Origin of the sequence: Sphingomonas sp. SUN019, assembly GCF_024758705.1 — a bacterium.
Taxonomy (GTDB): Bacteria; Pseudomonadota; Alphaproteobacteria; order Sphingomonadales; family Sphingomonadaceae; genus Sphingomonas.
Genome location: NZ_CP096971.1, coordinates 566429 through 624099, shown reverse-complemented (window position 1 = coordinate 624099; position 57671 = coordinate 566429). Strand labels below are relative to the sequence as shown.

The following is a 57671-nucleotide window of genomic DNA, read 5'->3' as shown; positions in this document are numbered from 1 at the left end:
CTCGCGGCGAACAATGGCTACGCGCCGATCCGCTATCCCGACAGCTTCCGCATCGGCGAGCGCATCGTCGCGGGCTATGCGCAGATCGATTTCGAAAGCGAACTTGGCGGCCTGCCGATTTCGGGCGGCGTGGGCGCGCGCTATGTCCATACCGACGTGACGTCGAACGGCTCGCAGCAGGTGCTGCTCGACCTGCGCCTGATCCCCAATGATCCGACCGCTTATACAGCGGTCTTCGCGCCGACCGCCGCGCCGGTTCAGCGCAAGACGAACTACACCGATTTCCTGCCGAGCGCGAACGTTCGGATGGATTTCACCGACCAGATCGTCGGGCGGCTCGCCGCATCGCGCACCGTCACGCGTCCCGACGTGACGTTGCTCGCCCCGCGCGTCAGCTTCACCAATTTGCGGCCAGGCAACCTTCAGGCCAGCGGCGGCAATCCCGAACTGAAACCGTACAAATCGACCAACTTCGACGGGTCGTTTGAATATTACTATCAGAAGGGCGGGTATTTCACGGTCGGCGCGTTCTATAAACGCGTGAACAACTTCATCGTCAGCCAGGTCGCGCCCGAGCCATTCGCGCTGGCCAACGCCGACAATATCTTCCCCGGCGGCATCGCGTCGGTCAACGTACGGCGGCCGCGCAACCTCGAGGCGGCGGACGTGTACGGCGTCGAGATCGGCTTCCAGCATACGTTCAACTATTTGCCTGCGCCGCTCGACGGTCTCGGCGTCACCGCCAACGCGACCTTCGTGAAGAGCAGTGCGGGCGTGGACACGTCGACCACCAGCCAGACCTTTGCGCTTGAAGGGCTGGGGAACAGCCAGAACGTCGTCCTGTTCTATGAGAAGGGTCCGATCCAGGCGCGCGTCGCGTACAATCATCGCAACGAATTCCTGCAGACGCTGGCCAACGGCACCGGCGGCGACCCGATCTTCGTCGAACCGCTGGGCCAGTTCGACGTGTCGGCACGCTATTCGATCAACGAAAACGTCGCGATCTTCGTCGAGGGCGTGAACATCACCAACGCGACCACCAAACGGCATGGCCGTTTCGACAATCAGTTCCTCGCAATCGTGGAAACCGGCGCGCGGTACAAGGCGGGCGTGCGCGTCGACTTCTGACGCGGGCGGCGAAACGACTTCCCCTGTGGGGCGCGGGCAATCCCCGCGCCCCTTTTTTATGCCCGGACGAGGTGGAGGATGACGCCCGTGCCCGGATGGAGCCGCGGCGGCTGCCAACCCGCGCGCATCAACGCGTCGCCGCTGACCGTGGTGGCTTCCGTGGCGCGCGGCCAGATCGATCGCATCGCATACTGCCCGTCCGGATCAAGCCCCGCCAGCCGCAGCCGCGCCGGATGCGCCGCGCGGCGCTCCTCGACGCAGGTGTAGGAGAACAGCGCCTCGCCGCGATCCGCCGTGACAATGCCGAACGCGTCGACGCCCGGCCGCGGATCGAGCCGCAGGTGATCGCCCGCATGGATCAATCCGCGGTATTCTTTGTGCAGCGCGATCCCCGCGGCCAGATCGGCGAACGCGGCCTCGTCCAGATCGCGCAGGTCCAGTTCCATCCCCATGTGCCCGAAGAAGGCGGTCTGGACACGCGTCGCCATCGTCAGCCGCCGCCCGGTGATGTGGCACGTCGCGGGGCCGACGTGCGAACCCATCAATTCGGCCGGGAAGAAATGCGAAAAGCCGCGCTGGATGCTCAGCCGGTCGAGCGCATCGTTCGAATCCGATGTCCAGATGCGGTCGGTCCGCGAAAGGATCGCATAATCGGCGCGGCCGCCCCCCGATGCGCAGCTTTCGATCTCGATCTGCGGATGCTCGACGCGCAGCCGATCGAGCACCTCGTACACGCCGCGCACATGTGCGTCCGCGGCGGCGCGACCGTCCACACCGCCCGGCTGGTTCAGGTCGCTGTTCATGTCCCATTTGAGATAGCAGATGCGGTGATCGGCGAGCAGCGCGCCGATCTGCGTATGGATGTGGTCGCGCACCTCGGCGCGGCCGAAGTCGAGCACCAGCTGGCTTCGGAACGGCCGCGGCGGGGCGGGCGGGGTCGCCATCGCCCAATCGGGATGCGCGCGGTACAGATCGCTGTCGATCGACACCATTTCGGGCTCGACCCACAGCCCGAACTCCATGCCCGCCGCCTCGACATGTGCGATCAGCGGCGCGAGGCCTTCGGGATATATCGCCGGATCGACCGACCAGTCGCCCAGCCCCGCGCGGTCATGGCGTCGCCCCAGGAACCAGCCGTCGTCCAGCACGAAGCGCTCCGCCCCGATCGCCGCGGCGCGGTCCGCCATCTGCATCAGCACCGCGGGGTCGTGATCGAAATACACCGCCTCCCAGGTATTGTAGTGGACCGGGCGCGGGCGGATGCGGAGCCGGTCATGCTCTGGGCGGCGGCGCAGAAACTTGTGGAAACCGCGCGACAGGACAGTCAGGCCGTCCGCGGTGGCTGACGCGTACAGGTCGGGCGTCGACAGCGTCTCGCCGGGTTCGAGGCGGATTTCGCCGGGAAGGTATAGCGCCTCCATCGCGACGTGCGCACGCCCGTCGGGCAGCGTCTCGACGTGGATACGATGGTTGCCGCTCCATCCGAGGTGGAAGCCATAAGCATCGCCGTGCCGTTCCGTTGTGCCTGCGTCGTGCGCGATCAGCCCCGGAAAGCTGTCGTGACTGGTCCGTCCACGCCGGTTCTCGCGCATCCATAATCCCGGCGGGCGATCGATGGCGACGGTCTGGAATTCGCCCGACCAGCGCCCCTCGAACGCGGTCAATCGCGTTGCCGAATCGGGCAACGGGATCACCGGCGCGACGAGCGAGGCGACCGCCAGCGATTCGCTGCCGATGTTGCGCAGTGTCGTCGACGCGATCAGCACGTCGTCATCGGGCGACAGGCGGAGCCGATGCGTCAGCGCGATGCCGTGTGCCGTATCGACGCTCTCGATCGTGATTGAACCGGTTTCCTGCGTCATCGCGGTTACGACCGCGTTCACCGCCCAGTCCACACCCGCGCGGTCGACGCCGATTCCGGGCCGCCCCGGAAACCCCGCACCGGGCATCGGGGTCAGCGCCACCACCGCGTCCTGCGACGGCGACGACGGCGCAACATCGCGCGTGGCCAGCGTCTGCAACATCGCGGCGGTCACCGTCGTGTCGATCCGCGGCCCCCAATAAAGGACGACCGGTGCGTCCTGCTGGATCGCGATCACCAGCGTCACCGCGCGTCCGTCCAGGCGCATCTCTTCCGAAAAGGCAGTCATTTTCGGCACTCCGATCCAACTTCCGGCACAAACAATTTGCTGTTTCTCAATTATACGATAATTAGCGTCCAACGGACCGCCTGTCTATTGCGAGCCGACATAGGGGAAGGATTGCGAGGGCGTGCTAGGCGTTTGTTATTATCCCGAACATTGGCCCGAGGATTGGTGGGCCGAGGACGCCGCGCGCATGCAGGCGCTCGGCCTGACGTACGTGCGGATCGGTGAATTCGCATGGTCGCGGCTGGAACCGCAACCGGGCGCGTACGACTTCGCCTGGTTCGATCGCGCGATTGATACGCTGGGCGCGGCCGGGCTGAAGGTGGTGATCGGCACCCCCACTGCGACGCCGCCGAAATGGCTAGCCGACCGCGATCCCGACATGCTCCCGGTCGATCCTGCGACGGGCCGCATCCGCGGCTTCGGTTCGCGCCGTCACTATGACTTCTCCAGCGAAAGTTACGCGCGAGAGGCGTTGCGGATCACCGAGGCGCTGGCGCGGCGATACGGCGAGCATCCCGCGGTCGCAGGGTGGCAGACCGATAACGAACTATGCTGCCACAACACCGCGCTCAGCGCCTCGCCCGCCGCGCGCGATGGTTTTCGCGCGTGGTGCGGCGCGCGCTATCAAAGCATCGACGCCCTGAACAGGGCGTGGGGCAACGTGTTCTGGTCGATGGAGTATCGCGACTTCGACGAGATCGAATTGCCGGTCGGTGCTGTGACCGAGACCAGTCCAGCACATCGCCTCGCGTGGCGGCGCTACGCGTCGGACACGGTGGTTGCCTGGCATGATGCGATGGTCAGGATGCTGCGGCGGCATTCGCCCGGCCGCTTCGTCACGCACAATTTCATTCCGATGGACGAGACGGGCGTCGACAACCAGGCGCTCGCCGCGCCGCTCGACTTCGCGGCCTATGACAATTATCCGCTCGGCCGGACCGACCTATTGATGGCGGACGCCCCGGCGGAAGCTTTTCGCCCGTATATGCGCACCGGGCACCCTGATTATGGCGCGGTGTTCTTCGACCGCACGCGCTGCCTGACGAGCCGCGGTTTCTGGGTGATGGAGCAGCAGCCCGGCCCGGTGAACTGGGCAGGACACAATCCTCGCCCGTTGCCCGGCATGGTGCGGCTGTGGACGTGGGAGGCGTTCGCGCACGGGGCCGACGTCGTCAGCTATTTCCGTTGGCGGCAGGCGCCGTTCGCGCAGGAACAGATGCACGCCGGGCTGGAGCGCCCCGACCGCAGTCAGGCGGAGGCATGGCCCGAGGTTTCGCAGGTCGCCGCCGAACTGGCGAGCGTCGCTCTCGCCGCGCTTTCGACCGCGACCGCGCCGGTCGCGATCCTTGTCGACGACGAGACGCAGTGGCTGACCGAGATCGAGCGGCAGGGGAACAGCTACGATTACAAAAGCATCGTGCTGCAATATTACAGCGCGCTGCGCGAACTTGGCGTCGATGTGGATTTCATCGGCCCCGATGCCGATCCCGCGCCGTATCGACTGATCGTCGCTCCCGCGCTCTCGACGCCAAAACCGGAGATGGTGGAGCGGTTGCGAGCGTGCGAGGCCATCGTCCTGTTCGGCCCGCGATCGGGCGCGAAGACGCTCGATGCGACGATTCCCGAAGGTCTTGCGCCGGGTCCGCTACGGTCGCTGATTCCGATCCGCGTACTCGCGACAGAGACGATCCGCCCCGATTGTCCCGGCGAAATCGTCCGCGACGGACAGCGTTTCGCTAGCACGATGTGGCGCGAGACGATCGATCCGGGCGACTGCACGGTCGCGGCGACGTATGAGGACGGCGCGCCCGCGCTGATCCGCAACGGCCGCTCCGCCTATCTTGCTACGCTGACGGACGCCGCGTTTCTCGCCGACCTGTTCGGGTCGCTCTGTGCGGAGGCGGGCGTCGCAACGTTCGAACTACCGAAGGATTTGCGCGTTCGTCGACGCGGTCCCGTCACCTTTGCGTTCAATTACGGCGCGGACGAGGTTGCGGCGCCTGCACCCGCGGACGCGGAATTCTTGTTGGGCGGGGCAGTCATCGGCCCGCGCGACCTCGCTGCCTGGAGGACGACATGATCCGCCGCCTGATCGCCATCGCCGCCATCGGCCTGGCCGCGGTTCCGCTGACCGCGCAGGACGCGCCACCCGCTTCGATCGAGGCGGATGCGCCTGCGCTGGCCCCCCGTGGGACATTGCCGGTCGGGACCGCATCGCTGACGTTGGTCGCGCCCGAGCGCCCCGACGTTCTCCGTCCCGGCCCGACCGGTTTCCCGCGCGGAAACCGCTCGCTACCGATCGAGATATGGTATCCGGCCGCCGCCGCTGGCACTCAGCGAACGACATACGAAATGCCGCGTCCCGACCTGGGCGACAACGCCCCGGCCGGCACCGTCCGGTTCGACGGGCAGGCGACGCGCGACGCCGCGTCCGCCAAGGGACGCTTTCCGCTCGTCGTCTTGTCGCACGGCTTCGGCAATCGCGCGGTGATGTGGAGCGCGCTCGCCGAAAACCTCGCGTCCAAGGGCTATGTCGTCGCGGCGATCGAACACGGCGACGTCAGCGCGAAAGAGGCCGGATCGCCGCTCACCTCCTTCCTCTCGACCGTCGTCCACCGCGCCGCCGACCAGCGCTTCGTGATCGACGAACTCACCCGCCGCGCGAAATCGGGGCAGGGCGTCTTTGCCCATGCCGATGCCGCAAAGGTCGCGCTGATCGGTTACTCGATGGGCGGGTTCGGCGCGCTGACGACAGCGGGCGCAGGCTATGATCCGAACGGCGGATTGTTTCGGCAAGTGCCTGGCGGGCTGCTGGATGCAGCGCTTGAGGATCGTGTGACCGCACCCGCCAACCTGCGCGCGCTGGTCGCGATCGCGCCGTGGGGTGGGGCGGCGGCGACGCGGATGTGGACTTCCGCCGCGCTTGGCAAGATCGCGATACCCAGCCTGATCATCGACGGCGATCATGACGACATCGTCGATTATGAGGGGGGCGTGCGCTGGCTGTTCGGCGCGATGACGCGCAGCGACCGGCATCTGCTGATCTATCGCGACGCGCGCCACAATATCGGCATGAACGCAAGCCCGCCCGCGTTGCGAAACGACTTCCGCTACCGTGAGCGCTATGACGAACCGGTGTGGCGCGCCGACCGGCTGCTCGCGGTCAACGCGCATTTCATTACCGCCTTTCTCGACTCGCGGATCAAGGGCGAGGCGGCGGCGGGGCGCTATCTCGATGTGCCGACGCCGATCGCCAGCGATGGTGATTGGCCGCTGGCGCAAGGCGCTCAGGCCGGGACGTCCACCGCCGGGCCGCCCAGCTATTGGCCGGGCTTCCAGCGGCGCTGGGCGATGGGACTGGAATTGCACCGTGGCCCGCTGACCACCAGGGCGAAGGAATAAGGCATGGCGCTGGGCAATCTCCAGATCTGGATCTGCATCATCCTTTCGCTCGGGGTGGCGTTCGCCACGTATCTGAAGGTCAAAAGCACCGGCGGACGCGGCGGTAACTCAAGCCGCGAATATTTCCTCGCCAACAAGGGGCTGTCCTGGTTCTTCGTCGCCGGATCGATCACGATCACTAACCTGTCGACCGAGCAATTGGTCGGCATGAACGGCAATCAGATGGCGCTGCTGGCATGGTGGGAATTGTCCGCGGTCGCGGGGCTGGCGATGCTCGCCTTCATCTTCCTGCCGATCTATTATCGCTATAATTGCACTACCGTCACCGAATTGCTGGAGAAGCGTTACAACAATGTCCATGTCCGCGCCGCGATCGGCGGACTGTTCCTGTTCGGCAACATCGTCATCTATCAACCGATCATGCTCTATACGAGCGCGCTGCTGATCAAGACGATGTTCGGGCTGGATACGCCGATCATCGTGCTGGCGGCGCTGTTCGGGATCGCGGGCGCGGCCTATGCGGTACTCGGAGGCCTGCGGGCGGTGGCGATCGTCGACACCTATAGCGGCGTGCTGCTGCTCGGCATGGGGACGTTGGTCGTCTATCTCGCGCTGGGCGCGATCAACTATGATTTCAGCGGCATTCCGGCGGAGCGGCTGACGATGCTGGGCGGGGCGGATTCGCCGATTCCCTGGCCGACGTTGCTAACCGGCATGATCTTCATCCAGATGTTCTATTGGTCGACCAACCAGACGATCACGCAAAAGGCGATGGGATCCCCGTCGCTGAAGGAAGCCCAAAAGGGCCTGGTCGCGGCGATCGTGCTGCGCGTCCTGATCATTCCGCCGATGGCGGTCATTCCGGGGATCGTTTCGTACAAATTGTTCGGCGACATCGGCGATCAGGCCTATGGCCGCATCGTCGCGGCAGTGCTGCCGAACTGGCTGTCGGGGTTGTTCGCGGCGGCGATCGTCTCCGCGGTGCTGGCGCATTTCGCGAGCATCCTGAATTCGTCCGCCACGCTCTACGTCTGCGACCTGCACGAGACGTATATCGCGAAGAAGCCCGATGTCCGCCGCCTCAGCCGCTGGATCAGCGCGGCGTTCGTGGTCGTCGCGATCCTGCTGGTGCCGGTGTACAGCGGCGCGGACAGCATCATCAATCTGGTTCAGCAACTGAACGGGTTGACGAGCATGCCGGTGCTTTCGGTGTTCGCGGTCGGGCTGCTGTTCCGGGGCGTCGATGCGCGCGCGGCGATCGCGGGGATGTTGTTCGGGATCGCGCTGTACGCCTTCTTCACGTTCGGCTGGACGCCGATCCACTACATCCACCTGATGGCGATCACCTTGTTCGCCTCGATCGGGGTCGCGCTGTCGCTCAACCGCTTCGCGTTCGGCCGGACGGCGATCCCGATCTGGTCGCGCCGCCCCGGCGAACCCGCCGACCCGATCGTCGCGGGTTAGTTCCCCGTCAACTCGGCGAGTGCGTTCGCGGTCGTCGGAGCGGCGGGTGCCGCGCCGATGTGGAATCCAAAGCTCGTTTCCCGCAATGGCAGGCGGTATTTGCCGTGCGGCCGGCCGTCGCGGCTCCAGGCGTCGTCCCCGCCGACCCCGGCCTGCGCCGCGTCGATCAGCAGCGAGACGTGCTCGCGCGGCTGGATGTCCGAACTGCGCCGCGTCCCGGCCGGGCGGTGCATCAGGTCGTCATAGGGGAACGCCAGCGCGTTGACCGACAGAGGCTTATCGCCCGTCACGCGAAGACCCTTTCCGGCACGATCGGTCAGGTTCATCCAGCGCACGTCGACCTTGTTGCCGGTTTCCTGCGGCCGCATGTAATCGTGGTTCTGCGCCGCGATCGCCCCGCGCCACAATCCGATCGGCGCACCGTCGCGGCGGTCCTGATAGCTCTCATGCGGGCCGCGCCCGTACCACGCCACATCGACCAGGCTGGTCGGCGCGGTGAAGGACAGGCCGATCCGCAACGGATCGGGCAGATTGTCGCGCAACGGCACGAACCGTCCGGTCACCGCCAGCGATCCGTCGCCGAGCATCCGGTAGCGGCTCTCGAACCGCACCGATCCCGCCCCCAGTTCGTAGCGGATGCGGATCGCGGTGGAGTCGCCGTCGCGCTCGACGGTGACCGCGCCGACGCGGCGCTGTTGGCTCATCGACAGCCACAGGCTATGCGATTTCTCGACCCCGGTGCCGAGATCGTTGTCGGTCAGCGCGCGGTAGAAATTCGGCGCACCACCCGCGAGCAACGCACGTCCGCCGCGGCGATAACGATCGACCAGCCCGGTCGTCCGGTCGATCGCGAGTTCGCCGTCGCCTGCGCTCAACACGACCTGATCGCGCGTTTCGCGCACCGTCACTTTCCCTGAAGCGGCGATCGGCGGGGCGGCCGGGACGGGCAGGATGAACTGTTCCCACGCCATCACCGTACCCGCACGAACCAGCGGCCCGCTGGCGCCGCTATCACGCGCGACGAGCGTCACGACATAATCATGACCCTTCCGCCTTGCGCCATCCGGCAACGCGATCGACACGTCGGCGCTCGCCCCGGCAGGCGCATTCGGCGGCGGGAGATCACCGCGCGCGACCGGCGCGCCATCCTCCAGCAATATCCACTCGAACTTGTATCCGGACAGATCACGGAAATCCTGCCGGTTGGTCAGGCGGAACCGCGCCGCGGCGGCGTCGACATCGGTGAAGGCGATCGGTTGATACACCTTGCGCAATTCAAAGAATTGCGGGTTTGGCCGTCGGTCGGCATGGAGCACGCCGTCGCCGAATTCGATGTCGCCGCCGGGGTTGGGACCGTAGTCGCCACCGGTGCGCCAGTAGAATCGGCCCTTCGCGTCGCGGCCGTTCATGCCCTGATCGGCCCAGTCCCAGATGAAGCCGCCCTGCAACCGAGGGTGCGCGTAGATCACGTCCCAATAATCCTGCAGATTGCCGCCGCTGTTGCCCTGCATATGCGCATATTCGGTCTGGATCATCGGTTGGCGGTGGCCGGGATCGTCGGCGTAATCCTTCATCTTCGACAGGCTGTCGTACATCGGCGCGTAGATATCGACATAGTCATTGACGCGGTGCCCGTCGTCGAACGTGCCCCAGCCAAGGTAACTGATCAGCCGGGTCGGATCGCGGCGGCGCGCGGCGGCGGCGGCTTTTTCGAAATTGGGGCCGATCCCGGCTTCGTTGCCGAGCGACCAGAAGATGATCGACGGATGGTTCTTGTCGCGCTCGACCATGTTCATCACGCGTGAGACGTGCGCGCCCTCCCACGCGGGGTCGAAACCTAGTTGATAGAGCCGCCGCGTCGCGTCGCGATCCTCGGTCGGCGCTTCGTTGCCCTTTTCCATATAGGCGTGCGATTCGACGTTCGCCTCGTCCATCACGTACAGACCGTATTCGTCGGCCAGCGCATACCAGCGCTCGTCGTTGGGATAATGCGATGTGCGCACCGCATTGATGTTGTTGCGCTTCATCAATTCGATGTCGCGCCGCATCGACGCTTCCGAGATGACATGGAAGGTGTCGGGATCGTGTTCGTGGCGGTTCACGCCGCGGATGCGGATCGCGCGGCCGTTGACCATGACCTGACCGTTGCGGATTTCCACCGTGCGAAACCCGATCTTCGTCGCGGTGGACTGAACGACCGAGCCATCCGCGGCGAGCAGTTCGGTCACCAGCGTGTAGAGACTGGGCGTCTCGGCGGTCCACTGACGGATGCCCGGCAGCGACGCGGTGATCCACAGGCGGCGCGGGCCCGCACCCGCGGCGACCTTCGTCTCGCGGGTCAGGATCGCGGTTGCGCCGTCGAGCAGCACGGTTCGCACCCGCCCCGCCGCGTCGCCGGTCAGTTCCAGATCGAGCGCAAGCCGCCCGTCGCGATAGGCCTTGTCGAGCGTCGCCTTGGCGAAGATGTCGCGAACCCGCGCGCGCGGCGCGGCCATCAGCCAGACGCTGCGCTCGATCCCGCTGACCCGCCAGAAATCCTGGTCCTCCAGATAGCTGCCGTCGGACCAGCGATATACCTCGATCGCGATCATGTTCGTGCCCGGCTTCACGAAGGCGGTGACGTCGAACTCGCTCGGCAGCTTCGAATCCTCGGCGTAACCGACGCGCTTGCCGTTGACCCAGACGTAATAGGCCGATCCCGCCGCGCCGATGTGCAGGATCACATCCTGCCCGCTCCATCCCGGTGGCAGCGTCACGTCACGGCGGTACGATCCGACCGGGTTGGTGGCGTGGGGGATCAGCGGGCGGTTGGCGGGGAAGGGGTAGGTGATGTTGTTGTAGCGCGGCTGGTCATAACCCTGCGCCTGCCAATCCGCGGGCACGGGAATCGTCTTCCACGCCGACACGTCATAGTCCGGCTTCCAGAAATCGCGCGGCCGGGCGTCGGCGCTCGGCGAAAAGGCGAAGCGCCACGCACCGTCGAGCGACAGGAACCGCGACGATCGCGCCATGTCCCCCGCCAGCGCGCGCTCCCGGTCCTCGAACGGAAATGCCGTGGCGCGCGCGGGCAGCTTCCCGATCGCGTTGACGGCGGGGTTTTCCCAATCGGAACGATCAGCCGAAACCTGCGGCGCAATCGGAACCGCCACTTGCGCCGACGCCGGAAATGCGACCAGCGATATCGCCCCGAGCAACTTTTGCATAACCATCATCCGCCGCAAATCAAAAGGCATACTTATATGATAAAATTGGACCCTCAAGGTGGTTTCTCGCTCGTTTAGCCTCCTCCTTACTTGCTTCGTGTCACCGTGAATTCGCCTTGACCGGCAGGGTCGCAGGGGTGACGATCGCCCGTCGGATCGTACGGAGAGCGGCCGTGGCGTCCAGGTTGGCGTTGGTTCTTAGCGGGGGTGGCGCCAAGGGCGCTTTTCAGGTCGGCGTGCTCGACGCGCTGATCAATACGCACGGCGTCAAACCCGCCATCGTCATCGGAACATCGACCGGCGCGATCCAGGCGCTCGGCGTGGCGCAGGGCGATGTCGACAAGCTGCTCGCTGTCTGGCTCGGCATAAAGGGCGACCGCGATATCTACCGCGAGCGCGGCGTCGCGGGTGCGATCCTGTTCGGGGAGAAGGCGATCTTCGATGCCGCACCGTTGCGCCGCCTGCTGAAATCATTCGCCGATCCGGTCAAGCTGGCCGCATCGCCGGTCGACATGCGCCTGGGCGTCGTCAGCTTGCAGGCGGGCGAGTTCCGCACGATCGACAAGTCTGTGCCGGACATCCACAATTGGGTCTACGCCAGCTGCGCGATGCCGGTGTTCTTCGACCCGCTGCAGACCAGCGACCGGCAGCAATGGGTCGATGGCGGGGTGCGCGACGTGACCCCGCTCGGCGCGGCGCTGGAGCTGAACCCGACCGGCGTGCTGGTCGTCCGCGCATCGCCCGCCGGCAAATCGGACACAACCAAGCGGTTCGGCGGTATCATTTCGATCGGCCTGCGCGCGGTCGACTTGCTGCAGTCGGAGGTGTCGCGCAACGATCTGGCGAACACGTCGCTGATCAACGACATGCTCGCTGCGCGCGATCAGGTCTTCACCGCGCTGCAGGCCAACGGTTCGTCGGCGGCGGAGGCGAGCCGGCTGTTGCTGGCGCTAGACAAGCAGATCTCGAAATACCGTTTCGCGCAGGTGCGGGTGATCGAACCAGAGGAATCTTTCTCCGACACGCTGGAGTTCGATCCGGCGAAGATACGGCGTGCGATCGACGCCGGTCGCGCCGCCGTGGAGGAGCAATGGCCGGTGATCGAACGCCTAGTGATCTGACGGCCGCGCCCGCCGCCGAGGCGGGTTGTCGCCTCGCGAACCGGGGGCTAACACCGGCCAGCAATCGTTTGCAGATTGCATAGAACACCACGCCGGGAGAGCCGCATTGGCCGATGAGCGAGTGAAGTGCGTCGTTGTGCTGGGCGGGGGGACGGCCGGATGGATGACCGCCACCGCGCTGTCGCGGACGTTCGGGCGTAAGGTCGAGATCACCCTGCTCGAATCCGACGAGATCGGAATCGTCGGCGTGGGCGAGGCGACGATCCCGACGATCCACTGGTTCAACGAGTTGATCGGCCTGGACGAAGCGGCGTTCCTGAAGGCGACGAAGGCCAGCTTCAAGCTGGGGATAGAGTTCGTCGACTGGAGGCGGCCCGGTCATCGATATTTCCATCCGTTCGGGCAATATGGCGCGACCTTGCCCGGGGTGGCGTTCCAGCATCGCTGGCTGAAGGCGCAGCGTGACGGGCTCGACCTGCCGCTCGATGCTTATTCGCTGACGACGCAGGTCGCGCAGGCCAATCGCTTCGCCAAGCCCGCGGGGGAGGCGCGGTCGATCCTGTCGACGCTGGGCTACGCGTATCATTTCGACGCCGGGCTTTACGCGCAGCATCTGCGCGGGCTGGCAGAGGCGGCTGGCGTGATGCGCGTGGAGGGCAAGCTCGCGTCGATCGAACAGCAGCCCGAAACCGGTTTTATCGAAGCGCTGGTCACCGAACGCGGCGAGCGGCTGGCGGGCGACCTGTTCATCGATTGCTCGGGCTTTCGTGCGTTGCTGATCGAAGGCGCGATGGCCGCGGGATACGAAGACTGGTCGCACTGGCTGCCGTGCGACCGCGCGGTGGCGGTGCCGTGTGCGCGCGTCGCCGAGACGACGCCCTTTACCCGCTCGACCGCTCGTTCGGCGGGATGGCAGTGGCGGATCCCGCTGCAGCACCGGACGGGTAACGGCTATGTGTATGGAAGCGCGTTCATCAGCGACGACGAGGCGGCGGCGACGTTGCTCGCCAATCTCGACGGCGAGGCGCTGGCCGATCCGCGCTTCCTGCGCTTCACCGCGGGACGGCGGCGTCGGACGTGGGTCGGCAACGTCGTCGCGATCGGGCTGTCGTCGGGCTTCCTGGAGCCGCTCGAATCGACCAGCATCCACCTGATCCAAAGCGCGATCGCGAAGCTGCTGACGTTGTTCCCGGACCGGCATTGCGATCCGGCGCTGGCGCGGCGCTTCGATGCGTTGCTGGCGGCCGACATGGACAATATCAAGGACTTCCTGATCCTGCATTATCACGCGACCGAAGGCCGCGACGATCCGCTCTGGGCGCATTGCCGCGCGATGAAGGTGCCCGGTACGCTGACCGACCGGATCGCTTATTATCGCGACTCCGGGCGGTTGGTGATCGAAAGCGACGAGCTGTTCCGCGATGCGAGCTGGCTGGCGGTGCTGCACGGGCAGGGGATCGTCGCGCGCGATTATCACCCCGCCGCCGACGCGATCGATTCCGCGACCAACGTAGCGCAACTGCAGCAGATCGCCGCGGTGATCGCACGCGCGACGCCGACGCTGCCGCTGCACGATGCGGCCATCGCCGCGGCGATGGAATCGGGCAACGCGTCGATGCCGCGCGCCGCGGCGCGATGAAGCGACCCGAGATCGTCGCACGGCGGATCGGGCGCGAGCAGCAGCCGATCGCGATCATCGACGATTTCGCCCCCGATCCGGACGCGCTGCGCGCCTTCGCGATTGGCGCCGAGTTCGGTCCGGGGCGCGAACATTATCCCGGCATCCGCGCCACGCTGCCGGATCGCTATCTCGCCGAACAGCAGGCGTTGATCGCGACCGTCCTGCGCGAGATATTTGGCCACGCGACCAGCGCGAAGATGCTGGATGCCAGTTTCTCGATCGTGACGCGCGCGCCCGAGGAACTGTCGTTGGAACAGCGCCTGCCGCACGTCGATGCGGTGGAGGCCGGGCGGATCGCGATGGTCCATTATCTCTCGCCCGACAGCGCCGACGGCACCGCCTTCTTCCGCCACCGCGCGACCGGGTTCGAGACGATCGACGCCGCGCGTGCGGGCATCTACTATCCGCATCTCGACGCCGAGTTACGGAACGGGGCGATGCCGGCGGGCTATATCGCGGACGATACGAGCCTGTTCGAACGCATCCACCACGTCGATGCACGCTACAATCGCGCAGTTCTGTACCGCAGCGCTGCTCTGCATAGCGGCGCGATCCGTGAGCCAGCGGCGTTAAGCGCCGATCCTGCGGTGGGGAGGCTGACGGTTACGGCATTTCTGGCGGCGACTTAGCAGTGGTGTAGGACCGGCTGACCCACCCTCCGTTCGCCCTGAGCGAAGTCGAAGGGCCGCTATCCTCAAACTGCAACTTAGTAGGAGAGCGGTGCTTCGACTTCGCTCAGCACGAACGGATTTGGGGTGATTACATCCCGCCAAATTCTGTTCTACCGCGCGCCACCCTTCGGCGGCTGCACCGCGAGGTACACCGTGCTCCACAATTGCGCGGCGTTGGATTCGTCGACGTCCTTCTTTCCCGCGCCGAACGGCACCACCCGATAGCGGCCGTCGCGATATGCCCAAGACCATAGTTCGGAGCTTTGCACCTCGCGCGCCGCAGCGATCACGCGCCACAGCGCGGCCTGCGCGTCGGTCAGCCGCGTGCGGGTCGCCGCGGGAAGGTCGGTCCGCGCCAGTTGCCGCTCCAGCCCGGCGGCGAGCACCGCCTGCTGCCACGACCACACCACCGCGCCATGATAATGCGCGGGGCTGAAGCGCGCCTCCACCGTCGTATCGGCGAGCGCCGGATTGGCGACGAGCAGCCCGATGCCGGTCATCAGACCGGCGGGGAAGGGGCGCATGATCGTTTCGACATAGGTGTCGAGATCGGCGGCAGGCGGATCGCCGAACAGCAGCGCGAACCCCTCGTCGGAATGGATGATCGGCACCGCTCGCCCCGCGGCGTCGAGCGCGATCGCGTGGAAGGCGAGCGGGCGCTTGCCGAGCGCGGCGAGCGCGGGGGCGGCGGGCACGTTCAGGCTCTCTGCATAGGCGCGGATCTGCGGCGCAGCGGTGGCGGCGGGGACCGCGATCTTGAACATCGCGGGCACGCGGGCGCGCCACGTCGCGGCGAGCTTGTCGGCGGTATCCAACGCGGCGCGATCGGCGGGCGACAGATAGGCGTCGAGCAGGCCCGATGCGCGCATCCGTCGCGCAGCGTCGAGCGCGGCGGGCACGAACACCGCGTTCACGTCATAGGCATATCGCCCGCGGCCAATCCCCTCGTCGCTGTCGCGCCATTGGCCAGCCATGCGGCCCTTCTTGACCTCGATCAGCGTGGCGTAGCCGGGTTTCGCCGCGAACGGCTGGGCCTGCGCAATCACGAAGCGCAGGTTGCGGATCAGCGCCTTGCCCGCGGTTTCGTTGTTGCCCGGCGTCACTTCGCTCGGCACTGCGCGCGCGAGCCAGGCCGCACCCCGCGCCTTGCTGGCATGATCGAGCAGATAGGTCGCGGCCACCGGCGCGAGCATGAAGTCGTCGTCGACCATCGCATAGTCGAGCGTCGCGGCGTCGCCGGTTTCGCCGTTCTTGCGCCGTTCGAGCACCGCAAACTCGGACGGCGCCTCTTCATGCGCGACCTCGCCCGCCGCATTCAGCCGCGCCAGCACCGAATTCAGCCCGGCCTCGATCGCGGGCGGTTGCAGCGCGGGCATCAGCAGCCGCACTGACATCAACGTGTCGCGCCCGAAATAAGTGTTGAAGCGCCACGATCCGGCGAGGAATTTCTCGCGGTAGCTGAGGAAGCGCAGCGCATTGCGCGCGACCGGATCGTCGGCGGCGCGATCGTTCAGCAGGTCGGACAGCGCGAGGCCGTGGAGCGGCGTGTCGCCGGTCGCCGCGGTGATCTCGACGCGGATACGTCCGCCCGGCCCCGCGACGATGGCGTCGCGCTCGATCTTTCCCTCGACGACGCGGATGGTCAGCAGATAGCCCGGCGCTCCATCGACGCGATCACGCGCGTAGCTGATCCGGTCGCCAGCGACGGTCATGGCGGTGGCGAGTTCGGGCGGGAAGCGGCCGACCGCCTGATAATCGCGCAGGAAGCGGACATTCGACAGCAGGCCCTGCTTCACCACAAGGCGTGGCGCATCGATCGTCGCGGTCGCGCGGATGCCGTTCAGCGCGCGCCCCTTCTTGTCGGTGAGCGCGATCGGCTGTGGCGCGGCGTCCAGCGTCCAGCGTGCAGGCTTGCCCAGCGTGTCGAACCACAGCCCGACGCCGCTGTTGCCCGCGGGAAAGGCGACAAGAACGCGCGGATCGACGCCCGACCGCAGCAGCAGATGCGCCGCCACATCGGCTTCGCGGACGAAGGCGTTGATATTGTCGCCCTCGGTCAGCTGATACGCCAGTTCGGGCGTCTTTGTCTGCGCCACGGCGTGGGGCACGATCAATGCGCAGGCTACCCCGGCGAGCAGCCACCGAACCATCGACGCCATATCATACTCCCGCGTTCATAATATTGGAGGGCGGCCAGTCGCGCGACCGGCCGCCCTCCCATCGATCGTCTCAGAACTTCAGCGTCAACGACCCGCCGACCGTCGTCCCCACGATGCCGCGGGCGTAGAAGAAGCCGTCGGTGATCGCCTGCGTCTGGCCTGCGCGCGGGTTGCCTTCGGTCAGGCCGACGACGTCGAAGATATTGTCGACGTTGACGTTCGCCTGAAGCCGTTCGCTCAGGTTCAGCGTCACGCCCGCGCTGGTGACCCCGTAGCTGGGCAGCGCCAGGCCGTTGCCGTTGTCGGCGAAGATCTTCCCGACATATTTGTAGCGGCCGTACACCTCGCCCAGTCCGTTCGGCAGCTGGACCACCGGCGTGATCGTGAACAGTTTCGCCGGCGTGCGCTCGGGCCTGTTGCCCTCGAAAACCGCACCCTGATCGACGCCGTCGAGTTGCAGGTTCAGCAGTTTGGGTTTCTGGAACACGCCCTGGAAATTGATCGAGAACCATTCGATCGGCCGCACCAGGAAATCGATCTCGATGCCCTTGGTGCTGAGGTCGGCATTCAAATTCTGCTGCTGCGACGGGTTCAGCGGATTGGCGAAATTATAGTTCTGATCGTCGAAATTGGTCTGGAACACCGTCGCCGAGCCCGAGAAGATGCGGCCGTATTGATAGCGGACGCCCGCTTCGTAAAGTTCGATCGTGGTGACCGGATCGACGTTGTTGGTCTGGAAACCGTTGGCGTAACGCGCATAGACCGACAGATTGGGCGTGATCAGATAGTTCGCGCCGACGGTGTAGGACGCCTTCTTCTGCGTCGCGCGCCGCGTGGTGAACGTGCCGTCGAAGGTGGAGCCGACCGTACGGACGACGCCGCCGACGCCCGCCGGAACCGGTTGATTGACCGCCGCCTGATTGCCGTCGCGCGCCGTGGCGCGGTCGCTTTCCCAGCGGATGCCGGCGTCGACGCGCAGGTCGCCGATCGCGATTTCGTCGTTGGCGTAAAGCGAGACGGTCGAATCCTTGCGCTCGCGAATGCCTGCGCCCCAGTCTCCGTAGGACACCAGGCCGTTGTCGCTCAGCGTGCCGACGACGTTGTTGTTCGCATCCAGCGCCACGATGTCATAGATGTCGCTGTTGGTGCGCACGTCGTTGACGACGCTGGCGGTCGCTGACTGGTCCTGCTTGCGCGTAACATTGTAGTACATCACGCCCGCGGTGAACGAGTTGGTGAAGCTGTCGCTCTCATATTCCCAGCGGCCGCCGACGTTCAGCCCGAAGTCCTTGCCGTCGATGAAGTCGTGGTTCAGCACCGTCCGCTGCAGGAAGCCGTTGCCGTTCAGCGCGTTAAGATCGGCGGTCTGGTTTGAGCCGAGGATCACGCCGGTGCGCAGATTCTTGATCCCGAAACGCTGCGTCGTCGGGAACGCCGTCTGGCCCGCTGTCAGCAGATCGTTGATCGGCGAGCCCGCGCCCGGCGTCAGGTAGTTGACCGCGCTTGTCAGGCCGGCATTACCCGTACCCGACCCTGGGAACAGGCCGTTGAAGTCGTAGGAATATTTGAAATACCGGCCGCGCGCGAACAGATCGATAGACTCGGTCACCGGCTTTTCGAAGTCCAGTCGGATTTGCGCGGTCTTGGTCTTCACGCCGTCGCGATAACGGAACTCCCGGAAACCGCTTTCGTGCGCGAAGGTCGAAACCGGCACCGCGATGTTGCTGAACGCATCCCCGCCGACGTTGCCGAACTGCGTGTCGAGGCTCGGAATACCGCGAATCTTGCCGTCGACGAACGCATAGGGCTGCGTCGCATAATAAGCATATTCGACATCGCCGCCCTTGGCCGACAGCCGGATGAAGCCGCCGTCGTCGAAGCGGTATTCCAGCGCGCCTTTGAGCCGCCAACCGGCATAGTCGAACGGGTTGTCGCGCACACCCGGGCTCGACTGGAAATAGCCGCCGATGTTGAACGCGAGGTTTTCGGTGATCGGCTGCGAATAATAGAGGTCGGCGCGCTTCATACCGTAATCGTAGGCGGTGGCGCGGGCCATTCCTTCGGCCTGGGTGAAGTTCGGGCGCTTGGAGATGAAGTTGATCGTCGCGCCAGCGCCGTTGACGGTCAGCACGCCCGACGAGCCGCCCTTGACCGCTTCGAGCCGGTCGATCGTCAGATCCTGATCGAAGAAGAAATCCGCACCGCCGCCGCTGTACAGGATCGGCAGGCCGTCCTCTTCCAGCTGCACGAAACGCTGTCCGCCGCCCTGCAGGCCGCGCACCGAATAATTGTTCGAAATCTGCCCCGCGGTGCCCTCCACGAAGATGCCCGGAACCAGTTCGAGCAGGTCGGCGGTCGATCGCGGCGCCTTCCGGTCGATCGCATCGCGGTCGGCCAGCGTAATGTCGGCGGATGCGGTGATCAGCGGGCGGTCGCGGGTCGTCTGCCCGGTGACGACGATGTCTTCCTGCGTCGTATCGGCCGGAGCCGCGGGCTGCGTATCGACCGGCCCGGCGACCTGCGCCGCGGCGGGCAGGGCGGACAACGAAGCGCCCAGCAACAGCGTGGCGCGGATGCTAATGCGACGGGTCGTGCTCATGACCTCTCCTCCCTGGATATGCGGACTCGGATCGAGTGGTCCGCTTTGCAACTAAAGTATGAGCGGCATAGCCGATCGCAAAGCCTATGCAAACGTTTGTTGCGGCGAATTGAAAACGTTTTCAGCCGCGATGTTTTCGCGTTGGCAGCGGGCGGTCGCGCGGTATATCCGGGCGATGTCCAGCACCGAGCAGCCTGTCGACGTGACCGGGACGCGTGTCCGCACGATCGTCGACCTCGCGAAGGTCGCGGGCGTGTCGCCGGGCACCGTCTCGCGCGCGCTGGCCGGATCGCCGTTGGTCAATCCGGCGACCCGCGATCGTATCCAGACGCTTGCCGCCGCGCATGATTTCCGGCTGAACCAGATGGCCAGCCGGCTGCGTACGAAGCGCACCGGGGTGATCGGCGTGGTCGTGCCGCTGGGGCATGAACGGCGGCAGCATCTGTCGGACCCGTTCTTCATGACGATGCTGGGTCACCTGGCCGACGCGCTGACCGAGATCGGGTATGATCTGATGCTGTCGCGCGTCATTCCCGACGCGCCCGACTGGCTGGAACGGATCGTCGATTCAGGGATGCTCGACGGCGTACTGCTGCTGGGCCAGTCGGACCAGCGCGCCGCGATCGAGCGGGTCGCCGAACGTTATCGTCCGCTGGTCGTGTGGGGCGGGCTGGACGGCGGGCAGGCGCATTGTTCGGTCGGGACCGACAATCACCGCGGCGGCTGGTTGGCGGGGGAGCATCTGCTGGCGCAGGGCGCGCGCCGGATCGCGTTTCTGGGCGACGTTCACGCGCCCGAACTCGACCTGCGGTTTGCGGGACTCTCGGCGGCGCTGGCCGCCGCGGGCGCCGCCCCGCCGGTAATGCTGGAAACGCATCTGGCGACCGACGTGATGTACGAAGAAATCGCCGTGCATCTCGATCGCCATGGCGGCGCGATCGACGGAATATTCGCAGGCTCGGACGCGATCGCGATGATGACGCTGCGCGCGCTCGCCGATCACGGGATAAAGGTGCCGCACACGGTGCGCGTGGTCGGTTACGACGATCTTCCGCTGGCGGTGCAGACCGTGCCGCGGATCACCACCGTACGGCAGGAATTCGCGGCCGGGGCGAAGGCGATGGTCGAACGGTTGCTGGCGCGGATGGGCGGCGTCGCGATGCCGTCGCTCGTGCTCGCCCCGACGCTCGTCGTCCGCGGATCGAGCGACGCGACGGTCGAGGCCGGCGGCGCGCCTACGCCCTGACGGCGCGCGCCGGGGCGGGCGAAGACCGCACAAACAGGGTCGCGACCGCCGCCGCCAGCATCATCCCGCCCGCCAGCAGCAACACGTTGCGCGCATCCCCGCCCAGCAGGCTGCGATAGAACAACGGCACCGTCAGCGTTTCGATCAGCATCGGCACGACGATGAACATGTTGAAGATGCCCATGTAGATGCCGGTGCGCTCGGGCGGGATGCAGTTGGCCAGCATGATGTACGGCGACCCCATCAGGCTCGCCCAGCCCAGCCCGATGCCGATCATCGGCAGGTAACTCCACGCCTCCTGCGTCATACTGGGCAGCGCCAGCATCCCCAGGCCGCTGAGCGTCATGCACGCGGCATGCACGGGCTTCGCGCCCAGCCGCCGCGTGATCGGCATCAAGGCCAGCGCCGCGACGAACGCGACCGCATTGTAGAAACCGCCGAGCCGCCCGTTGATCAGCGCCGCATCGCGCACCGCGTCGGCCTCCCCGCTGCCGAACATCGACCGCGCCAGCGAAAAGACGACGAACTGCCAGTAACAGAACATGCCGTACCATTGGAACAGCATGGCGAGCGCAAGCTGGCGCATCGGCGTCGGCATTTCGCGCACCGCATCGCGCAGGTCGCGCATCACCTGCGCGGTTCCCGGCGGGCTGGCCGCGGCATGCGCGCGCTCTGCCTCGGTCATTGGCAACTCCGGCACCCGCCACACCGACCAGGCGATGGTGGAGATCGACAGCACCGCGCCGATCGCAAAGGCGATGCGCGTGATGTGCGGGATGCCGTTCGCATCGACCAGGTCGGGGTTCATGCCGAACCAGACGAAGATCGACGGCGCAAGATACGACAGCGTCTGCGCGAGGCCAGTGAAGGCCGATTGCGTGAAGAACCCCGTCGTTCGCTGCGACGGATCGAGCCGGTCGCTGACATAGGCGCGATACGGCTCCATCGTGATGTTGTTGGCGGCGTCCAGCACCCAGAGCAGCGACGCCGCAATCCACAGTTCCGCGCTGTACGGCATCGCGAACAGCGCAAGGCTGCACAGCACCGCGCCGATCAGGAAATACGGCGTGCGCCGCCCGATCCGCGTCACGGTGCGGTCCGACAGCGCGCCGACGATCGGCTGCACGATCAACCCGGTCATCGGCCCCGCCAGCCACAGCAATGGCATCGTCGCCTCGTCCGCGCCAAGATAGCTGTAGATCGGCCCCATGTTCGACTGCTGCAGCCCGAAGCTGAATTGCAGGCCCAGGAAGCCCAGGTTCATCTGCACGATCCGCGCGAGCGACAGCAGCGGTTTACCGGTCATGTCCCGCTCTCTCCCTATGCCGTCTTCGCGCGTTTCGGTTCGCAGACTAGCCGCGCCAACAAACGTTTGTAAATCCGCCTGACGGTGTCCTGACGTCCGTCATTTCCGATCTGGCCAACCGAAAGAAGCTCAATTATAGGCCCCAACTTCGTCGATCGGCACGCGCGGGCGTGGTGGAATTGGTAGACGCGCCGGACTCAAAATCCGGTTCCGCAAGGAGTGTGGGTTCGATTCCCACCGCCCGCACCACCTGTTGCAGATCGCTTGCGCACCTCGCGGCTTCGCTTCATCTCTGTCCTCAAACATGGTGAGAGGATGAGGTTATGGGCGATCGGTTCGCGGGCAAGACGGTGTTCGTCGCGGGGGCGTCGAGCGGGATCAATCTGGCGATCGCGCACGGCTTCGGCAGCGAAGGCGCGAAGGTCGTCGTGCTCAGCCGCAGCGCGGAGAAGATCGAGGCGGCGGCGCAGGGCCTGCGTGACGCCGGGGTCGACGCGTTCGGCATCGCGTGCGACGTGCGCGACTATCCGGGGCTGGAGGCGGCCTATGCGCAGACCGCCGAACGCTACGGCAAGATCGACGTGCTGATCTCGGGTGCGGCGGGCAATTTCCTGGCGCCCGCGATCAAGATGAGCGCGAATGCGTTCAAGACGGTGATCGACATCGACCTGCTCGGCACGTTCAACGTCTTCCGCGCCAGCTTCGATCATCTGAACAAGCCCGGCGCGTCGCTGATCGCGATCACCGCGGGGCAGGCGGTGCATCCGATGTCGTTCCAGGTCCACGCCTGCGCGGCGAAGGCGGGGGTCAACATGGTCACCAAATGCCTGGCGCTGGAATGGGGACCGGCCGGGGTACGCGTGAACGCGATTTCGCCCGGCCCGATCGCCGATACCGAAGGAATGGCGCGGCTCGCCGATCCGGTGCGTGAGAAGCAGATTAAGGGCCGCCTGGCGCTGCGCGACTATGGCCAGAAGACCGACATCGCCGACGCCGCCATGTATCTGTCCAGCGACGCGGCGAAATACGTCACCGGTACGATCCTGAACGTCGACGGCGGCAGCGATCTGGGCGACGCAAGCGCGAACGCGCTGGCGCAATAAGCCTCAGCGCGCCCGGCCGATTCCCAGATCGGCCGGGCCGAACGCATCGGGCAACAGGTCGGACAGCAGATACTCGTGCAACCCGTCACCCTCCGCCCCGGCGCAATAGACGCGCAGGTCGCGTCCACCGATCTGCGCCGCTTCGTTCAGCACCTGGCGGCACCGCCCGCACGGGCGCACCACATCCTCGCCATGCGCGATGCCGTCCCGCATCATCCCGCCGATCACGCCGATCGCCACCACGTCGCCCAGCCGCCCCGCGGCGCTCGCGGTGGCGATCGCGACCGTCTCGGCGCATAGCGACAGGCCGTAACTGGCGTTCTCGACATTCGCGCCGGTCACGACGCTGCCGTCGGTCAGCAGCACCGCCGCCCCGACCGCGAAATTTGAATAAGGCGCGTGCGCATGGCGCGCCGCCGCGCGCGCCGCCGCGATCAGCCGTGCCGCTTGGTCATTCATTCATCAGCCCCGGATGTGGAGGACGCAGATCAGCGTGAACAGCCGCCGCGCGGTGTCGAAATCGATCTCGATCTTGCCTTCCAGCCGCTCCTTCAGCAACTCGGCTGCCTCGTTGTGGATGCTGCGACGCGCCATGTCGACCGTCTCGATCTGTTGCGGCGTCGACTGACGTATCGCCTGGAAGTAGCTGTCACAGATCGCGAAATAGTCCTTGATCGGGCGACGGAAGCGCCCCAGCCCCAGGATCAGCGTTTCCAGCGGCGTATCGTCCTCGCGCCGGATCTGGATCGCCAGCCGCCCTTCCTCGACCGACAATGCGATCCGGTACGGCCCGGCGTAACCGTCAGGATGCTCCCGCTGCGGCGCGAAATGATTTCCCTCGATCAGGTCGAAGATCGCGATCCGCCGTTCCTGCTCGATGTCCGCCGACCGCCACAGGATCGTGCGTTCGTCGAGCTCGACATGGATGATCCGCGGGTCGGCCATCAGGTTTCGATAGAGACGAACTTTGCTTCCGTCACCATCCCCGTCATTCACAGCACAAATCGACGCAACCCGCTTGAGCTATCGGCCTTGCGCCCCGTAAGACCGCACCGATGGCCACTCTTGCATTCCCGATCCCCGCCGCGCCCGACGCTCCGCAGCTGCCACGCAACGTCGAGGCGGAGGCCGCGATGCTGGGCGCGATGATGATCGACAACCGGCTGGCCGACGACATCGTTGACCGGCTGGAGCCGCAGCACTTCTACGAACCGCTCCACGGCCGCATCTTCGCCGCGATCAAGACGCTGCGCGGCAACGACATGCTCGCTACGCCGGTGACGCTGCGGCCCATGTTCGACGCGGACGAGGGGATGAAGGAGCTGGGCGGGCCGTCCTATCTCGCCAGCCTGACGGGGTCGGGCGCGGGGCTGATCGGCGCGCGGCAGTTTGCGACGCAGATCTACGACCTGGCGATGCTGCGCGCGCTGGTGACGGTGGGGCGCACGCTCGTCGATCGCGCGATGGACACCTCCGAAGAGGTCAATCCGCGCGGGCAGATCGAGCTGGCCGAAGAGGAATTGTTCAAGGTCGCGGCCGACGGCGGCGCGGAATCGAGTGTGAAGACCTTCGCGCAAGCCACGACGATGGCTGTGAAAATGGCCGAGCGTGCGCTGAATTCGGGCGGCAACCTGTCGGGCGTGACGACGGGGATCGAAAGCATCAACGCCAAGATCGGCGGCATGCATCATTCCGATCTGATGATCCTGGCCGGACGTCCCGGCATGGGGAAGACCTCGCTGGCCACCAACATCGCCTTCAACGCCGCGCGGCGCTGGATGCGCGACATGGCCGACGGCATCGCGCCCGCCGATTCGGTCGGGGCGAAGGTCGCGTTCTTCAGCCTGGAAATGTCGGCGGATCAGCTGGCGACCCGTATCCTGGCCGAACAATCGGGGATCAGTTCGGAAAGCCTGCGCATGGGCAAGATCAGCCGGTCCGAGTTCGGGCAATTGGCGGCGGCGGCGGCCGAGCTGGAGAACCTGCCGCTGTTCATCGACGATACCGGCGGGCTGTCGATCGGCGCGCTGCACACGCGCGTGCGGCGGCTGCAGCGGCGGCACAATAACGAGATAGGGCTGGTGGTGGTCGACTACCTCCAGTTGCTCAGCGGATCGGGCAAGACCGGAGACGGTAACCGCGTGCAGGAAATATCCGAGATCAGCCGCGGTCTGAAGACGCTGGCGAAGGATCTGAACGTCCCCGTGCTGGCGCTGTCGCAGCTCAGCCGTGCGGTCGAACAGCGCGAGGACAAGACGCCGATGCTGTCCGACCTGCGCGAATCAGGATCGATCGAGCAGGACGCCGACATGGTGTGGTTCGTCTATCGCGAGGATTATTACGTCGCGTCGAAGGAGCCGAAGCGCCCGATCGAGGGCGACAGCGCCAAGATATTCGAGGATCACGCTACTTGGGCCGCGGATATGGAGCGCGTCTATGGCCTGGCCGAACTGATCGTCGCGAAACAGCGCCACGGTTCGACCGGCAAGGTGCGGATGAAATTCGACCCGACGATCACCAAATTCTCGGACTTGGCCTATTGAGGAGGGCGGACATGCCGCGGATCGACCTGGACGCGATCGCGCCGATTTCGGGGACTGGCTACCCGGCACCCTTCGACGACACCGCGGGCGATCGCCGCATCCGGCAATTGTCGAAGCCGGGCGGGATCACCGATTTCGAGATCAATCATGTCGCGCTGCCCGAAGGCGCATGGTCGAGCCAGCGGCACTGGCATGAGGGCGAGGACGAGTTTGTCGTCCTGCTGTCGGGCCGCGCGACCTTGATCGACGACGCGGGAGAAACCCTGCTCGCCGCCGGGGATTGCGTCGCCTTTCCGAAGAACGATCGCAACGGGCATCACCTGATCGGCGGGGAAGGCGGATGCACTTTCGTCGTGTGGGGCGTGCCGGAGAAGACGCCGTGCCATTATCCCGACATCGATCTGCTGCTGAACGCGTCGGACGGTATCTACCGCCACAAAAACGGGACGCCCTACTGAAAGCCGGTCACTTCTCCGGAAACGGCTTCACCATCACCGACCCGCCCTTCGGGATCGGGCCGATATGGGCCTTGATCGTCGCATATTACGGATGCGTCTTCGGATAGCGGAATTGCCCGTCACCGACAGCGCCACCCGCACCCGTCGCGCGCAGGTTCAGCACGATCGTGCCGTCCGCCTCTTCGGTCGCGATGCCGATCGTCTCCGGCGCGGCGTCTTGCGTATTGCTCTGCATCGCGTTTCCTTCGCCCGCCTTCCGCTCCTCAGCCTGCACGCAACTAGCGGCCGCCAAGAGGATTGTCGCGCCAATAGGCGTCCAGGGCAGGCGTGTTGATCGAGCCATGCGATCCTCCATAATAGCGTGCCGCGCTTTCGGCATAACTCTCGGACTGGCCCGCGGCTCCGGGTTGCGTCTCATAGGACGGCAGTGCGCCGATGTCGGCTTTGCGCGCCGCGTTGAACGCCGGGCTTGCCGAATTGAGAGAACCGGACACCATCGCATCCACTGCATGCGCGGATTCGTGGATGACCAGATTGGCCGAGCCATGCCCTTCACCCGTCGCGGCGCGCCCGCGCTGCTGCACGCCTTTGAGGTCCGCCGCATAGTCGGTCACTGAATCTTGGCAGGCGACCACCTTCGTGCCCGCAGCGTCCATCTGCCGCGGCGCGGTGACCGGCATCTTGGAGAGTTCGGCCACGACCAGATCGACGTCGGCCTGATCGCCCGTTCCGCCAGCCTCGACCAATTTGCGGGCGAGGCGTTCGTTCTCGGGCATGTTCGCCGTGCTGCCCTGCACCTCTTCGACGATCGATTTGGCGATGTCCCTGACGGTGTGGACGACGTTGTCGAAGAAATCGCCGATGCCGTCGAGGAAGTTTGACGGGGCGGGGGACGGGGGCGCCGCTTGCGGCACGGGGGGTGGCGCACTTCGCACCGAACTGTCGACCGCGTTCATGCGCGCTCTCCTCGATTGGTTGGTCGAGGATTAGCGCGGGGATGAAAAGCTGGCTCTAATTGAAACGCTTAGGGCGGTCAGAACACCGGTTCCTCGCCCGGTTTCTCAGGCACGTGGATGCCGCATTCCACCTTTTCCCACCCGCGCCAGCGTCCCGCGCGGGGGTCTTCGCCCGGCATCACCTTCGACGTGCACGGCTTGCAGCCGATCGAGAGATATCCGTCCGCCTCAAGCGGATGGCGTGGAAGTTCGTGCGCGTCGAAATAGGCGTCGAGCCGCGCCTTGTCCCAGTCGGCGAGCGGGTTGAGTTTCAGGCGGCCCTCATCCTCCTCGAACCGCGGCAACGCGCGGCGGGTGCCCGATTGGAACCCCTTGCGCCCCGAAATCCACGCATCGAAGGGCGCGAGCGCGCGGCGCAGCGGCTCGACCTTGCGCAGGTCGCAGCAGCCATCCGGGTCGTAGGACCAGCGCAGGCCGGTCGGGTCTTTCTCCGCCAGCAGGCGCGGATCGGGACGGAACACGCGCAGATCGCTGAACCCGAGTTTCTCGGAAAGTTCATCTCTATATTCAAGCGTTTCGCCGAACATCTTCTGCGTGTTCGTAAAGATCACCGGGACGTCGCGATCGATCCGGGAGATCATATGCAGCAGCACCGCCGATTCCGCCCCGAACGACGACACCGCGGCGATGCGGTCCTTCAGTTCGCCGGTCAGCAATTCGGCGAGCATATCCTGCGCCGACACGCCCGCGAAGCGCGCCTCATATATCGCCGCATCGTCGGCGGTGAACGCCGGCGTCACGTCGATCATGTCGAGGACGCGCGCGGCGTCAGCCATGCCGCAGCTTCCAGACGGGAACTGAGGCATCGGCGGCCGACTGATAGTCGAATTCGTAGCGGTCGAGGCTGCGCTGGAGCGTCGCGGCGTCGATCGGTGCCTCGGGCGCGAAACTGTCGAAACCGCAGCGGCGCATGAACGCCACCTGGTCGACCAGCACGTCGCCCGCCGCACGGAGTTCGCCGGTATATCCGCCCTCGCGCAGGATACGCGCCGCCGAATAACCGCGACCGTCGCGGAACGACGGGAAACTCACCTCTACCAGCGCGATCTGTTCGATGTGCGGCAGCAACGCGCGCGCATCGTCGCCCGCCTCCAGCCGCACCGCGCCCGCATTGCTCTGCGCAGCGAGGAAGCTGTCGAGCGTCTCGGCAGGCTCGTCATGCGCCTCGTCGTCGCGAAAGCGGAGGAGCGCATCGGTCTTTCCAGCCAGATCACCCATAGATCGCCTCCTTGAACGTATCCATGCCGACCCGGCGGTAGGTGTCGAGGAAGCGTTCGCCGTCCTCGCGGACCTGCACATATTTGTCGGTCACGCGTTCGATCGCGTCGACGATGCCGTCTTCGGAAAAGCCGGGGCCGGTGATCTTGCCGAGGCTCACGTCCTCCGCACCCGACCCGCCGAGCAGCAACTGGTAATTTTCGGTGCCCTTCTTGTCGACGCCGAGAATGCCGATGTGCCCCGCGTGATGGTGGCCGCAGGCGTTGATGCAGCCGCTGATCTTCAGCTTCAGCTCGCCCAGATCACGTTGCCGCGCCGGATCGGCGAAACGCTGCGCGATCTTCTGCGCGACCGGAATCGAGCGGGCATTGGCCAGGCTGCAGTAGTCAAGGCCGGGGCAGGCGATGATGTCGCTGATAAGGTCCAGGTTCGCCTCGGCGAGCCCCGCCTCGTTCAGCGCCTGCCACATCGGATACAGATCGGCCGCGCGGACGTGCGGCAGGACGATGTTCTGCGCGTGGGTGACGCGCAGTTCGTCGAAGCTGAAACGCTCGGCGAGATCGGCCATCACGTCGATCTGGTCGGCCGACGCATCGCCGGGGATGCCGCCGATCGGCTTCAGGCTGATGTTGACGATGGCGTAGCCGGGTTGCTTGTGCGGCTTCACATTCTGGTCGACCCACAATGCGAAATCGGGATCGCTGCGGTCGACGTCGCCGGATGCACCGGACTCAAAATCCGGTGCGACGAAGAACGCCGTGATCCGATCGAATTCAGCCTGCGGCGGATCGATACCGAGCGCCTTCACCGCGATGAACTCCTCCGCGACCTGACGGCGATATTCGTCCGCGCCCAGTTCGTGGAGCAGGATCTTGATCCGCGCTTTGTAGATGTTGTCGCGTCGGCCGTAGCGATTGTACACGCGCAGGCACGCCTCGAGATAGCTCAGCAGATCGTCGGCGGTGACGAACTCGTTGATTTCGGGCGCGACCATCGGCGTGCGGCCCATGCCCCCGCCGACGAACACGCGCGCGCCGAGCACACCGTCACGTGTCACCAGCTCGATGCCGATATCGTGCAGCCGCATCGCCGCGCGATCTTCGGGGGAAGCGATCACCGCGATCTTGAACTTCCGCGGCAGGTAACTGAATTCGGGGTGGAAGCTGGACCATTGGCGGATCAGTTCGGCCCACGGGCGCGGATCGGCGACCTCGTCCGCGGCTGCCCCGGCGTACTGATCGCTGCTGATGTTGCGGATGCAGTTCCCGCTGGTCTGGATCGCGTGCATCTCGACCTTTGCCAGATCGGCGAGGATGTCGGGCGCGTCCTCCAGCTTGATCCAATTGTACTGGATGTTCTGCCGCGTCGTGAAATGCCCGTAACCGCGATCGTACTTGCGTGCGATATGCCCCAGCATCCGCATTTGCCGCCCGTCGAGCGTGCCGTACGGCACCGCGACGCGCAGCATATAGGCGTGAAGTTGCAGGTACAGGCCGTTCATCAGCCTGAGCGGCTTGAACTGATCCTCGGTGATCTGCCCCGCCAGGCGGCGCTTCACCTGATCGCGAAATTCGTCGACACGCGCATCGACGATCGCCTGGTCGTAGGTATCGTATTTATACATGGGTCGGTCCCGTGAGTTTGTTCACGCGAAGGCGCGGGGGCGCGAAGAGAAAAAGTTTGTTCGCGCAGAGGCGCAGAGACGCAGAGGTGTCGTACGCGCGGCAATCGTCCGGGTCAGCGGAAAACGAAATGGATTCGGCTAGCGATGATAGTCGCCGCTGCGCGGCAAGCACGCCATCTCTGCGCCTCCGCGTCTCTGCGCGAACCATCTTCTTTCCTTCTTCGCGCCCTCGCGCCTTCGCGTGAACGATCATATCACCCAACTTCCTGCCTCCGGGTCCGCAGGCTTCAGCGTCAGGTCGGGCCGCACCGTTGGCCCGAGCGCGCGGATGCGATCCTTGATGTGGGCGGGGCGGGGGCCTTCGGGGGTGGCGGCGGCGTCGATCACATAGGGTGCGTTGACGCGGCGCGCGCCTTCCTCGGCGTGGGCGATGGCGTCGCCCTGGTCCCCGACGTCCGCGGCATCCTCGACATGGCGCGACCAGCCACTGCCGGTCCACCACGTCACATCGCCGGTCGGCAGGTCGTTTCCGGTCAGCAGTTTCATGCGCTCAAACTCTCCGCAGCCTTCGCCCAGGTGGCCAGTTTATCTTCCGCATCGGACAGTTCGACGACCTCGCCGACGACGATGATCGCCGGGCTCTGAACGCCCTCGCGCGTCACCATCGGACCGAGATCGGCGAGCAAGGTCTTCAGCGCGCGATGCCCGGCCAGCGTGCCCTTTTCCAGCACCGCCACCGGCATGTCGGGCGCGACGCCGTCGGCCATCAGCTTATCGGCGATGTCGTTGGCGGTCGCCACGCCCATGTAGATCACCAGCGTCCGGCCTTGCCCGGCGAGGCCCGACCAATCTTGTTCCGACAAACCCTTGCACTGTCCCGCAACGAAGCTGACCGCGCTGGAATGATCGCGGTGCGTCAGCGGCAACATCGCCTCCGCCGCGCAACCGAGCGCTGCCGAGACCCCGGGGATCACCTCGACCGGGAGGCCCGCCGCACGCACCGCCTCCACCTCTTCGCCGCCGCGGCCGAAGATGAACGGATCGCCGCCCTTCAGTCGGACAACGATCGCCCCGGTGCGGACGTGCGCCACGATCAGCGCGTTGATCGCGTCCTGCGGCAACGTGTGCCGCGCACGCTTCTTGGCCACCGAGATACGCTGTGCCGCGGGCGGCGCGATGTCCAGCACGCGCGGGTCGATCAACCCATCATGCACGACCACATCGGCGGCACGGAGCGCCTCCACCGCGCGGACGGTCAGCAGCCCCGGATCACCCGGACCTGCGCCGACGAGAATGACGCGCCCACGCGCATCGGGATCGAGAAGTGTCGCCATGCGCAGCAAATGGTCTTTTGGGGGCTACGCGACAACCGACTGTTGCTTGGCGCTGCCCTAGCCCAGCTTTCGCGCCGCCGCCGCGCGATCATTCGACAATATGGAAATCCGGGTTCGCCGGATCGACATAGGCGCTCTGCAACGTGAGGATGCTGCACCCCGTTCGCGATTCATGCGGGCCATGAACCACCCCGGTCGGATGTGTTACGAACGCGCCGGGCATGAGCGTTTCGCCCGCGTTGATGAAGTCGCCGCTCAGCACGTAATGCGCCTCCGGACCGTCATTGTGGTAATGAGCGGGAATACGCGCGCCGGGTTCGATATGAATGATCGTCGTGACCAGGCCGCGATCGGCGTCGACGTTGACCAATGTGGCGGTCACTCCGCCTTCGGTCGCCCCGGGGATGGGAAACGGCACGGGTTCGACCTGGCCGGTCTGAACGACAAGTGACTCACCGTCGATCTGCATCGCGTGCTCCTCCCCGGATCGGCCCTGGTCTCAGGAGTACAGCGGATCGATGACACTTTTCGTACGCTGCGGCGACCGATGCTCGGCGCATCGGGCCGGACGCGATCAGTGCTTCCCGCGCGCCTTGCCGACCGCGGTCACCACAAACGCGATGATACCGCCGACGATCAGCCCGACGATGCCCGATCCGATCGCGGTGACGATCCACGCCACGGCGGGTCCGACCGCCGCGGTCGCCGCGCCGGCGTGGTCCGATACCTCGTGCAGCCAGTGCGCCGGTCCCGCAAAGCCCAGCACCTCCGCGCCATGCAGCAGAATCCCGCCGCCGACCCAGATCATCGCCGCAGTGCCGATCACGGACAATGCGCTCAGCAGATAGGGCACGCCCTTCACCAGCGCGCGGCCGATCGCTTGCGTCGCGCTCGACTGGCGCTGCGCCAGATGCAGCCCCACGTCGTCCGCCTTCACGATCATCGCGACCACGCCGTACACGCCGACCGTGATGACCAGCGCGACCAGCGCCAGCGTCACGCCCTGCGTCACGATCGGCCGATCCGACACTTCGTTCAGGGCGATCGCCATGATCTCCGCCGACAGGATGAAATCGGTGCGGATCGCGCCCGCGACCTGGCGTTTCTCCAGTTCCTCAGGACTGGCGGCGGCGACTTCCTCCGCGCCGTCGCCGTGCCCGGTCAGCGCATGGATCACCTTTTCCGCGCCCTCGAAACACAGATACGCGCCGCCGATCATCAGCAGCGGCGTGACCGCCCACGGTGCGAACGCACTCAGCAGCAGCGCGGCGGGCAGCAGGAACAGCAATTTGTTGCGCAGCGACCCCAGCGCGATCTTCCAGATGATCGGCAGTTCGCGGGCAGGGCTCAGGCCCACGACGTAGCGCGGGGTCACCGCGGTATCGTCGACCACCACGCCCGCGGCCTTCGTCCCGGCCTTCGCCGCGGCGGCCCCCACATCATCCAGCGACGCCGCCGCCAGCTTCGCCATCCCGGCGATATCGTCCAGAAGCGCTACGAGTCCGCCGGCCATGAAAGTCTTTCTACGGAGAGGTCAGCTGTCGGCAAGGCCGATGCCGATCGACGCGCGCGCCGCATCGGCCTCGTTGCTCACCACCGGATAGGCGCAGTAATCGGCCGCATAATAAGCGCTCGGCCGGTGATTGCCCGACCAGCCGATACCGCCGAAGGGCGCGGACGAAGACGCGCCGTTTGTCGGCTTGTTCCAATTGACGATGCCCGCGCGCGCATTGGCCCAGAACCGGTCGTACAAGGCGGGCGTCTGGCTGATCAGCGACGCCGACAGGCCGTAGCGCGTGTTGTTCGCCTCCGCGATCGCCGCGTCGAAATCGTCGCAGCGGATCACCTGCAGGATCGGACCGAACAATTCCATGTCGGGGCGATCGGCCATGTCGGTCACATCGATGACGCCGGGCCGCAGGAACGGGCGGCCGTCGATCGTCCGCTCCAGATGGCGGATCGGGCGGCCACCCTTCATCAGCAGCGCGAGGAAGCTCTCGGTCAGCTGATCGGCGACCTCGTTGTCGATCACCGGCCCCATGAACGGCTGCGGCTTGGCGTGCGGTTCGCCGACGATCAGCCGGGTGAGCAATTTGTTCAGCTCGGCGATCAGCGGGTCGTACAGTCTCTGGTCGACGATCAGCCGCCGCGCGGCGGTGCAGCGCTGCCCCGCGCTGGTGAAGGCCGACTGGATGACCAGCACCGCGGCCGTGTACAGATCGGGCGTGTCCCACACCACGATCGGATTGTTGCCGCCCATCTCCAGCGCGAGGATCTTCTCGGGCTTTTCCGCAAAGGCGCGGTTGAGCGCCAGGCCGGTGCGCGCGGAGCCCGTGAACAGCAACCCGTCGATGCCGGAATGCGCCGCCAGCACCTTGCCCTCCGCCGGACCGCCGATGACCAGCCGGATGCAGTCCGCCGGGACGCCCGCCTCGCGCAGGCAATCGACCAGCATCGCACCGGTGGCTGGCGTCTTTTCGGACGGTTTGAACACCACCGCATTGCCCGCGATCAGCGCGGGCACGATGTGGCCGTTCGGCAGATGCGCCGGAAAATTATACGGCCCCAGCACCGCCAGCACGCCGTGTGGCTTGTGCCGCAGCGCCATCCGGCTGCCCATTGGCGAATCCAGCCGCCGCTGCGCGCTGCGCTCGGAATAGGCCGCGGCAGAGATATCGACCTTGGCGATCACCGAATCGATCTCGGTCCGCGCCTCCCACAACGGCTTGCCCGTCTCGCGCGCGATACAGTCCGCGAAGGGTTCGTATTTGGCGCGCACGACATTGGCGAAGCGGCGCAGCGTCTCGATCCGATACGTCAACGGCCGCGCCGCCCACGTCGCCCAGCCGCCACGCGCCGCCGCAACCTCGCCATCGACATCGCCGATCGCGCCGCGCCACAATTCCGCCCCCGTCGCGGGTTCGAAGGAAACGAGTTCGGCGGCCATCAACCCTCTTCTATCCGTCATGTCCGCTTTCGCGGGGATGACTCCATTAGTCCAGAGCCTTGCCGAACGCCCGAACAGCGGCGACCTTCGCATCGAAGGCCGACCAATCGTCGGCATCCGCGATCCCGGCCCAGATCGCCTCGACCTCATCGATCAGCATCGCGCAAGGTTCCCCCGACCAGAAAGCGTGAGAGCGGTCCGTGCGGTGGGCATAGGGCGCTATCGCGGCGCGCGTTTCGTCCCACGCGTCGCCATAGCCTTCCGGCAACTCCTGCGCGAAACCGTCGAAGAAGAACCGGTCGATCCCGACGCCGCTCGATCGCAACGCCCGCTCCAGGCTCTGCACCAGCGCGCGATCGGTATCGGCGTCGATCGGCACCCGTCCCAGCCGCCACAACAACGCGTCGGTGATCGCGCGCCCATAATGATCGCCGAATCCTTCGAGCAGCGCGATCATCGGCGCGGCCGGCGCGATCAGCCGCAGCGACACCGCCAGCTGCATCGCATCCCAATGGATCGCCTCGGGTTGCCGCCCGAACGAATACAGCCCGGCGTGGTCGAAATACGCCGCCACGAACCCCGGATCCCACGTCGGCGCGAACCGCCACGGGCCGTAGTCGAAACTCTCGCCGGTCACGTTGATGTTGTCGCTGTTCAGCACGCCGTGAACGAACCCCGCCGCCATATAGCGCGCCGCCAGCACCGCGGTTCGCTGCACGACCAGATCGAGCAACCGCACCGGATCGTCGCCGTCCTCACCGTACAGGTTCGCCAGCACATACCGCACCAGCGCGCGCATCCCCGCCTCGTCACGCTCATACGCCAGCCGCTGGAACGTCCCGATGCGGATATGCCCGTGGCTCATCCGCACCAGCACCGCGGACCGGGTGGGGGAGGGCTCATCGCCGCGTTCCAGCGCCTCGCCGGTTTCTAGCAGCGAGAAACTGCGGCTGGTCGGCACGTTCAGCGCCTCCAGCATCTCGCTCGCCAGCACCTCGCGGACGCCGCCCTTCAGCGTCAGCCGCCCGTCGCCGAACCGGCTCCACGGGGTCTGCCCCGACCCCTTCGTGCCCAGGTCAAGCAACCGCCCGCGATCGTCGCGAAGCTGCGCGAAGGTGAAGCCGCGCCCGTCGCCGATCTCGGGATTGTACACGCGGAACTGATGACCGTGGTAACGCAGCGCCAGCGGTTCGGGCAGCGTGCCGGTCAGCGGCGCGAACCGTCCGAAATGCGCCACCCATTCCGCGTCGCTCAACCCGTCCAGCCCCACCTCCGCCGCCGCACGATCGTTCCGAAACCGCACCTGCGTTTCGGGAAAATCCGCCGCGCACACCGCGTCGTAGAAAGTATTCCCGAGCGTCAATAACGCGACCTCGGGTCGATAGGCTTGCGGGTCTGTAAGCATCCGGTGATATGGGGCGGGCGCAACCAAAGGTGCAAGCATGACCGCGTGGGCTGACATCTATTGGTGGTCGAACGACGGGTTGCGGCTCCACGCGCGCGATTATCCCGGCGACGCGAGCCTGCCGCCGATCATCTGCATGGCCGGCCTGACCCGCAACGCGCGAGACTACGCCGTGCTGGCCGAACGGCTGGCCGGGCCGCGCCGCGTCATCGCGATCGATTTTCGCGGCCGCGGCGAAAGCGCGTATTCCAAGGATCCGATGACCTACGTCCCGCTCACCTATGCGCAGGACGTGACGAAGCTGCTGACCGAACAGGGCATCGACCGCTTCGTATCGATCGGCACCTCGCTCGGCGGGATCGTGACGATGCTGCTCGCCGGGCTCCTCCCGGGGCAGATCGCCGGGGCGCTGCTGAACGATGTCGGGCCGGAGATCGACGCCGCGGGCCTCGCGCGCATCCGCAGCTACGTCGGCCGTGCCAGCAATTTCCCGACCTGGATGCACGCCGCGCGCCATGTCGGCGAAAGCAACGGCGACGTCTATCCCGGCTGGCAGATCGAGGAATGGCTGGCGATGGCCAAGCGCCTCTACCGGCTGAACAGCGCCGGGCGCATCGTGCTGGACTATGACATGAAGATCGCCGAACCGTTCCGCGTGCCGGGGAACGAGGCGGGTCCGGACATGTGGCGTGCGTTGGCGTCGCTGGGTACGGTGCCGGTGCTGGTCGTGCGCGGAGAACGATCGGACATATTGTCCCAAGGGGTCGCGGAGCGGATGGCCTCTGCGCTGCCGAACGCCGAACTGGTCGTCGTCCCCGGCGTCGGCCACGCGCCGACGCTGACGGAGGCGGTGGTCGAAGCGCCGATCGACCGATTGCTCGCACGCACCGCGGAACCCGCGGCTGCATGAAAATTTCGTCGGGGATGCACGCAAGATCACCATTCAAGCACCACCCCGGCGAACGCCGGGGCCCAGTTGCGCCGCGTTGGTTGGCGCGCGATATCCTCACTATTAGACGACGCCGAAACTGGACCCCGGCCTTCGCCGGGGAGGTGCTTACATCACGGACGAGCGCGTGAAATGACCTTCCCCCTCGACCATCTGATCCTCGTCCCCGCCGACATCGACCTTACCCGCTCCCCGCTTGCTGCGGGAAAGGTCGACGCCGAAACCTACGTCCTCGGGGCGTTCAACCCCGGCATGACGCGCCTAGCGAACGGCAATCTGCTGCTGATGGTCCGCGTCGCCGAAGCGCTGCGCAATCCGATCCGCGACGGCCACATCCACGCAATCCGCTGGGCGGACGACGGTTACCACCTCGATCCGTGGCCGCTCGGGCTGGTCGACACCGCCGACCCGCGAAAATTCATGCTGCGCGGGGCCAAGGAAAACGGGGGCTGGCGGGTGATGGCGCTGACCTCGCTCTCGTGGCTGCTGCCGGTCGAACTCGATTCCGAAGGCCGCCGCATCGAGGCGATTCACTACGACCGCGCCATCGCTCCGCGCGCACCATACCAATGCTACGGCGTCGAGGACGCTCGGATCAGCCGCGTCGGTGACCGCTATTTGATGACGACATGCTCGGTCAGCCCGGAACGGCATTCGACCACGCTTTACACCAGCACTGACGCGCTCGACTGGCGTCTCGAAGGCATCGTCCTCGATCACCAGAACAAGGACATGCTGATATTCGAAGGGCTGATCGGTGGTCGATATTGGGCGCAGACCCGCCCGCTCGGCGACCTGTATTTCGCCTACCCGCCCGGCAGCGAATGGCGCGCCGGGCCGTCGATCAACCTCGCCAGCTCGCCCGACGCGCTGCACTGGAAACCCAGCGACCACCCCGGCGTCCGCCCGCACGCCGCCACCACCGCCACCGCCCGCATCGGCGGCGGCACCCCGCCGGTGCTAACCAAGGACGGTTGGCTGACCCTATGGCACGGCGTCGAGCCATCGGGCGTCGTTGGCATCTACCGCACCTACTGGACCCTGCTCGATAGGGACGAGCCGTGGCGGACAGTACGGACGCAGCACGAAGCGCTCCTCGAACCGAACCCAGCGCTCACCGAGCCGCTGAAGGACCAGATGTATATCGACGACGTCGTCTTTACGACCGGCATCGCCGACGCTGGCGATCACTGGATCGTGGCGAGCGGCGAGGCGGACTTGGCGTGCCGGATCACGCATATGCCAAAGAACGCGATCGGCAAATAACTTCGCAATCCTTCCCCGCCGGGGAGAGGTGGCACGCGTAGCGTGACGGAAGGGGAGGTAAGCGATACGCTTGAGGACGCGACACAATCCAAGCGCATCGCCGACCTCCCCCTCCGTCGCCTTCGGCGCCACCTCGCCCTGGCGGGGGAGGATTCGGAGGCTGTCCTACAACGCCCGTCCTGTGTCATGGGAGAAGCATGAGCCGGCCATCCGCGAAAGTTGAGACCTCCCGAAAAACCGCGCCAGCGTCTCAACATTCTCAACATTCGCGGGTCCGTCACGCCTGATGCCGTCGCTGCCACCCCACATCCTCCACCTCCATTCGACCTTCGATCTCGGGGGCAAGGAGGCGCGCGCGGTGCGGTTGATGAACGCGTTCGGGGATCGCGCGCGGCATACGATCGTGTCGGGAATGCCCGGCAACCTCTCCGCCCGCGACCGCATCGCCAAGGGCATAAAATACGAAATCGCGCAGGACGCGCCGCCGCTGACCGGCCGCCCGTCGGTCGCGCGGTACGAGGCGATCGCGAAGTACATGCGCCGCTTCGATCTGGTGCTGACCTATAATTGGGGCGCGATCGACGGCGTCATGGCGCGGCGCGTTTTCGGCAAAGGGGCGCCCGGCCTCGTCCACCACGAGGACGGTTTCAACGAGGATGAAGCGCGCGGGCTGAAGCGCGAGCGCAACATCTACCGCCGCCTCGCGCTCGGCGCGGCGCATGCGTTGGCCGTGCCGTCGGAGGCGCTGGAGAAGATCGCGCTGGAAACGTGGAAGCAACCCCGCGCGCGCGTCCACCGCATCGTCAACGGCATCGCCACCGATCTCTACGCGCAAGACCCGGAACCGGGCGCGATCCCAGGCTTCGTCCGCGGCCCCAAGGACATCGTCATCGGCACCGTCGCGGGCCTTCGCGCCGTTAAGGATCTGCCCGCACTCGTCCGCGCCGCGGGCGGCCTGCCGGGAAAGTTCAAGCTGGTGATCGTCGGGGAGGGACCGGAACGCGCCGAGATCGAACGCGCCGCACTGGCGATGGGGATCGACGACCGCGTGATCCTGCCCGGCTTGCTCGATCGCCCCTACCGCTTCATGCGGCATTTCGACATTTTTGCGCTCTCGTCTTGGTCCGAACAATTCCCGATTTCGGTGGTGGAAGCGATGGCCGCTGGTCTGCCCGTCGTGTCACCCCCGGTCGGCGACGTGCCGAAGATGCTCTCGTCCGAAAACGCCCCGTTCGTCACCGACTATCACGGCGAAATCCGCCTGCGCGATGCGATGCTGCCGCTGGTGAAGGACGCCGCGCTCCGTGCAACCGTCGGCGCGGCCAACCGTGTGAAAGCACGCGCGGAATATGACGAAAACAAGATGATCGCACGCTACGCCGCGCTTTACGAAGCCGCGATGCGCCGCCCCGGCAGCCTGATTTAGGTCGCAATTCGCTCGCGTCGGCGCAACCTTCCGCTATAGGAAATCGTATCCCACACAGAAGGTGTACTGCTGCCGTGTTCAAAGGGCTGAAGCCGATCGTCTATAACGGGCGCGAAGTCTGGCCGCTCGTCGAGGGCGGCAAGGGCGTCGCGGCGACCAACCACGCCTCGGCCGGCGCATGGGCTGCGGCGGGCGGAATCGGCACGGTCAGCGCGGTGAATGCCGACAGCTACGACCCCGACGGCAAGATCATCCCGCAGATCTACAAGGCGCTCACCCGCCGCGAACGGCACGAAGAACTGGTCGAATACGCCATCGAGGGCGCGGTGCAGCAGGTCAGGCGCGCCCATGATATCGCGGGCGGCAAGGGCGCGATCAACATCAACGTGCTGTGGGAAATGGGCGGCGCCCAGCGCATCCTGCACGGAGTCCTCGAACGCACCCGCGGCCTCGTATCGGGTGTTACTTGCGGCGCGGGGATGCCGTACAAATTGTCCGAGATCACCGCCTCCTATAACGTCCATTATCTGCCAATCATCAGCTCCGGCCGCGCGTTCCGTGCGCTGTGGAAGCGCGCCTATTCGAAGGCGTCGGAATGGCTCGCTGCGGTGGTGTACGAAGACCCGTGGCTGGCGGGCGGGCACAACGGCCTGTCCAACGCCGAAGACCCGCTGAAGCCGCAGGATCCGTATCCGCGCGTAAAAGAACTGCGCGAGGTGATGCGCGAGGGCGGCATCCCCGACAGCACGCCGATCGTGATGGCGGGCGGCGTCTGGTATCTGCGCGACTGGAGCGACTGGATCGACAATCCCGAACTCGGCTCGATCGCCTTCCAATATGGCACGCGGCCCTTGCTGACGCAGGAAAGCCCGATCCCGCAGGGTTGGAAAGACCGGCTGACGACGATCGAGGAAGGCGAGGTGCTGTTGCACCGTTTCTCCCCGACCGGTTTTTACTCCTCCGCGGTGCGCAATCCGTTCCTGCGTGCGCTGGAGGCCCGCTCCGAACGTCAGATCGCCTTTTCGACACAGGAGGCGGGCGATCACGTCTTCCAGCTTGACGTGGGCGTGAAGGGCAAGAATTTCTGGGTCACCCGCAACGACCTGCTGCGCGCCCGCACTTGGTTCGGCGAAGGCCACACAGACGCGCTGAAGACACCCGACAATACGCTCGTTTTCGTCTCGCCGGGCGAGAAGCAGGAAATCCGCAAGGATCAGGCCGACTGCATGGGATGCCTGTCGCAATGCTCATTCTCGAGCTGGGCCGACACCGACACCAATTCGACCGGCCGCCTCGCCGACCCCCGCAGCTTCTGCATCCAGAAGACGCTGCAGGACATCGCGCACGGCGGCGACACCGAACAGAACCTGATGTTCGCCGGGCACAGCGCGTACGAATTCAAGCGCGACCCGTTCTACTCCAACGGCTTCGTGCCGAGCGTGAAGCAACTGGTCGACCGGATTTTGACGGGGGATTGAGTCGCGGTTGCGGAAGTCAGGCTATGCGCCATGCTGCTTTCATGACGACGCGGGTTGATCGTTTTCGGGCATGGGTAAAGGCGCTGAAGACCGAGGTCGTCGCGGTCTGGATCGCCTCCCGCAGCCCGCGAACGCCGCTGGTCGCTAAGGTGATCGCCGGGGCCGTCGCCGCTTATGCGCTCAGTCCGATCGATCTAATCCCAGATTTCATTCCTGTCCTCGGGTATCTGGACGATCTGATCATCGTACCGCTGGGTATCGCGATCGTCGTCCGTCTGATCCCAGCAGACCTGATGGATAATTTTCGGGCGCAGGCGATGGTGCGACCCGACCGGCCAACAAGCCGCGTCGCGGCAGCCTTCGTCATCACTGTCTGGGTTGTCGTATCGACCGCACTGTCTGTTTGGTTATGGCGCTTGTACGTTTATCGGTAGGTGCGGCTTGGCCAAGCAGGGGCTCAATCCTTCGGAAAGAACCGCTCCACCACGTCGCGTGCCAGCCGAGATGGTCGCAACGTCTCCGCATCGAGGCAACACCAGCTCGACTTCACCTCGGCGAGCACCTCTTCGCCGCGGCGGATGATCGTTTCGTAGAACGCACGCGCACCCTGCACCTTTTCGAGCAGGACGGTGGCGATGACCTCGTCGTTCAGGAAAGCGGGTTTGCGGTAGGTGATCTCATGCTTCAGCGCGACCCACGCGTGCGCTGCTACCGCATCGGCCGGCGCGATCCGCTGCCAGTGGCTGATTACCGCCTCTTGCACCCAGCGGAGATAGCTGGCGTTGTTGACATGTCCCATGAAATCGATGTCGGACGCATCGATCGGGATCGGATACAGATGCGGGGCGGGTGATGTGGTCACACGTTCGGCGTAACATGAAGCGCGATGATTGGCGATTATTGCATGTAAAGAAGCCGCGAATTTTCTTTCCCATGTTGCGTTGGTCGCTTGTCCTCATTATTGTTGATTATGGATACAGGAGTGGCGGTATGGCGGATACGATGACATTGAACGTCCGGGTCGGCGGCCCGCTCCGCGATCACGTCGCGGCCAGCGTCGGCGAATACGGCCGCTACGAAAACGTCAGCGAATATGTCCGCGACCTGATCCGGCGCGATCACGCGCGTGCCGAAGACGAACGCTTTCAGGTGCTGAAGGCTGAACTGCAGCGTGCGTTTGCGACGCCCGAAAGCGATTTCGTTCCGCTGGATGCCGATGAATTTCGCGAACGCATGAAACAGCGCTACGCGTGATCGATGTCACGATCGCTCCGGTGGCGCTGGCGCATTTAGAAAACATCTACGACTACACATTTCGCCGTTGGGGTAGAGCTCAAGCAGACAAATACTCGGATCAATTGTTAGACGTGATCGAACGCATTGCGGCTCGACAAGTACCTTGGAGGGTGATCTCGGCCGATGTTGGCGTGGACGGTTACCATTACAGGTGCAGTGCGCATTTCGTCTATTGGCGCGTCGCCCGTGATGGTTCCATTCGCGTCGTGGCTATCCTCCATCAGCAGATGCATCAGGTAGAACGCCTTCGATGGGCGCTTGATCTCGACAGCTAAGCCCACCCCTCCAGCACCTGATCCGGCGGCCGGTGCCCGTCGGCCCACATCCGGATGTTCTGGATCACCTTCTCGCCCGTCGCGATGCGGCCTTCATAGGTCGCGCTGCCCATGTGGGGCGTCATCACCACGTTGGGGATCGCCAGCAACCGCGGATCAATCGCGGGTTCGTGCCGCCACACGTCCAGTCCTGCCCCTGCGAGCCTGCCGCCCTCCAGTGCGGCGACCATCGCATCCTCATCGACGATCCCGCCGCGGCTGGCGTTGATCAGGAACACGTGCGGCCGCAGCAACGCGATCCGCGCGGCGTCGATCAGGTCGCGGCTGTCGTCGTTCAGCGGGGTGTGGATCGTCAGGATATCGATGCTCGCCAACATCTCGTCCAGGTTCGGGTGCCATTGCGCGCCGAACTCCGCCTCCACCACCTTCGGCAACCGGTGGCGGTTGTGGTAGTGCACGCTCAGCCCGAACGCTCGCGCCCGCCGCGCGACTGCCTGGCCGATCCGCCCCATCCCGACGATGCCCAGCGCCTTGCCGCCGATCCGGTGCCCCATCATCCCGCCGGGGGTCCAGCCCTTCCACGTGCCCGACCGGACCAGTTTCTCACCCTCCGCCAGCCGTCGCGGCACGGACAGGATCAGCGCCATCGTCATGTCGGCAGTATCTTCGGTCAGGACGCCCGGCGTGTTGGTCACGATGATGCCGCGCGCGCGCGCGGCCTTCAGGTCGATATGGTTCACGCCCGCACCGAAATTGGCGATCAGCTTCAGCCGCTCACCTGCGCCCGCGATCAGATCGGCGTCGATTGCGTCGACGACGGTCGGAACCAGCACATCGCAATCGGCCATCGCTGCGGCCAGCGCATCGCGCGGCATCGCTTCGTCGGTGCGGTTGTTGGTCGTGTCGAACAACGCCTCCAGCCGGTCCATCACTGCATCGGGCAGTTCGCGGGTGACGATCACTTTCGGGTTGGCGCAGCGCCGCGTGTCGACCATGCGCGCCGGATTGGCGAAACCCGCGCCATGCGTCAACGATGCGGTTGTGCGGCACGCAGCCAAGCGGCTAGATGTGGCGGGGAATTTTTCGGAAAGCAGGGGCAAGAGATGCGACGCTTGGGAGCGGTCATCGCGGGCGTGGCGCTTGTGACGCTGGCGGCAGCGGACGTGCAGGCGGCCGATCCGCCGCGCAAGACGCCCTATTTCGCCTCGATTACGCCCGGCCGCGCACGGATGCGCAGCGGCCCCGGCCGCACCTATCCCGCCACGTGGATGTACGTCCGCGCCGACCTGCCGGTGAAGGTGATCGATGTGTTCAAGGAATGGCGCAAGGTCGAGGATCCCGGCGGCACGCAGGGCTGGATGCTGGGCAACCTGATCGGCAGCACGCGCACCGCCGTCGTCCAGGGATCGATCGTCGAACTGCGCGACAAGCCGAATTTCGCGGGCAAATTGCTGTGGCGCGCCGAACCCGGCGTGATCGGGCGGTTGAGCCAGTGCCGCGACGGCTGGTGCCGCTTCGATGTGAAGGGGCAGTCGGGCTTCGTCGAGGCGACGCGGCTGTGGGGCGTCGATTCGGAAGAGGTTCTGCCGTGAGCTTTTCGCTTCCCGGCTTCGATCTCGACGCGTTCGTCGTCGCCACGCTGGCGGAGGATCTGGGGGAGGGCGGGGACGTCACCTCCGCCGCGGTCATCCCCGAGGACGCTCGCTTCACCGCGGTGATGGACACGCGCGACGCGATCACGGTCGCGGGGCTCGAGATCGCCGCCGCCTTCTTCCGCGCGCTCGACCCCGACGTGCGGGTCGAAATGCTGGTCGAGGACGGCGCACAGGTCGCCAAGGGAACCGACCTGATGCGGCTGGAGGGCCGCGCGCGCGCGATGCTCACCGCCGAGCGTTCGGCGCTCAACACCGTGCAGCATCTGTCGGGCATCGCGACGCTGACCCGCGCTTATGCCGGCCGCATCGCCGGCACTGGCGCGACGTTGCTCGACACGCGTAAGACCATTCCCGGCCTGCGCGTGCTGGAGAAATACGCCACCCGAATGGGCGGCGCGAAGAACCACCGCATGGGGCTGTGGGATGCGGCGATGATCAAGGACAATCACGTCGCGGTCGCGGGGAACGTCGGTGAAGCGGTCCGCCGCGCGAAGGCCGCCGGGATCGCCGAGATCATCGTGGAGGTCGATTCGGTCGACCAGATCGAACCTGCGCTGGCCGCGGGCGCGACGCATCTGTTGCTCGACAACATGACGCCGCCGATGCTGCGCGGCGCAGTGACGCTGATCGGCGGTCGCGTTCCGACCGAGGCGTCGGGCGGGGTCACGCTGGAAACGATCCGCGCGATCGCCGAAACCGGCGTCACCTACGTCAGCGTCGGCCGCATCACCCAATCCGCCCCCGCGGCCGACATCGGACTGGATTTCAGCCCTGTCTGAACCACTTGGCGCAGTGGCGTGCGACGAGTAGCGTCATGCCAACTCTTCAGGACAACCTCGACTCGATGATACGTCCCCGCTCCATCCTTCTGTTCGAACGCCTGTTTCTGGCCTCGCTGCTTCTGTGGTGCGTGTTGCAGGCGATGACCTGGGATTACCGGGTTGCACTGCTGGCGACCAACGCCATCCTCGCTACGCCCGCGGCCGCAATGGCGACGGTGGTCCTCGCCATCTTGGCGGTGTCGGTCGCCGTCTGGTATTTCGTCGCGCGTCGATCCAGCCGGATCGCGAAACGGGCAGCAGTGGCGCTGGCCGTCTGCTCGGCCATCACATTCATTTTCGGGCTGATCGCAATCGGCCAACCGGGGTTGCCCGGCCCCACCATAAAGCTTCTGTCGGTCGCCGTATCGGCGCTCTGCGTTGCCGCCGCCGTCCCGCTTTTCCGGCCCGACGCAAAGACCTGGTTCGGCGAAGACACGATCGGAGTCACCATAGAATGATCCGCTGCCTCCTCGCCGCCGTCGCGCTCGCCGCGCCCGGCGTCGCCACCGCGCAAGCCTATAAATGCGCGCTTCCCGGCACGCCGCCGCGCCCGCGCCCCGACCTGCCCGACGAAAAGCAGCCGCGGCGCGTGCTGCCGATCGGCGGCTATACGCTGGCGATCAGCTGGTCGCCGCAATATTGCCGCAGCCATGCGCGCGACGACCGATCGCGGTTTCAGTGCGGCGCAAACCGCTTCGGCTTCGTCCTGCACGGCCTGTGGCCCGATGGCGTGGGGAAGGACTGGCCTCAATATTGCGCCGCAACTCCCTTGCTCTCCCCGCGTACGATCCGCGCGAACCTGTGCAGCACGCCCTCGGCGCAGCTCCTCCAACACGAATGGGCCAAGCACGGCACATGCATGGCGGGCGAGACGCCCGACGGCTATTTCCGCCGCCCGACCGCAATGTACCGGAAGCTCCGCTATCCCGACATGCAGGCGCTGTCGCGACGTCCGCTGACCGCTGGCCGCTTTGCGCAGGCGATGGCGCGCGCCAACCCCGGCGTCGGCGCCGATATGATGCGCATCACCGCCGATCGTCAGGGCTGGCTCGACGAGGTCTGGCTGTGCACCGACCGCCAGTTCCGCTACGCTAAATGCCCGTCGCACCAGGGCGGTCTAAAGCCCGCCGCCCGCCTGCGCATTTGGCGCGGCCCGCGCTGAACAGGAGACCCGCGATGCCCCCGATCCGCACCCTCATCGCCGCGTTTGCGCTGGCGCTGCCCGCCACGGCGATCGCCGCCACGCCGATCGTCATGCACCGCGATCCCGGCTGTGGCTGTTGCGAGCAATGGGCGGCACAGGTCCGCAAGCAGTTCGGCCGCCAGGTGACGATCATCGACGATTCGAACCGCGGCGCGTTCGCAAGGCAACGCGGTGTCCCCGCCGACCTCGCCTCATGCCACACCGCGCTGATCGACGGGATGAGCTTCGAGGGGCACGTGCCCATCGCCGATATGAAACGCGCGCTGGCTGAGCGGCCGAAGGGTGTATCGGGCCTGGCGGTCGCGGGAATGCCGATGGGATCACCGGGGATGGAGATGCCAGGAATGAAGGCTGACCATTACGAAGTGATCGCCTTCGGTCCCGCCGGTCGCAAGATCTTCGAGCGACACTGACCGGATCGTCCGACCCGCCCCCGCTCGATCCTGACCCCATCCGAAATTCCGCCGCTCTCGCCGCAACGAAATAGCGGTGCGGGGGCGGACCGCGCGGACGGCGCGCGCGTTCTGCGGAGATGACGATCCTGATCCCGATCCTTGGCGACCAACTTTCCGAATCCATCGCCAGCCTGCGGGACGTAAGACCCGAAAATGCAATCATCCTGATGATGGAGGTGCGCGAAGAAGCGACCTACGTCCGCCATCACAAAAAGAAGATTGCGCTGATCTTTTCCGCGATGCGCCATTTCGCGGAGGCGTTGCGCGGGGCCGGGTGGACGGTGGACTATGTCAGGCTGGACGATCCGGCCAATTGTCACGGCTTCACCGCGGAACTCCGCCGCGCTGCCGAACGGCACCGGCCCGACAGGATCCGCGTCACCGCCGCCGCCGAATATCGCGTGCGTGCGATGCAGGACGAATGGTCGGATCGCACCGGATTGCCGGTCGAGATACTCGAGGATGACCGCTTCGTATGCAGTCTCAACGACTTCTACACTTGGGCGCAGGGCCGCAAGGAACATCGCCTGGAATATTTCTATCGCGACATGCGGCGGCGCACCGGCCTTTTGATGACGCCCGATGGAAAGCCGGAGGGCGGGCAGTGGAACTACGACAAGGACAATCGCGAACGCCCCCCGCGCGGCCTGAACTATCCAACGCCCGAACGCTTCGCTCCCGACGAGATCACCAATGACGTTCTGGCGCTGGTCGCAACTGAATTCGGCGATCACTTCGGCGATCTCGCCCCGTTCGAACTGCCCGTGACCCGAGAGCAGGCGAGGCGGGCGCTCGCACATTTCGTCGCGACCGCTTTGCCTGACTTCGGGCGCTATCAGGACGCGATGGTGGCGGGGCAGGATTACCTCTATCACAGCGCGCTGTCGCCGTACCTGAACCTAGGGCTGCTGGAGCCGATGGAAGTCTGCGAAGCGGCGGTCGCGGCGTATGAGCGCGGCGATGCGCCGCTGAATTCGGTCGAGGGTTTCGTCCGTCAGATCATCGGGTGGCGCGAATATATCCGGGGGATGTACTGGTGGGACATGCCCGAATTCGCCGGACGCAACGCGCTGGCGGCGGATCGGCCGCTGCCGGAATTCTACTGGACCGGAAAGACCGACATGCGCTGCCTGGCGGAAAGCATTGGCCAGACGAAGCGCGAGGCCTATGCGCACCACATCCAGCGGCTGATGGTGCTCGGCAATTTCGCGCTGATCGCAGGCGTCAGCCCGCAGGCGATCTCGGACTGGTTCCTGGTCGTGTATTTCGACGCCTACGAATGGGTCGAACTGCCCAACGTCATCGGGATGAGCCAGTTCGCGGACGGCGGCATGATCGCCTCGAAACCATATGCGTCGGGCGGCGCGTACATCAATCGGATGTCGGATTATTGCGGTCGTTGCCGCTACGACGTGAAGCAGAAGACGGGTCCGGACGCGTGCCCGTTCAACGCCTTGTACTGGGATTTTCTCGCCCGGCACGAAACACGGCTCAGGGGCAATATGCGGATGGGAAACATGTACGCCACGTGGCGCAGGATGCCCGAGTCCGTCCGCGCCGAATATCGATCCAGCGCCGCAGCCTTTCTCGAAACCCTCGAACCCGCCGCACCGGGGTGGGCTCGCGCAGGCGACTGATCCAAACTCCGATCACCGCTTCCACAGCGGAGAAATAGTGCTCAGTCACACAAATGAATTTTAGAAGTTATGGTGGACGCACTTGGGCTCGAACCAAGGACCCGCTGATTAAGAGCGCGAACAAAGCATGAACAGGGAAATCCTGCTATGGTTCAACCCCAACAACTTACATGATATAATTTCCAACAGCTGCTCAGAACGTCCCGGCCACTTGCTACCTACGGTAGCCGCATTCAGCCAGGACCCGCTGATTGGAGAAATGGCCATGCCTGTTGGACAAGGTACGTTGCAAACGATCCTGACCGACGCCAAGATCATGGCGATCCGGCGACCACGCCAAGGGCAGGTCGAAGTTCGCGACCAATCCGTGCCTGGCCTTCGCATTCGGGTCGGCGTCTCGGGCACACGGACGTTCATGCTGCGCAAGAACGTCGCTGGCCGTTATCGCAATATCACACTCGGTCGCTTCTCCACCCGGTTCGGCCTGGCCGAAGCGCGCAAGAAAGCGCGCCAACTCCTTTCCGACATTGAGATGGGTGCCGATCCCGTAACCGCGCTGCCACAGCGCCGGAAGGTTGCGCCGGTCCTGACAGTTAATGCGTTGTTCCCAAGCTACCTCAAAGCCAAAGCGAATCTTCGCAGGATCAGTGAGGTGGAGCGCGTTTTTAAACGACACATCCTGCCGGTGTTCGGCGACCGCGCAGCCGAGCAGATCAGGCGCAGCGAGATCACCCGATTTATCGACGAGATTGCTGAGGACACCCCGGTCATGGCGCGCAACGTGCTAGGGTATTTTTCTTCCTTCTATGGCTGGGCGATGCCGCGTCTTGACAATCTTGACGCTAATCCGTGTCGCGATGCCGGGCGCCCGCCAGCCCCCAAGCCGCGCGACCGGGTGCTCAGTGAAACAGAGGTTGGAGCGCTCTGGCGCATACTTGAGCGCGAACCGAAGCCGTTTGGTCCAGCCATCAAGCTACTTTTGTTGACCGGGCAGCGGCGCAACGAGGTATTTGACGCAGGCAGAGGAGAGTTCGACCTTGCGGCGAAACTTTGGACCATCCCCGGCGCGCGCGCCAAGAACGGGGCAACCCACCTTGTACCGCTGCCGCCCATGGCGTTAGCGATCATTCGGGAGCTACTCGCGATCGAAAAGAGCGACAAGCTGCTACCCGCAAAGGGAAATTGGGAGGCGAGCCCGAGCGGATTTAGCAAGGCTGTGCGTCGCATCCGAGCCGCGCTGGAGGTCGAGATCGACGTTCCGGTACCGCATTGGACACTGCATGACCTGCGCCGCACCGTCGCCACCGGATTGCAGCGGTTGGGCGTCCGGCTGGAGGTGACCGAAGCCGTGTTGAATCATCTGTCCGGATCGCGGTCGGGAATTGTCGGCGTCTACCAGCGGCACAATTACTACGACGAGAAGCGGGTCGCGCTCGCCGCTTGGACCCGGGAGGTGAAACGTCTCGCCAGCACGACGGCATCCTCGAAACAATCCCGCCCGAAGCGACCCACAGCAGCTAAGATCTTGCGCTAGATCAGTCTGAAAAGCTCCCGCCGACCCGACCTCCTTAACTGATTCGACAGGTGATGGGCGCATGGCTTTCGTGGGAGCACCGTGTGTCTAGAAATCTCGATGATCTGATTTTGGCGTGCGGCGCGAGGCTCGATCACGGAGATCGAGCGGAGCAGTTCTTATTGGACAATGTTCAGGCGGCCTTGCGGCTCGGAGACGAGGCGCTCGCCAACGAAATGCACCGGGCGATGAGCATTCTGACCGCCTGCGGAGCGGGAAAGCCGACCACACAAAGGATTGTCATGTCGACCAAAGCGAAAGACGAACCTGTTCGGGACAACCGTCGCAATGACGACCGCCGTCAGCCAATTCCAACGGTCTATGTTGGCGAGGAGCGGCGTTCCGGTGAACGGCGCCGATAGTGATGCGTGAGCTTCAGTTAAGAACGACGGCATACGCCGAAAAAGGTAGCCTGTGACCAAGCGGTTTGAGTTGCCCACCGCACTCCGAACGATGAGGCGGGCCGTGGCGCGTCGCATCGGGATGACCGGTTCGGCATCCGAGCCGACCAAAGCGGATGTCTCGGCAAAAACGACTCAGGCGGCAGCTGGTGTCTACGAAGCGCTCCGAGGCTCGCCGGCTGCTCAGGAAACGGCCCAGACAGATTCTCTCACCTTTGTGGCGATCGCCGAAATCGAACGATTCTCAGCGCTTCGGCGCAGTGTCGGATACAGTTTGGGCAACCGCGTGCTCAACCTTATCGCCAGGCGCATCGCGGAAACAATCGCCGGAGCCGAGATCGGGCGTGTCGGACGCACGACCGTGGAATTCGCGTTCCCAGCATCATCAGCCGCCGCCGCGATTGACAGTCTGCGCCTCGCGCTTCCGTCGATCGAACATCGCGTCACGGTCGAGGAATATGAGTTCGAACTCGTCGTCAGTATCGGTTTCGCCGATGCCGGTACCAGTTCGATCCGCGACGAACTGCTAGATCAGGCGGCAGCAGCCCTGTCGGCAGCGCAGGCCGATCATCAAAAAGTTCGATTTGCCGACGCAGCAATCCTTGCCCAGCAGAGCTTCGCTGACCTGGAACTGATGCGCGCTCTGCCGCTCGCCATGATGAATGACGAACTGCAGCTTTACTATCAGCCCAAGCTCAACGCCCGAACCAATCGTGTAACGTCGGTCGAAGCGCTGCTCCGCTGGTTCAGCCCGACGCTTGGGCAGGTGCCCACGGTTCGGTTCATTGCTGTCGCCGAGGAGACGGGCGCAATCCGCGACCTCACGGAATGGGTCATCAAACGCGCAATCGCGGATCAGATAGCGTTGGCCAATGCCGGGTACGAAATTGAAATCTTCGTCAATCTCTCAGGGCAACTGCTCCCTGATGCTGATTTTGCGAAACGTATTCTCACGCTTGTCGGGGCTGCCTTGGGACGTATCGGCTTCGAGATTACCGAAACTGCCGTCATTACCGATCCGGATGCCGCTTTGGCCAACCTCGCAGCGTTCAGCGAGGCGAACATCCGGATTGCGATCGACGACTACGGTTCGGGACTGTCGTCCCTTGCCTATCTAAAACAGCTTCCTGCTGACGAGTTGAAGATCGATCGGCTTTTCATCAGCGGTTTGACCGAAAGTCACCGCGATCCCTTATTGGTGAGATCGTCGATCGACCTGGCGCATGCGCTCGAGATGGAAGTGACAGCGGAAGGTGTCGACGACCCCATAGCCCTCTCGTTACTGCGGATTATGGGATGCGATATGCTGCAGGGGTATCTCATTTCGCCGCCTGTGCCGATAACCACGCTCATCAAATTTCTTGGCGACACAGAGCGTCTCGACAGGCTCGAAAATTCCAATCCGACGATCGATTCCTGGCAAGCCGCTTCTTAAGAACCTTCGCCGGCGTGCTCGATAAATGTATTAGTAGACGCGATAGTCGTCGAAGCGCGATCGTCTGCCTCCATCCGACCAGCTAACAGGCTTCCGGCTCGCCGTTGATCGACCCTATCTCCCGAAATTCTCTCGCAGAATAACAGACTGAACATGAATTTAACGCTCCCTGTTGGCAGCTCGCATAGGAATAGCGTCGTAAGCGACTCACTTGAGATGGGACAGGGCCGTCTCGAGGGGTAAGAAATGACTGCATCTTTCCGAAGCAATAAATTGCTCGGCGGCGCTATCACCGCACTCGTTGCGGCGCTCGCGCCGTTCTCTGTCGGCGCCCAGACAACGGCATCGCCGACTCCCGCGTCAACACCTGCGTCTGTTCCCGCTACACCAGTAGCTCGACCGATCGTCGCACTGGGTGGGGCGGTGAACCCGCTCGCAAACATCCGCACGTTCCAGGGCGACATCGATCCCCTGATCGGCAACATCCGGACATTCAACGGCGACCTGACCCCCTATATCGGCAATATCCGCACGTTTAGCGGGGAACTGAACCCTTACATCGGCAACATCCGCACTTTCTGGGGAGGCCTTGCTCCCGCTGAAGGCGAACTCGATCCCCTGATTGGCAATATCCGCACATTCTGGGATAGCTTCAGCGTCGGGAGCAAGACGACCCTCACGGCATGGGCGAACATTCGCACGTTCGATCAGGCCCCCGCCGAGTATCAAGCGCTTGCCGGTTCCCTGAACACGATGATCACCCAGTCGCAGCAAATCTATGGTCCAGCGGTCCAGGCACGCACGGGTCTGTCGTTCGCAGCCGGCTTCAGTAATCCTTTGCTCGCGCGATATGGCATCGACCTGTCGCGCCCTGAGACCTTGGCCACCCTATCGCCCGGCCTCCGTCAGCAGTTCTTCCTCGACTGGTATGACGGCCTGATGAACTTTTCGGGCATGGATCAGGTCGATCACTGGATGACCGAGGTGAATTGGTCGCCATCGATCACGGCGACCATCGGCGAAGGAAAACGCAGCATCATCGGATTGCTCGACTTTACGGTAACCGGGGACGGCACGAAAAACATCACCCGCTATAACGGGATTTCGAACTTCACCAATGGACACGGCTCCGCCGTGGCCAGCCTGATGATCGCGGCGCACGACGGCCGAGGCGTCATGGGCATCGCGCCGATGGCGTCGGTCGTTGCGTATAATCCGTTCGACTCGAGCGGAACGGCGAACTGGGACGATGTGCGCAACGGTGTGCTGATGCTGGCGCAGAACAACGCGAGTATTATCAACATGTCGCTGGGCGTACCGGGTTCGACGCTGAACCAGGGCTGGAACGACGTGTTTGCCGATCCCGCGGTTGCCGCCGCGACGAAAAGTTCGGTCTTCGTCATTGCAGCGGGTAACGATGGGTCGACGCAAACCCAGAATGTCGCGTGGAACTTCGCAACCAATCCCAACCTGATCGTGGTCGGCTCGGTCGATCCGACCGGTACGATCTCCGCCTTTTCGAACCGCCCCGGCACCGCTTGCCTGACGAACAACGGCGTGTGCTCCGCGGGCAACCGATTGATGGATCGCTTCCTCGTAGCGCCAGGCGAAATGATTTTGGTGTCCGACGGCCTGGGCGGCGTGACGCGCGTATCGGGCACCTCTTTCGCCGCGCCGCTCGTTTCGGGCACGATCGCCTTGCTGCACGACCGGTGGCCGTGGCTCGCGAACTATCCGAAGGAGAGCGTCGACATCATCCTGCGCTCCGCCAAGGATCTTGGCGCGCCGGGGGTCGATCCGATCTACGGTCGCGGCGAACTCGACGTGACGGCCGCACTGTCACCGCTCAGCTTCGAAGGGCTGAAATGGTACGAGTATAAGGACGGCAAAATCAGCGAAACGCAGGCCAAAAAAATCAGGAACCCGAAGGAAGTCGCCAAATGGGAAGCGGCTGGGATGTTCTTCTATGCCTACGAAGACATTGGCAACAGCTTCCGCGATTTCGCCATTCCGATGTCGAGCAAGTTGGTCGGCCAAACCGCGCTGTCGTCGGGTGGCACCATGGAGCAGCTACAGGCTTATATCTACAGCCGGTTCATTGCCTGGATCGGCGCGGGTGGCAAAGCCGGTCAGGCCGGCCCCGGTTTCGTCGGGGCGCTCAGTTTCTCTTCGCCAGTGCAAACCTCGGGCGGCCTGAATTATTCGATGGCGATCGCGCCGCGAACCCCGCAGGTCGGATTCCGGCAGCCAAACGTACCCTATCAGTCCGCGGTACGGTTTTCCGTACCCGACGGCCGAGCTAGTTTCACGATGGGCGAAGGTGACGGTGCCATCGTGCTTGGCAGTCTGAACGGGACCGGGATTGCGTCAGACTACAATCCTTACACCGGCGGCTCCAATCCGCTGCTCGGGTTCGCGTCGGGCGGCGGCTATGGCCAGGTCGCGATCAGTATCGGAGACCGCGTGAAGGTTTCTAGCGGGTTCTCGCAGCGTAAGCTGGTGCGTGACGTCCGTCAGATGTCGATTCCCGACCGCATCGATTTCGGATCGATCGCGCCATATCAGGCATCGGCGCAAACCTTCTCCGTCAGCTACACTATGTCTTACGCCGTGCAGCTGACGGGAACGTACACCCGGTTGGAGGAAGGCAGCGCGCTTCTGGGTACGCAGTCGATCGACCCGGCCGACCTTCGCGACGGATCGATCACCGAAGGCGCCAGTCTCGGCGCGGAAGTTCGCCTCACCCCGACGCTGTTGCTGACGGCGACCGGCATGATGGCGCGGACGAATTCAGGTGACAGCGCACGGCAGAGCCTCGCAGTGTCGAGCGGCGGGCTGATCAGCAGCGCCTTCCAGGTGTCGGGCACCAAGCGCAAAATCTTGAACCGCAACGATAGCATTCGGTTCACGGTGTCGCAGCCGATGCATATGGAAAGCGGAGCAATCGATTTCACCGCGGTGAAGGTCGTAAACCGGCAAACCGGCGAGCTTGGCCCGGTGACACAGAGGATTGATCTCGTTTCGCCCGAGCGCCAGTTCATCGGTGAAGCCACTTACGGCATGGCGGTGATGGACGGCGCAGCCGAGGTGCGACTGTTCGGTCAGGCGACCCTAAAAGGACCGACGACCGAACTCGCACCTGCGGTAATGGCTGGCGCGGGCTTCCGACTGGCGCTTTAACGCTCACGCTCAAACGAGGGTGGACGGTCATGTCGATCGATCGAAGAGACTTTTAACGCATTTGCGATAACCCGTTCGTGAACCGGGGGATTATTATGCGTTACCTGATCCCATTTGCCCTCGCTGCGTTGATTAGCGGCGCGACTGTCGTCGGCGCGGAGCCGATCGCGAACCCCCCACGGCAGGGCGCCTACGCGACCTTCGACAAGGCTGTAGCCGAAGCCAAAGCGGCGATGATGGGCGATCCCCAGCAGGCTTTGGCGAAGAGCGATATCGCGGCCGGTCTGGCCAAAGCTCTGCCGGCCTCACGCGATGCGCAGATCGCCGCAGCAACGGCAGCATGGCTGCGCGCAGAATCGCTCATCATGGTCAACCGTGCGGCCGAAGCGAAAACGACCGTCGCCACCGCTCTGGCGACGATTGCTCGCGTCGATCAGAACTCAAAACTTGAGGGCGATCTGATGCGGTCGCGTGGTGGCATTTCGGCGATCCAGGGCAATGTCATGGGCGCCTTGGAAGACTATCAGCGCGCGTTCCGTATCTTCGGTGCTGCCAAAGTGCCACGCAGCCAGTCCATCGTGCTGCAGGATATTGGTCAAATCTATTGGGATTCAGGGGACTACAACAAGGCGCTGCGGTACTACCTTCAGTCTGCCGATACCTATAGCGGCGAGCCTGGATTGACGCTCGGCGCGCATAACAATCAAGGCGAGGTGCTACGCAAGCTCGGGCGATATGGCGATGCCGAGCGAGAATATCGCTTGGCCCTGATCGCTGCGAAGCAGCTCGGAAGCAATCTGTTGACCGTGCGGATCCTGGGCAACATCGCGATTGCACAGGTCGAAAATGGACAAGCAGTGGCGGCCGAGCAAACGGTTCGTCGAGCGCTGGCGTTGTCAAACAGCGGCGAAGCCGCGAGCTGGCGGCCGTTCATCTTGGGCGTGGAGGCCAAAGTCGCTGCCGCGCGCGGGCAATACCCGCGGGCAGCGTCGCTCTTGAGCCAGACCTTCGCCAACGCAGACTTCAAGACGACCCAACTGCCGTTCAAGGAATTTCATGAACTGGGCGCCGCCGTCTTCGAAAAGCTGGGACAGCAAGAGCGCGCGCTGGCGCACCTGAAGGCCTTCCAGCGGCTCGACAGTGAAGCGCGCAACTTGACCGCATCCGCCAGCTCGCAGTTGATGGGCGCGCGTTTCGATTTCGCAAATCAGAACCTAAAAATCTCCCAGCTCAAACAGGGCCAGCTCCAGCGCGACATCGCTATCGAGCGGCAAAAATCTGAGTTTCGCACGATCGTGCTGAGCGGTCTGATTGGTGCAGGCGGCATAGTTTTTGGTTTGCTGCTGTTCGGCTACGTGTCCATTCGCCGCAGTCGTAACCAGGTACGTGACGCCAACGACGTGCTGACAACCGTCAACACGCGGCTCGAGAAGGCACTGAAGGCAAAGACCGATTTCCTCGCGATGACCAGCCACGAGATTCGGACCCCGTTGAACGGGATCCTCGGGATGACGCAAATCCTGCTCACCAACAAGCGCATCGATACTGAAGTGCGCGAGCAGGTCGAAGTGGTGCACGGCGCTGGCGAGGCCATGCGTGTGCTGGTCGACGACATCCTCGACGTCGCCAAAATGGAGACCGGCGAGACCTCGGTCGTGAGTGAAGTCACCGACTTTCACCGGATGCTGGAAGATTCGGTGAGGCTTTGGCAGGGTCAGGCGATTGGGAAGGGGCTCGGCCTGTCTATGGATCTGGGCGGCACGCCCAAGATGATCATGTCGGATGGTGCTCGCGTCCGGCAAATCATCTTCAATCTGCTATCGAACGCGATCAAGTTTACCCCCAGCGGCACGGTCGTGTTGTCCGTTGTCACGAGCACGGGTGGCGATACGGGGATGCTGGAGCTGGCGATTGCCGACACCGGCATCGGTATCCCGCCCGATCAACTGGAAGCGATATTCGAACCTTTCCATCAGGTGGACGGCGGGACGACGCGGCAATTTGGCGGGACCGGCTTGGGGCTGGCAATCTGCCGTAACCTCGCGCGCGCGCTGGGGGGTGACGTGTCAGTCGTTAGTACGGTCGACCATGGGTCAACCTTTAAACTGCGGATTCCGCTCTTAGCTGCCGGGGAGGGAGGCAATCTCGGCCAAGCGTTGGAGAATGCTCCCGTGCTTCTCAGCGACGTGCGCCTGTTGTTGCTGGAGGCTAATGGCATCACACAGGGCGTATTACGCAGCGTTTTCGAAGGAAGCGTGCGCAGTTTCGACTGCGTCGATAGCGCAGAACGCGCGCTCGAAATTCTATCCATAGGCGGATGCGATCACCTTCTTGTCGAAGGCAAATCGACCTGCTTCCGAGAAAAGGACGCTCTCGATTCGCTACGCGGCCTTGTCGGGTCAGCATCGATCAAGGGGATTGCATCGACGGTGTTGTTCGCGCCGAGCGAAGCCCTCCCCGAGCGCGACGTTGCAATGATTGGTGCAAGTCAGATCGTCCTGAAACCGGTTGGTGCAGTCCAGCTCCTCGCCGCCATGACGGATTTCTACCGGGCGGACGAGACCCCAGACGTCTCGGTTAATCGGCTATTTACGTCCGCTGCCTAGGCTGAAAGCGAAAGGAAGGGTCATGGAAGTGCTTTTCGTCGAGGACGATGCGATGAATCGACGGGTGGTGAAGGACATGCTGCGCGTCGTTGGCGCAAACATGGCCGAAGCGCCCGATGCAGAAACCGGCCTCCAAATGATCGAGGACGGTGACTACACGATCATTCTGATGGACTTACGCATGCCTGGGATGGATGGCTTGACCGCGATCCGCCACCTGCGCGCCCGTGCCGACG

Annotated in this window: 50 protein-coding genes and 1 tRNA gene (2 of these 51 running past the window's edge); 31 read left to right on the top strand and 20 right to left on the bottom strand. The window is 64.8% G+C overall.

Annotated features, from left to right (window positions below):
* Positions 1-1128, top strand: the end of a protein-coding gene (locus M0208_RS03055) for a TonB-dependent receptor (RefSeq protein ID WP_258890262.1). The gene continues 1629 nt to the left of window position 1, outside the view; only the last 1128 of its 2757 coding nucleotides appear in the window; its start codon lies beyond the left edge, outside the window; it ends in the stop codon at positions 1126-1128.
* A gap of 56 nt (positions 1129-1184) precedes the next feature.
* Here M0208_RS03055 and M0208_RS03050 read toward each other — a convergent pair whose 3' ends face one another.
* Complete coding sequence (locus M0208_RS03050) at positions 1185-3278, bottom strand: alpha-galactosidase (RefSeq protein WP_258890261.1); 2094 nt, start codon at positions 3276-3278, stop codon at positions 1185-1187.
* Between the two features lie 121 nt (positions 3279-3399).
* Between M0208_RS03050 and M0208_RS03045 the strand changes: the two genes are divergently transcribed.
* From M0208_RS03045 to M0208_RS03035, 3 genes are read left to right on the top strand one after another with little or no spacing between them, the layout of a single operon-like run.
* On the top strand, positions 3400-5358 hold the full coding sequence (locus M0208_RS03045) for a beta-galactosidase (RefSeq protein WP_258890260.1): 1959 nt from the start codon (positions 3400-3402) through the stop codon (positions 5356-5358).
* The gene (locus M0208_RS03040) at positions 5355-6680 is read left to right on the top strand and encodes a dienelactone hydrolase (protein WP_258890259.1); all 1326 of its coding nucleotides are present in this window, start codon (positions 5355-5357) and stop codon (positions 6678-6680) included. Before M0208_RS03045 ends, M0208_RS03040 begins: the two co-directional genes overlap by 4 nt.
* 3 nt (positions 6681-6683) lie before the next feature.
* Positions 6684-8144: an SLC5 family protein gene (locus tag M0208_RS03035; protein ID WP_258890258.1), complete on the top strand. Its 1461-nt coding sequence runs from the start codon at positions 6684-6686 to the stop codon at positions 8142-8144.
* Here the strand turns inward: M0208_RS03035 and M0208_RS03030 are convergent.
* Positions 8141-11347 carry a glycoside hydrolase family 2 TIM barrel-domain containing protein gene (locus tag M0208_RS03030; protein ID WP_258890257.1) on the bottom strand — a complete coding sequence of 1069 codons (3207 nt, stop codon included), beginning with the start codon at positions 11345-11347 and terminating at the stop codon, positions 8141-8143. The two genes, M0208_RS03035 and M0208_RS03030, sit on opposite strands and share 4 nt — an antisense overlap.
* A gap of 173 nt (positions 11348-11520) precedes the next feature.
* On the opposite strand from M0208_RS03030, the gene M0208_RS03025 reads away from it, so the two are divergent.
* The 3 genes from M0208_RS03025 (at position 11521) to M0208_RS03015 (ending at position 14778) form a co-directional block, all read left to right on the top strand.
* A complete protein-coding gene (locus tag M0208_RS03025; protein WP_258890256.1) occupies positions 11521-12468 on the top strand; it encodes a patatin-like phospholipase family protein in 948 nt (315 codons plus the stop codon).
* Between the two features lie 106 nt (positions 12469-12574).
* Positions 12575-14107 (top strand): tryptophan halogenase family protein, encoded by a 1533-nt coding sequence (locus M0208_RS03020; RefSeq protein WP_258890255.1) that lies wholly within the window; start codon positions 12575-12577, stop codon positions 14105-14107.
* On the top strand, positions 14104-14778 hold the full coding sequence (locus M0208_RS03015) for a DUF6445 family protein (protein WP_258890254.1): 675 nt from the start codon (positions 14104-14106) through the stop codon (positions 14776-14778). The genes M0208_RS03020 and M0208_RS03015 overlap by 4 nt, the downstream gene beginning before the upstream one ends.
* 152 nt (positions 14779-14930) lie before the next feature.
* Here the strand turns inward: M0208_RS03015 and M0208_RS03010 are convergent, their stop codons facing one another.
* Both M0208_RS03010 and M0208_RS03005 read right to left on the bottom strand, forming a co-directional pair.
* Positions 14931-16979, bottom strand: coding sequence for a hypothetical protein (locus tag M0208_RS03010; RefSeq protein ID WP_258890253.1), 2049 nt, complete (start codon positions 16977-16979; stop codon positions 14931-14933).
* Positions 16980-17049: 70 nt separating this feature from the next.
* Entirely contained in the window at positions 17050-19578 is a 2529-nt protein-coding gene (locus M0208_RS03005; protein ID WP_258890252.1) for a TonB-dependent receptor domain-containing protein, read from the bottom strand.
* 175 nt (positions 19579-19753) lie between these two features.
* Between M0208_RS03005 and M0208_RS03000 the strand changes: the two genes are divergently transcribed.
* Positions 19754-20824, top strand: coding sequence for a LacI family DNA-binding transcriptional regulator (locus tag M0208_RS03000; protein ID WP_258890251.1), 1071 nt, complete (start codon positions 19754-19756; stop codon positions 20822-20824).
* Here M0208_RS03000 and M0208_RS02995 read toward each other — a convergent pair.
* Positions 20814-22130, bottom strand: a complete 1317-nt coding sequence (locus tag M0208_RS02995) for an MFS transporter (RefSeq protein WP_258890250.1) — start codon at positions 22128-22130, stop codon at positions 20814-20816. The genes M0208_RS03000 and M0208_RS02995 overlap by 11 nt on opposite strands.
* Before the next feature lie 164 nt (positions 22131-22294).
* Between M0208_RS02995 and M0208_RS02990 the strand changes: the two genes are divergently transcribed.
* Both M0208_RS02990 and M0208_RS02985 read left to right on the top strand, forming a co-directional pair.
* Positions 22295-22379, top strand: a tRNA-Leu gene (locus M0208_RS02990).
* A gap of 74 nt (positions 22380-22453) precedes the next feature.
* Complete coding sequence (locus tag M0208_RS02985) at positions 22454-23233, top strand: SDR family oxidoreductase (RefSeq protein WP_258890249.1); 780 nt, start codon at positions 22454-22456, stop codon at positions 23231-23233.
* A 3-nt stretch (positions 23234-23236) separates the two neighbouring features.
* On the opposite strand, the gene cdd is transcribed toward M0208_RS02985, so the two are convergent.
* The gene (gene cdd, locus M0208_RS02980) at positions 23237-23692 is read right to left on the bottom strand and encodes a cytidine deaminase (RefSeq protein ID WP_258890248.1); all 456 of its coding nucleotides are present in this window, start codon (positions 23690-23692) and stop codon (positions 23237-23239) included.
* A 3-nt stretch (positions 23693-23695) separates the two neighbouring features.
* On the bottom strand, positions 23696-24178 hold the full coding sequence (locus M0208_RS02975) for a UPF0262 family protein (RefSeq protein ID WP_258890247.1): 483 nt from the start codon (positions 24176-24178) through the stop codon (positions 23696-23698).
* A gap of 110 nt (positions 24179-24288) precedes the next feature.
* On the opposite strand from M0208_RS02975, the gene M0208_RS02970 reads away from it, so the two are divergent.
* Together M0208_RS02970 and M0208_RS02965 are read left to right on the top strand one after the other, a co-directional pair.
* Positions 24289-25776, top strand: a complete 1488-nt coding sequence (locus tag M0208_RS02970; RefSeq protein WP_258890246.1) for a replicative DNA helicase — start codon at positions 24289-24291, stop codon at positions 25774-25776.
* A gap of 11 nt (positions 25777-25787) precedes the next feature.
* Entirely contained in the window at positions 25788-26234 is a 447-nt protein-coding gene (locus M0208_RS02965; RefSeq protein WP_258890245.1) for a cupin domain-containing protein, read from the top strand.
* An 85-nt stretch (positions 26235-26319) separates the two neighbouring features.
* Here M0208_RS02965 and M0208_RS02960 read toward each other — a convergent pair whose 3' ends face one another.
* The 11 genes from M0208_RS02960 to M0208_RS02910 form a co-directional block, all read right to left on the bottom strand.
* Positions 26320-26469 carry a hypothetical protein gene (locus M0208_RS02960; protein WP_258890244.1) on the bottom strand — a complete coding sequence of 50 codons (150 nt, stop codon included), beginning with the start codon at positions 26467-26469 and terminating at the stop codon, positions 26320-26322.
* Between the two features lie 43 nt (positions 26470-26512).
* Positions 26513-27190, bottom strand: a complete 678-nt coding sequence (locus M0208_RS02955) for a hypothetical protein (protein ID WP_258890243.1) — start codon at positions 27188-27190, stop codon at positions 26513-26515.
* Between the two features lie 77 nt (positions 27191-27267).
* Positions 27268-28026 carry a phosphoadenylyl-sulfate reductase gene (locus M0208_RS02950; protein ID WP_258890242.1) on the bottom strand — a complete coding sequence of 253 codons (759 nt, stop codon included), beginning with the start codon at positions 28024-28026 and terminating at the stop codon, positions 27268-27270.
* Positions 28019-28468: a DUF934 domain-containing protein gene (locus M0208_RS02945; RefSeq protein ID WP_258890241.1), complete on the bottom strand. Its 450-nt coding sequence runs from the start codon at positions 28466-28468 to the stop codon at positions 28019-28021. Before M0208_RS02945 ends, M0208_RS02950 begins: the two co-directional genes overlap by 8 nt.
* Positions 28461-30092 carry a nitrite/sulfite reductase gene (locus tag M0208_RS02940; protein WP_258890240.1) on the bottom strand — a complete coding sequence of 544 codons (1632 nt, stop codon included), beginning with the start codon at positions 30090-30092 and terminating at the stop codon, positions 28461-28463. The genes M0208_RS02945 and M0208_RS02940 overlap by 8 nt, the downstream gene beginning before the upstream one ends.
* A gap of 249 nt (positions 30093-30341) precedes the next feature.
* Positions 30342-30638, bottom strand: coding sequence for a DUF2849 domain-containing protein (locus M0208_RS02935; protein WP_258890239.1), 297 nt, complete (start codon positions 30636-30638; stop codon positions 30342-30344).
* Positions 30635-31426 carry a uroporphyrinogen-III C-methyltransferase gene (gene cobA, locus M0208_RS02930; protein ID WP_258890238.1) on the bottom strand — a complete coding sequence of 264 codons (792 nt, stop codon included), beginning with the start codon at positions 31424-31426 and terminating at the stop codon, positions 30635-30637. Before cobA ends, M0208_RS02935 begins: the two co-directional genes overlap by 4 nt.
* 88 nt (positions 31427-31514) lie before the next feature.
* A complete protein-coding gene (locus tag M0208_RS02925; RefSeq protein ID WP_258890237.1) occupies positions 31515-31895 on the bottom strand; it encodes a cupin domain-containing protein in 381 nt (126 codons plus the stop codon).
* Positions 31896-32000: 105 nt separating this feature from the next.
* Positions 32001-32939 carry a DUF808 domain-containing protein gene (locus M0208_RS02920; RefSeq protein WP_258890236.1) on the bottom strand — a complete coding sequence of 313 codons (939 nt, stop codon included), beginning with the start codon at positions 32937-32939 and terminating at the stop codon, positions 32001-32003.
* Between the two features lie 21 nt (positions 32940-32960).
* A complete protein-coding gene (astD, locus tag M0208_RS02915) occupies positions 32961-34373 on the bottom strand; it encodes a succinylglutamate-semialdehyde dehydrogenase (RefSeq protein ID WP_258890235.1) in 1413 nt (470 codons plus the stop codon).
* A 46-nt stretch (positions 34374-34419) separates the two neighbouring features.
* Complete coding sequence (locus M0208_RS02910) at positions 34420-35778, bottom strand: protein adenylyltransferase SelO family protein (protein ID WP_258890234.1); 1359 nt, start codon at positions 35776-35778, stop codon at positions 34420-34422.
* A 37-nt stretch (positions 35779-35815) separates the two neighbouring features.
* On the opposite strand from M0208_RS02910, the gene M0208_RS02905 reads away from it, so the two are divergent.
* The 5 genes from M0208_RS02905 (at position 35816) to M0208_RS02885 (ending at position 41331) form a co-directional block, all read left to right on the top strand.
* Positions 35816-36688 (top strand): alpha/beta fold hydrolase, encoded by an 873-nt coding sequence (locus M0208_RS02905; protein ID WP_258890233.1) that lies wholly within the window; start codon positions 35816-35818, stop codon positions 36686-36688.
* A 171-nt stretch (positions 36689-36859) separates the two neighbouring features.
* The gene (locus M0208_RS02900) at positions 36860-37993 is read left to right on the top strand and encodes a glycosidase (protein WP_258890232.1); all 1134 of its coding nucleotides are present in this window, start codon (positions 36860-36862) and stop codon (positions 37991-37993) included.
* A gap of 286 nt (positions 37994-38279) precedes the next feature.
* The gene (locus M0208_RS02895; RefSeq protein WP_258890231.1) at positions 38280-39419 is read left to right on the top strand and encodes a glycosyltransferase family 4 protein; all 1140 of its coding nucleotides are present in this window, start codon (positions 38280-38282) and stop codon (positions 39417-39419) included.
* A 74-nt stretch (positions 39420-39493) separates the two neighbouring features.
* Positions 39494-40897, top strand: a complete 1404-nt coding sequence (locus M0208_RS02890) for a nitronate monooxygenase family protein (protein ID WP_258890230.1) — start codon at positions 39494-39496, stop codon at positions 40895-40897.
* 41 nt (positions 40898-40938) lie between these two features.
* Entirely contained in the window at positions 40939-41331 is a 393-nt protein-coding gene (locus tag M0208_RS02885; RefSeq protein WP_258890229.1) for a YkvA family protein, read from the top strand.
* Between the two features lie 23 nt (positions 41332-41354).
* On the opposite strand, the gene M0208_RS02880 is transcribed toward M0208_RS02885, so the two are convergent.
* A complete protein-coding gene (locus M0208_RS02880) occupies positions 41355-41759 on the bottom strand; it encodes a thioesterase family protein (RefSeq protein ID WP_258890228.1) in 405 nt (134 codons plus the stop codon).
* Between the two features lie 14 nt (positions 41760-41773).
* Between M0208_RS02880 and M0208_RS02875 the strand changes: the two genes are divergently transcribed.
* Positions 41774-42151 (top strand): hypothetical protein, encoded by a 378-nt coding sequence (locus M0208_RS02875; RefSeq protein ID WP_258890227.1) that lies wholly within the window; start codon positions 41774-41776, stop codon positions 42149-42151.
* Positions 42148-42468: a type II toxin-antitoxin system RelE/ParE family toxin gene (locus tag M0208_RS02870; protein WP_258890226.1), complete on the top strand. Its 321-nt coding sequence runs from the start codon at positions 42148-42150 to the stop codon at positions 42466-42468. The genes M0208_RS02875 and M0208_RS02870 overlap by 4 nt, the downstream gene beginning before the upstream one ends.
* On the opposite strand, the gene M0208_RS02865 is transcribed toward M0208_RS02870, so the two are convergent.
* Positions 42465-43463, bottom strand: coding sequence for a D-glycerate dehydrogenase (locus M0208_RS02865; RefSeq protein WP_258893154.1), 999 nt, complete (start codon positions 43461-43463; stop codon positions 42465-42467). The genes M0208_RS02870 and M0208_RS02865 overlap by 4 nt on opposite strands.
* Before the next feature lie 108 nt (positions 43464-43571).
* Here M0208_RS02865 and M0208_RS02860 point away from each other — a divergent pair, with 108 nt between their 5' ends.
* The 12 genes from M0208_RS02860 to M0208_RS02805 all read left to right on the top strand — a co-directional run.
* Entirely contained in the window at positions 43572-44060 is a 489-nt protein-coding gene (locus tag M0208_RS02860; protein ID WP_258890225.1) for an SH3 domain-containing protein, read from the top strand.
* Positions 44057-44902 (top strand): carboxylating nicotinate-nucleotide diphosphorylase, encoded by an 846-nt coding sequence (nadC, locus tag M0208_RS02855; RefSeq protein WP_258890224.1) that lies wholly within the window; start codon positions 44057-44059, stop codon positions 44900-44902. The genes M0208_RS02860 and nadC overlap by 4 nt, the downstream gene beginning before the upstream one ends.
* Positions 44903-44937: 35 nt before the next feature.
* Positions 44938-45402, top strand: a complete 465-nt coding sequence (locus M0208_RS02850; protein WP_258890223.1) for a hypothetical protein — start codon at positions 44938-44940, stop codon at positions 45400-45402.
* Positions 45399-46106, top strand: coding sequence for a ribonuclease T2 family protein (locus tag M0208_RS02845; protein ID WP_258890222.1), 708 nt, complete (start codon positions 45399-45401; stop codon positions 46104-46106). The genes M0208_RS02850 and M0208_RS02845 overlap by 4 nt, the downstream gene beginning before the upstream one ends.
* Positions 46107-46120: 14 nt before the next feature.
* Complete coding sequence (locus M0208_RS02840) at positions 46121-46561, top strand: DUF411 domain-containing protein (protein WP_258890221.1); 441 nt, start codon at positions 46121-46123, stop codon at positions 46559-46561.
* A gap of 119 nt (positions 46562-46680) precedes the next feature.
* A complete protein-coding gene (locus M0208_RS02835; protein ID WP_258890220.1) occupies positions 46681-48240 on the top strand; it encodes a cryptochrome/photolyase family protein in 1560 nt (519 codons plus the stop codon).
* Positions 48241-48367: 127 nt separating this feature from the next.
* Positions 48368-49774, top strand: a complete 1407-nt coding sequence (locus tag M0208_RS02830) for a site-specific integrase (protein WP_258890219.1) — start codon at positions 48368-48370, stop codon at positions 49772-49774.
* 83 nt (positions 49775-49857) lie between these two features.
* Positions 49858-50175: a hypothetical protein gene (locus M0208_RS02825; RefSeq protein ID WP_258890218.1), complete on the top strand. Its 318-nt coding sequence runs from the start codon at positions 49858-49860 to the stop codon at positions 50173-50175.
* Positions 50176-50278: 103 nt separating this feature from the next.
* Positions 50279-51649 (top strand): EAL domain-containing protein, encoded by a 1371-nt coding sequence (locus M0208_RS02820; RefSeq protein ID WP_258890217.1) that lies wholly within the window; start codon positions 50279-50281, stop codon positions 51647-51649.
* A 273-nt stretch (positions 51650-51922) separates the two neighbouring features.
* Positions 51923-54829 carry a S8 family peptidase gene (locus M0208_RS02815; RefSeq protein ID WP_258890216.1) on the top strand — a complete coding sequence of 969 codons (2907 nt, stop codon included), beginning with the start codon at positions 51923-51925 and terminating at the stop codon, positions 54827-54829.
* A gap of 95 nt (positions 54830-54924) precedes the next feature.
* Complete coding sequence (locus M0208_RS02810; RefSeq protein WP_258890215.1) at positions 54925-57435, top strand: ATP-binding protein; 2511 nt, start codon at positions 54925-54927, stop codon at positions 57433-57435.
* A gap of 22 nt (positions 57436-57457) precedes the next feature.
* Positions 57458-57671, top strand: partial view of a response regulator gene (locus M0208_RS02805; RefSeq protein ID WP_258890214.1) — the 5' portion only. It continues 179 nt past the right edge of the window; only the first 214 of its 393 coding nucleotides appear in the window; its start codon is at positions 57458-57460; its stop codon lies off the right edge, out of view.

Coding starts and splice junctions, on each gene's coding strand:
- M0208_RS03035 (WP_258890258.1), top strand. CDS start 6,684: ATGGCGCTGGGCAATCTCCAGATCTGGATCTGCATCATCCTTTCGCTC.
- M0208_RS02940 (WP_258890240.1), bottom strand. CDS start 30,092: ATGTATAAATACGATACCTACGACCAGGCGATCGTCGATGCGCGTGTC.
- M0208_RS02905 (WP_258890233.1), top strand. CDS start 35,816: ATGACCGCGTGGGCTGACATCTATTGGTGGTCGAACGACGGGTTGCGG.
- M0208_RS02875 (WP_258890227.1), top strand. CDS start 41,774: ATGAAGCGCGATGATTGGCGATTATTGCATGTAAAGAAGCCGCGAATT.
- M0208_RS02920 (WP_258890236.1), bottom strand. CDS start 32,939: ATGGCCGGCGGACTCGTAGCGCTTCTGGACGATATCGCCGGGATGGCG.
- M0208_RS02965 (WP_258890245.1), top strand. CDS start 25,788: ATGCCGCGGATCGACCTGGACGCGATCGCGCCGATTTCGGGGACTGGC.
- M0208_RS02850 (WP_258890223.1), top strand. CDS start 44,938: ATGCCAACTCTTCAGGACAACCTCGACTCGATGATACGTCCCCGCTCC.
- M0208_RS02865 (WP_258893154.1), bottom strand. CDS start 43,463: ATGGTCGACACGCGGCGCTGCGCCAACCCGAAAGTGATCGTCACCCGC.
- M0208_RS02900 (WP_258890232.1), top strand. CDS start 36,860: ATGACCTTCCCCCTCGACCATCTGATCCTCGTCCCCGCCGACATCGAC.
- M0208_RS02960 (WP_258890244.1), bottom strand. CDS start 26,469: ATGCAGAGCAATACGCAAGACGCCGCGCCGGAGACGATCGGCATCGCG.
- M0208_RS02840 (WP_258890221.1), top strand. CDS start 46,121: ATGCCCCCGATCCGCACCCTCATCGCCGCGTTTGCGCTGGCGCTGCCC.
- M0208_RS02955 (WP_258890243.1), bottom strand. CDS start 27,190: ATGAACGCGGTCGACAGTTCGGTGCGAAGTGCGCCACCCCCCGTGCCG.
- M0208_RS03000 (WP_258890251.1), top strand. CDS start 19,754: ATGTCCAGCACCGAGCAGCCTGTCGACGTGACCGGGACGCGTGTCCGC.
- M0208_RS02985 (WP_258890249.1), top strand. CDS start 22,454: ATGGGCGATCGGTTCGCGGGCAAGACGGTGTTCGTCGCGGGGGCGTCG.
- M0208_RS03030 (WP_258890257.1), bottom strand. CDS start 11,347: ATGCAAAAGTTGCTCGGGGCGATATCGCTGGTCGCATTTCCGGCGTCG.
- M0208_RS03010 (WP_258890253.1), bottom strand. CDS start 16,979: ATGGCGTCGATGGTTCGGTGGCTGCTCGCCGGGGTAGCCTGCGCATTG.
- M0208_RS03050 (WP_258890261.1), bottom strand. CDS start 3,278: ATGACTGCCTTTTCGGAAGAGATGCGCCTGGACGGACGCGCGGTGACG.
- M0208_RS02845 (WP_258890222.1), top strand. CDS start 45,399: ATGATCCGCTGCCTCCTCGCCGCCGTCGCGCTCGCCGCGCCCGGCGTC.
- M0208_RS02970 (WP_258890246.1), top strand. CDS start 24,289: ATGGCCACTCTTGCATTCCCGATCCCCGCCGCGCCCGACGCTCCGCAG.
- M0208_RS02810 (WP_258890215.1), top strand. CDS start 54,925: ATGCGTTACCTGATCCCATTTGCCCTCGCTGCGTTGATTAGCGGCGCG.
- M0208_RS02830 (WP_258890219.1), top strand. CDS start 48,368: ATGAACAGGGAAATCCTGCTATGGTTCAACCCCAACAACTTACATGAT.
- M0208_RS03005 (WP_258890252.1), bottom strand. CDS start 19,578: ATGAGCACGACCCGTCGCATTAGCATCCGCGCCACGCTGTTGCTGGGC.
- M0208_RS02975 (WP_258890247.1), bottom strand. CDS start 24,178: ATGGCCGACCCGCGGATCATCCATGTCGAGCTCGACGAACGCACGATC.
- M0208_RS02950 (WP_258890242.1), bottom strand. CDS start 28,026: ATGGCTGACGCCGCGCGCGTCCTCGACATGATCGACGTGACGCCGGCG.
- M0208_RS02935 (WP_258890239.1), bottom strand. CDS start 30,638: ATGAAACTGCTGACCGGAAACGACCTGCCGACCGGCGATGTGACGTGG.
- M0208_RS02860 (WP_258890225.1), top strand. CDS start 43,572: ATGCGACGCTTGGGAGCGGTCATCGCGGGCGTGGCGCTTGTGACGCTG.
- M0208_RS02895 (WP_258890231.1), top strand. CDS start 38,280: ATGCCGTCGCTGCCACCCCACATCCTCCACCTCCATTCGACCTTCGAT.
- M0208_RS02925 (WP_258890237.1), bottom strand. CDS start 31,895: ATGCAGATCGACGGTGAGTCACTTGTCGTTCAGACCGGCCAGGTCGAA.
- astD (WP_258890235.1), bottom strand. CDS start 34,373: ATGGCCGCCGAACTCGTTTCCTTCGAACCCGCGACGGGGGCGGAATTG.
- M0208_RS03040 (WP_258890259.1), top strand. CDS start 5,355: ATGATCCGCCGCCTGATCGCCATCGCCGCCATCGGCCTGGCCGCGGTT.
- M0208_RS02835 (WP_258890220.1), top strand. CDS start 46,681: ATGACGATCCTGATCCCGATCCTTGGCGACCAACTTTCCGAATCCATC.
- M0208_RS02945 (WP_258890241.1), bottom strand. CDS start 28,468: ATGGGTGATCTGGCTGGAAAGACCGATGCGCTCCTCCGCTTTCGCGAC.
- M0208_RS02910 (WP_258890234.1), bottom strand. CDS start 35,778: ATGCTTACAGACCCGCAAGCCTATCGACCCGAGGTCGCGTTATTGACG.
- M0208_RS03015 (WP_258890254.1), top strand. CDS start 14,104: ATGAAGCGACCCGAGATCGTCGCACGGCGGATCGGGCGCGAGCAGCAG.
- M0208_RS02995 (WP_258890250.1), bottom strand. CDS start 22,130: ATGACCGGTAAACCGCTGCTGTCGCTCGCGCGGATCGTGCAGATGAAC.
- cdd (WP_258890248.1), bottom strand. CDS start 23,692: ATGAATGACCAAGCGGCACGGCTGATCGCGGCGGCGCGCGCGGCGGCG.
- M0208_RS02885 (WP_258890229.1), top strand. CDS start 40,939: ATGACGACGCGGGTTGATCGTTTTCGGGCATGGGTAAAGGCGCTGAAG.
- cobA (WP_258890238.1), bottom strand. CDS start 31,426: ATGGCGACACTTCTCGATCCCGATGCGCGTGGGCGCGTCATTCTCGTC.